Raw genomic sequence first — 56,222 nt, forward strand, 5'->3', positions numbered from 1 at the left:
CCGGAGGCGATGTGCAGCAGCACGTCCCGTTGCCGCGGGGTCAGTTGGGCCGGGGCGCCGGTGACCGCGGGCGGCGGTGGAGCGCCCCCGGCGAAGGTGTCGATGAGGCGACGGGTGACAGCCGGGGCGAGGATGCCGTCGCCCGCCGCGACCCACCGGACGGCCGCCAGCAGGTCCTCCGGCTGGGCGTCCTTGAGCAGGAAGCCGGACGAGCCGGCGCGCAGCGCCTCGTACACGTATGAGTCGAGGTCCAAGGTGGTCAGTACCAGGACCTTCGGCGGGTTCTCCCGTGCGGTAATGAACCGGGTCGCGGTCAGTCCGTCCATGCCGGGCACACGTTTGCAGCGCCAGGAGCCCGAAGCCGCCCCTGGCGCGGACCGCTCGGGCCCCGTCTCCGACCGACGCCCCGGGCCCGTCAGTTGACCAACGCCTTTTCCAGAGTGGAGTAGCAGCCAATGACCTGGTCGATACTCACGATGGTCAGCACCCGCGCAACGGCCGGCTGCGGAGCGGCCAGCCGCAGCCAGCCGTGGGCCTCCTCGACCGCCCTCTGCGTTTCGATGACGATGTTGACGCCGGCGGAGTCCAGGAAGGGCACCTCGCTCAGATCGACCACGATGCGCGGCGCCGCAGCGTTCTCGCATACCTCCAGGGCTTCGCGAAGAGATGCGCCGTTGGCGAAGTCGATGTCACCTTTCACGCGCACCACGGTGACGCCGTTGCCCGTGGTGGACCTGGTGATCGACAGCGCTTGGGTCACCGCCCCTCCTTCATCGTGATCGCTCACATCCCAGGACAAGGAGCCGCTCTCCTTCATGCTGTCGAGGACGGTGGAGCAGGCGTGGTGGACTGCCCCCTACAGGTCTTACCGGTGCTGCGGCCCATACGGATGCACCGTGTGCGTACTCGCGGAGGCGATCGCTGCCGCATGTACGGCCGCCCGCGCACCGACGCGCCGAGTGCGAGCCCCGACCCGGCCACGGCTGGGCCCGGCATCGACTGCGCGGACCCAAGGGGACACGGTCAGACGGACGCGTCGGTTGCCTCTCGCGTCACCGGCGTCACCGGCGTCACCGGCGTCACCGCGGCGGACTCCGCCGCATCGACACGGCCGGGCTCGGCGATGACGGAAGCGAGCGCCGCCAGAAAGTGGTCGAAAGCCTGATCGGCCCGTGACACATCGCCTGTGGCCTCGATGTCCATGATCAGACCGCGGACGACCGCGAGTACGAGGGTGCCGAGTTCGGGACGGCCGACGCTGCGCATACCGTCCTCGAGGGGTTGCAGCCAGTCCGTGGTGGCCTCGCGCCGGAAGTCCGGCCACAGCTGTTGCTCGTCCTTCTCGCGGAGCCTGCCGAACATGCTGAGGTAAGGGCGGCCGGCGGGCCCGGTCATGACCTGCCAGGCCTGTCGCAGCGTACGCGGATAGGGCTCGTCCGAACGGGGGGACACCAGTTCGCCGAAGAAGTCGCGTTGACGCCGCCGGGCTCGTCCCAGTGTTTCCCGGAGCAGCGCGTCCCGGGTGCCGAAGTGGTAGATCAGCATCCGGGTGGAGGTGCCTGACGCCGACGCGAGCGGCTCGAGGCGGTCGGGCAGGCCGTGCGCGAGCGCGTGATCCACGCAGGCGTCGAGAATCCGGTCCCGGATCTCGGGCTGTCTGTGCCGTCCCATCGCCGTACTTTTTCACGTAACCAGCGGTACGTCTACCGTTGATCCAAGTGGTCGGGGCGGCGAACCAAGGAGGAAGAGATGCGTGTCGTCTTTGTGCACGGGGCGTGCGTTCGCGACGGATCGTGGTGGTGGCACCGGGCCGCCGCGGCCCTGCGGGAGCACGGCATCAGCAGCGTCGCCCCCGCGCTGCCGAGCTGCGGTGAGGGCGACCGGCCGGCCGGACCACGGGGCCCCGGGCTGCCCGACGACGTCGACGCGGTGCGCGCTGTCCTGACCGAGCGGGACGAGCCGACCGTGGTCGTCGCGCACAGCTACGGCGGCGTGGTCGCCGCCGAGGCGGTGGTCGGCGTCGGGACGGTGCGGCACGTGGTGCTGGTGTCCAGCTACCTGCCCGAGCCCGGCGAATCGCTGTCGACGTTCGGCGCCGACGCGCCGCCTCCCTTCCTCGACTTCGACCCCGACGGGGGCACGTTCGGCGCCCGGCCCGAACTGTTCGCCGAGACCTTCGCCCAGGACTGCCCGCCGGACATCGTCCGCGACGCGGCGGCCCGTCTGGTCCGGCAGACACTGGCCGTGACCTGGCAGCCCGTGCGGGCGGCGGCGTGGCACGACCTGCCCACGACGTATGTGGTGTGCGCCGAGGACCGGGGCACCCCGGCGGCGGCGCAACGGGAATTCGCCCGCCGCGCGGACAAGGTCGTCGAGGTGGGAGCGGGCCACCACCCGTTCCTGTCGCAGCCCCGGACCGTCGCCGACATCATCGCGAACCTGCGGTGACCCGGGCGGCTCGACGCTTCCGCAACGGCTGGGGCGTGGGCGGTGAGAGCGCGATCAGCGTTCGTCCTCGGTGCTCTCCTGACCGCCTGCGGGAGCGTCGGCGGTGCGGCGTCGGCGAAGGTGCCATACGACGGCCACGGTCACGGCGGCGAGCGCCAGCACCACGGCGATGCCCCGGCCGGCCAAGCCCTCGACGCGCGTGTAGGCGGTCCCCGCGAAGTAGCCGAGCAGAGTGAAACCGACGCCCCAGGCCAGGCCGCCGAGGGCGTTGTAGAAGAGGAAACGGCGGTAGGGCATCCGGGAGACGCCGGCCAGGGCGGGCATCATCGCGCGGAAGAACGCGATGAAGCGGCCGAAGAAGACCGCCACGGGACCACGGCGGCGGATCATCTCCCGCGCCTTCGCGACACGGTCGGCATGGCGGCTCAGGGCACGGGTGCCGAGGATGCGCGGGCCCAGCCGGCGGCCGACCTCGTAGCCGACGCTGTCGCCGGCGATCGCGGCGAGGACGACGACGAGGGCGAGCCACCACACCGACACCTTGCCCTGACTGGCCAGGACGCCGCCCAGGACCACGGCCGTCTCGCCGGGCAGCACGAAGCCGAAGAACAGGGCGTCCTCAGCGAAGACCAGAGCGGCCACGACGGCGTAGACCACCGGTCCGGACAGCCCGCTGAGCCAGTCGGTGATGGCATGCATGCACCCATCCTCCTCTCACGCCGGCCGGCCCCGGTGCGGCAGGCGCCGAACGGATGACGGCGACTGAACGACACCGGGGAGGGTGTGCGGGCCCGAGGTAGCTGCGGTCGCCGAGGTCGGGGCAGACGATCCGGCCCCGGATGATCACGGCCCGCCCCGCAGACTCCTGGCCGGCTGTCCATCACCGTCGGCCACTTCCGCGATGCCGACGCCCATACGGAGTGGCGGTGCTTCTGCGCCGAGCACCGCGCGGCGCAGAAGCGGGGGCGAGCCGAGTGGTACCGGAACTACACGCTGAACGTGGCGAAAGTGGAGCGCAGCCACGGGTTCACGCGAGCGCAGGGCCGCGGAGCGCGGGCAGCCAGACGGCGGGAAAGGTCGCGGGCTTCACCTTCCCGCGTTCGGGCGCGGCGGACTGTCGCGCAATGCGCGGCACCTCACGCGACCGGTGGCTGGGAAAGGCAGAGGTGAGAGATCACCCGATGCGGGTACTCGCGTTTCGCACGACGCACACAAGCTCTCAGGAGGTACCCATGGGCAAGCTGGGCGACATGGCGAACAAGGCCAAGGAGATGGCGAAGGGCCACCCGGACCAGGCCGACAAGGGCGTCGAGGGCGCTGAGCGCATGGTCGACGAGCGTACGGGCGACAAGTACGACGCTCAGACCGACAAGGCTGCCGACGCGGCGCGCCGCACCTACCAGGGCGGCGAGACGACGCAGCGGTAGCCTCCGGCCCGCAGTTCGACCCGGCCCCCGGCGCCACGCGTCGGGGGCCGGGGTGTGCCGGCCGGCAGATACCCTGGTGTCACCCGATCTGGCTGCGAGCCGGGATCTGGATGCCCGCCACTTCACGTCCGTTCATGGTGGTCACAGCGATATGCCGTGTCTCGACGTCCGCGAAGCCTGCCAGCAGGGACAGGAGCCGGTCGACGAAGTGGTGGCGGCGGACAGCGCCGCCGTCGGTCTCGAACACCCCGTACGTGTCGTGGTGTGAGTGGCCGTGACCTGCGGTGGGCTGGTGGTGCTGAGCTCAGGCCCGCCACCCCGCCGCGCCGAGGCCGCCGCTCAACGTTGCAGCGACTTGCCGCGAGGCTGATCGTGCGCGCTTATTCGGGGTACGCGCGTCCCATGGCACGGGAAACTGATCACATCGAGTCCGTACGGGCACTGCGGCAACTGCGCCGGATCCGCACCTTCTACGCGGGCGGCGCCGTCCTGTGGGCGGCATCTGCCGCGTTGACGGGATGGGACAACCCGGGAAGCCGGCCCATGTGGGTGTCGGCGATCCTCCTGACCGTCTTCATCAGTCTTCTGACCGTGACATCAGTGTGGTTGTGGCGCCGGCAGGCTGCCCGTACGGGCGCGCCCGTGCACCACGCCGCTCCGCGGAGGATGGGCTGGCGCGGTCACGCCAACGCCTGAGAGCCGGTCGCCGCTCCCGGTCCGCCCCGGGCGGCCCTCCCGGGCGCAGCCGGCCCAACCCGCCTGACCCGCCCGGCCGTTCCACTCCGGCCGGGCGGGGCGGGGAGGGGTCGAGGGGCGTGTCACCGCAGCGGGAGCGCCCGCGTGTGCTCGATGCGTACGGCGTCCCGGCCCCAGGGTCCGGACCGAGCAGGCGCAGAATCGCGGGGCGATCCGCGGGGGCCGCACCGTCCCGCCGACGCGGACACCGTGCGAGGGACCTGCTCAGGAAACGGATGAGTGCACGCAAAGACGCCGGCGCCCGCCCGCATGCCTCAGGCCGACCTGTGGCCTCATCCGTGCCGTCTCACGGCTTCGCCGACCATGCGGCGTCAGGCTCATCGACTGGGCGCCAGGGGCTGGTGGCGGTCCGGCCCGCCGATCAAGGAAACTTCACGGTGTCCCGAGAAGCGTCTGCCTCAGCTGCCGATTCGCAGCCCGTTGCACTCGACGTCTCGGTGAAGACTGACCGTCCATCCTTGCGAAGGGAACCGCCGCCATGGACTACCGCCTCGAACTGATCCCGCTCCCGGTCGCCGACGTCGACCGTGCCAAGGATTTCTACGCCGACCGCCTCGGCTTCAACGTCGACCTCGACTTCAGTCCGAACGAATCCTTCCGCGTCGTGCAACTGACGCCGCCGGGGTCGTCCTGCTCGGTCGCCATCGGCGTCGGCATCGTCGGCACGCCTCCCGGCTCGGTCCAGGGCCTGCACCTCGTCGTCGACGACATCCGCGCCGCACGGGCCGAGTTGGTCGGGCGCGGAGTCGAGGTCGCCGAGGTGGTGGACATGAGCGCGCCGGGCAAACCGACTGTCTCCTACGCGGCCTTCACCGACCCGGACGGCAACGGCTGGACCTTGCAGCAGCTCCCCGGCTGAGCGCCGTCCGGGAAGGACCTGGTCCTCGGTCAGGCAGGCGGAGCCGGAGGATTGATCCGATGTATCTACGCCGAGAGTGTTGACCCTGCGCGCGCTTACCCCTACTTTCCCTGCATGTTTCCAACACGTCAGAGGAAGTGGCTATGAGAGGCGCCGCATCGATGCGATTAGTCATCGGACCTTGGCGGGTGATCGCGGCGCTCGTCTGCGTGCTCCTGCCTGCCTGGGGACTGACCGGACAGGCGCACGCGGCCACCGCCGTCACCTACTTCGTCTCGCCCACCGGCAGCGACAGCAACGCGGGCACCAGCGCCGCCGAGCCGTTCCGGACGCTCACCAAGGCGCAGACCGCGGTCCGGGCCATCGACAAGTCGACCTCAGGCCCGGTCACCGTGACCCTGGCGGGTGGTGTCTACCGGCTCACCAAGACCCTGACCTTCACCGCCGCGGACTCCGGCGGCGGATCCGCGGGAACCGTCTGGTGGAAGGCGGCGTCAGGACAGTCTCCGGTGGTCAGCGGCGGGGTCCGGGTCAGCGGATGGACCAAGGGCAGCGGCGGGATCTGGTCCGCCGCTGCCCCGACCGGCCTGGACACCCGGCAGTTGTACGTCAACGGCAAGCGGGCCCAGCGCGCGACCGGCGCGCTCCCGGTGTCCGTCACCCAGACGGCGACGGGCTACACGACCGCGCCCGGTGACCCCATGGCCGGGTGGCGCAACCCGTCCGCGATCGAGTTCGTCTACCGGGGCGGCCTCGGGGCGTGGACCGAGCCGCGCTGCCCGGTCGCCTCCGTCACCGGCACCGCCATCACCATGGCCCAGCCCTGCTGGAACAACTCCACCCAGCGCGTCATGCGCACCGACGACTCCGGCCGCACCGTGAACCTGGTCGGCCGCAAGTCAATCACCGAGGCCCCGACAGCGGTGGAGAACGCCTACGAACTGCTCGACAAAACGGGCGAGTTCTACCTGGACAAGAGTCAGCACCGGTTCTACTACATGCCGCGCTCCGGAGAGGACCTGACCACCGCGGACGTCGAGGCGCCGTCCCTGGGCACCCTGGTGGCCAGTTCCGGCAAGGCGTCCGACGAACCGACCCACATCGGCTTCCAGGGCATCCAGTTCAGTTACGCCGCCTACACGACGTCCAACACCGGCACGGGCTTCTCCGAGATCCAGGCCACCTACCAGATCACCGGCACCAGCGGTTACGCCACCCAGGGACTGTGCGACTTCGTGTCGGGAGGCACGTGCCCGTACGGCAACTGGACGAAGATGCCCGCCGCGGTCCGCTTCACGTACGACAAGAACATCCACTTCGACCACGACTACTTCGTCCACCTCGGGGCGGCCGGGCTCGACCTGGGCGACGGTTCGCAGGGCGGCACGGTCACCGCGTGCGTGTTCACCGATGTCTCCGGCAACGGTCTCGACCTCGGCGGTGTCGACCTCCCGCAGCCCAGCAGTTCGGCGCAGCACACCAGCGGCATTATCGTGAAGGACAGCCACTTCTACGACATCGCCGCCGAATACCACGGCGGGGTCGCGATCGACGCCGGGTACATCGAGACGTCGACCATCACCCACAACCAGATCGACCACGTGCCGTACACGGCGATCTCCATCGGCTGGGGCGGCTGGCCCGACAAGGTGAAGCTCCCCGCGCAGCCGAACTACTCCAACCACAACACCATCTCGTACAACCTGATCTACGACCACATGTCGCTGCTCGGTGACGGCGGCGCCGTCTACACCAACGGAATCACCGGCACGTCCATGGCGACCGGTGAACACGTCACCGGAAACGTGGTCCACGACCAGCTCAACACCTCCGGCGGCCACGTCCTGTACACCGACAACGGCGCCACCTACGTGTCCATCCTCGGCAACGCGGTGTGGAACATCAACGTCTCGCCGTGGGGCAGCAAGCACACGAACTACACGCTGAACGACGGGACCTACGACCCGACGGACATCGAGGGCGACTACTGGCCCGCCGGTCCGTCCGACTACGACCAGAAGGGAGTCGTGATCCGGAACAACCACGACATCACGGACCCGGACCAGATCCCGTCGACCGTCATCGCAGCGGGCGGCATCGAGTCGGCGTACACGTCGATCCTCGGCTGGCAGCCGGCCTGATCCCGGATCGCGTCACGGAACGGACGCCGCCCGGCGGACGGGCGGCGTCCGCTGTGTCACGGCCTGCGGAGGGGCGGCCCGACCCAGCGGTGATAGGTGTCCACGTCCACGTTGCTGGGGATCGGTGGAGGATCCGACGCGCTCCGGCCCTGAGGGAGCCGGACGGCTCAACGCGGCGGACGGCCATCCCGTTGGCCCACGATACGTACGGGTTCCCATCCCCCTGCCCGGTCCGTCGGGACACGCGGTCGCGCGCCGTTGTGGGCCCCGTCCGGCGAATGCGACGATGCGGGTCGGCGAGCGAAGGGATACCGACGTGAGGCACGATGACCAACGGCCACCCGCTGCCGTGCTGTTCGACGTGCTGGGCCCCGACTACGAGAAGGCGTTCGCAGGTGCGCCGGCACACCTGTCCGCGCTGGAGTGGCTGATCGAGCGGCTGCCGCCCGCGGCGCGGACGCTTGACGTGGGCAGCGGCACCGGGCGGCCCACCGCGGCCGCACTCGTCGCGGCAGGGCACTCGGTGCTGGGCGTCGACGTCTCTCCGGTCATGGTCGAACTCGCCACCCGCCAGGTCCCCGAGGCCGAGTTCCGTTGCGGAGACATCCGGGAACTTCCCCTCGAAGCGGAGTCGTTCGACGGTGTGTGCGTGTTCTTCTCGTTGCTGCAGATGACCCGCTCGGAACAGTCGGCTCTGACGCGGCGACTGGCCCTGGCCCTGCGGCCGGGCGGCCATCTGGTGCTGGCCACGGTGCCGGCCGACGTGGAGGACATCGAATTCGTCTTCATGGGCCAACCGGTCCGCGCGACGAGCTTCGCAGAGGAGGACGTCGTCGCCATGGTGCAGGCGGCGGGGCTGACCCTGACGGCGCGGCACAGTACCGTCTTCAGCCCGGACCACCCCGGCGCCGACCCCGAACCTCACCTTTTCCTGTACTGCCGCCGCGACGAGGCCGCGCGCTGACGTTGAGGCGAGGGACCCACGTCACGGACGGCGGGCCGCCGGCCCGGATCGCTCCTCGCGATGCGGTCCGGCGGCCCGTGCCGTCCCCGGGTGTCGTCAGACCGTGGGGACCCCGCCGCCGTTTCGAACCTCGGACAGGGCCTTCTTGATGGTGACCTTCCCGAAGTAGCCGGCACCGAAGAAGATGCACAGGACGACGTACCAGAACTTCTCAGCTCCGGTCATCTCGACCAGCCCGTACTCGCTCAGGGCCTTCTTCACCGGCACCTTCTGGAGGTAGGCGGCACCGAAGTAGATGCAACCCAGGATGTACCAGAACTTCTCCCAGGACGTGGTGTTGCCCTGACCGAGGTACTGCCGTTCCGACATGACGTTCTGCCTTCCGATGGCTCAAGGATCCGGGGAAACGCGCCGATCCGGACCCTTTCGGGCAGCCTCGGGCGGCAGGCGCGTGCAGGCGTGAACGCCTGACGGCATGCTGAAGCACGAGTGGAGATGGCGTGGGTGATGCGCACGTGTCACGGTGCTGGTCGATATTCGGCCAGCCGCCCCCCGGGAGGTGCAAGCCGCAGCTTAGAGCAACGGACCGTGATCGTCACCTCGGGGCGAGGCGAGGTCGCTGACGAAACGCGCAGTTGGACCGGTATGCGGTCGAGACCCCTTCAACCAGGTTGCAGCCGCTTGGAGATGCCGGTGGCGGTCGGGACACCCTGAAGGAGGGGTCGCGCTTCGCGCTGTTACGGGAACGTAGCGACTTGGCAGCCCTGTGTGAACTCCCGCTTCACGCGGCTATGTTGAGTGTGTGAAGAATTGACGGAAGCTGTGAAGAGCGGCCAGAATTCGCCCTGCTTCGCTTTATCCAGAGTGAGCGAAGTGACGCGAGTGGTGCCGTGGGTGGTATGCGGCTCTTCTGGTCGTTTTGGATACCCCCGCCGCTCGTCAACACCACCTCCCACACTTCGATTCATCAGAGGTTCACTTTGTCGCGTATGCGCCAATCAAGAATCGCTGCGGTATTCACCGCATCGGCTTTCGCCGCCGCCGTGCCCGTGCTCACCGCGGGCGCCGCTCACGCCACCGAGGGCGGGGGATGCGAATCAGCGACGGTCCAGTACCGCATCGTCGACGCCGACGGCAAGACCGTGGGCGCCGACTGGACCTCGCAGGGCGGATTCCACAGCTGGGACACCATGCCCGGAACCGTCGAGGTACGGCTGGCCCCCGGGCAGAGCGTCGGCGACAGCTGCAAGTACCCCGTCTCGCTGGCCGAATACACCACCGAGGGTCCCAACTGGTACACCTCGGGCCACCAGACCCTGACCGACAAGACCACCGTGTACCTCACCGCCGCCGACGTCGCCGGTGCGGGCGACGAGAAGCGCACCTGGCAGAAGCTGGCGGTCAAGACACCTGACTGCTACGGCCAGATCGACCTGTACGGCGAGGACGTCACCTACGACGGCGGGACGGGCGAGGGCCACGGTCCCGCTCCCTATCAGCCGGGCAACATCGTCACGCCGTTCCACCTCATAGCGGCGTGGAACGGTGGGGAGAAGGCCTGCACTCCTGCTCAGCCGAGCACGCCCGGAACGACTCCCTCGGAGTCGACCCCCGCCACCCCCTCGACGCCGACGGCTCCCGCGAGCAGCGAACCGCCCGCCGAGCAGTCGACCCCTCCCACGAGCCCCAGCACATCCACCACCCCGCCCACGGACTCGGACGTGCCGCCCAAGGAGTCCACCCCGCCCACGACTCCGGCGCCCTCGCCCAGTGAGAGCAAGCCGCCGCTCGCGGAGACGGGTTCGAGCGCGCCGGTCGGGTTGATCGCCGGTGCGGCCGCCGTGGTCGTCGCCATCGGAGCCGCAACGATGTACACGGCCGGCCGCCGCCGCCGCTCCTGACAGCGGGGAGGGCCCGGAACTCCGACCGCTCCCCACCCGGCCGTAAGGCCCGCCCGACGGCTCCGCCACGGACACCGGTACACCGGTGCCCCACCCGGCGGAGCCGTCGGACGTTCGCTGCCCGGAATCGTCGGTCGGGGAGCGCCTGCGCTCAGGGCAACCTGTTCCACAGCGTGCAGTGGTGGGCCGTGGTGATGTCCGTGGGGCCGGTGTCGTCGGGAGCGAGGCGTTGGGCGGAGACGGTGGGCCACTGGGGTGTGTCCGGGGTGTTCGGGTTGCCTGTGCGGGCGAAACCGCTCCAGTAGGCGATCATGGTGTCGGCGAGGCGGTGTTGGGCGGGGGTCATCGTGCGGGGGCGGCCACCGAGGTCGAAGAGGTAGGTCAACTCGCTCGCATGCGGGGCGCCCAGTGGGAACGGCGTCGGGGCGGGGGAGAGCGGCGGGGCGTGTTCGTCGGCGAACTCGTAGCGCCACACCGGGGCGTGGGCCGCCAGGAGCGTGCCGGCTTGCACGGTGGGGCAGGTGTAGTTGGAGTCTCCGATGACCGCGCCGAGGACCGGTCCGCCGTCGGTTTCCGTGACCGGGTAGGTGCGGGCGACGGCGGGAGCCGTCGCCGGGTCGGGGATGAAGTCGGCGACGGTCTCGACCCAGTTGGCGGGCGTGACACGAACCCCGGCCTGAATGATGGCGGCAGCCCAGCCGTTGCCCTCGTCGTGGTTGGAGCCGATGAGGACAGGCACGTGGTGGAAGGCTCCCCGGGCCAGTGCGGTCCGCGGGTCGCGGGGCAGGAGTCCGGTGCCGTACGCCGGCTGCTGGGAGGCGTCCTGGACGGCCAGCAGCCGGGAGGTGCTCACGCGTCGCATGCAGGCCATGACGTGCCGACCTGTGCCGCAGCCCGTCGCCTTGACCAGCGTCTGCCCGGCGACGTCCGCCTGCTTGAGGGAGACGGCGGACGGGGCGAAGGGGCGGTCCTCGCGGCCGGTGCAGGGTCCGCTCTCGATGATGGCGCGGTCGAAGAGGCCGGTGGCGCCGGGGGACGCGAGTTGGGCGCAGACGCTGAAGCCGCCGGCGGACTCGCCGGCCAGGGTGACGTTGTGCCGGTCGCCGCCGAACGCGCCGATGTTCGCCCGCACCCAGCGCAACGCCGCCTGCTGGTCGGCGAGTCCGAAGGTGCCCGAGCCCGGCAGACCGCTGTGAGCGAGGAAACCGAGGGCGCCGAGACGGTAGTTGAGGGTGACCACGACGACATCGCCGCGGGTGGCGAGGCGGTGGGCGTCGTAGGAGCTGCCGGTGCCGGAGGTGAAGCCGCCGCCGTGCACCCACACGACCACGGGTTCGGGGTGGTGGGGACGGGTCGTGTCGGGTGCGGTCACGTTCAGGTAGAGGCAGTCCTCGGTGGTGCTGCCACCGGGCACCTCGCCGGCCGGCTGCGGGCAGGGACTCGCGGGCCGGGTGGCGTCACGTACGCCCCTCCATGGCGGGACGGGGTGCGGGGGCGTCCAGCGCAGCGAGCCGACCGGGGGTGCGGCATACGGGATGCCGTCGAAGGTGCGATAGCCCGCTCCGGCGGTGCCGCGCACGGCGCCGGCCCGGGTGTGTACGAGGGGCGTGGCGGCCAGCCCGACATCCCGTGTGGCCGCCTGGGAGGGTACCGCCGCGACGGCCAGTAAGGCGCACACGAGTGCCGCCGTCCGTCGCCCTGCTCGACCTGATTTCATCGGCGTACGCCTTCCTGCTCGGGGCGGGTGTTCGCGCGGGGCGGTCAGCTGCCGCCCATACCGCCTCTCGCGGCGATCATGGTGGTGTTCAGGCCGCGCACCGTCGTCTCCAGACCCGGCGCGAGTTCACCGAGCCGGCCGGTCAGGGCGTCGACGCGCGCACGGTAGCGGCGCCGGTCCTGTCCGGACATCACCGAGTCGATCCGGCCGGCCGCGGCCAGCGCCACCAGGGCGGCGTCTTCCGCGGCGACCTCATGGGCCGAAGCGGAGGCGCGCACGAGCGCGTTCACGTGCGTCTGCAGCTCCCGTACGGCGCCCGGGACCAGCACGGTCGTACGCCGTCCGGAGACGACCGGGATCCGGCCCGTTCCGACGGTCAGTTGTCCGCGTGCCACGAGCCCGCCCTCCACGGTTCGCAGCGTTTCGGTCCTGTGCCGCCGCGCCAGCCGCTTCCAGGTGTGCGCGGACGCCGCGACCTCGTCCAGCACCTCGTCCAGGACCGGATCACCCGCCGGGCCGGGTTCGAGCACCCGCACCGCCTCCTGGCGCTCGGTCAGGTGGCCGCGCAGGGTGAGGTCGACGAGCGCGGCGACGCGGACGAGGAAGCCGGTCCGGGAACGGTCGTACAGGCGGCGCGCCGCCTCGTCGTAGGCCAGCAGATACATGCGGTAAGGCAGGGGATCCGTCACGCTTGCGACGCTACGGCGTCGCCGGCCGCCCGTGATCGACCTGGAGGCGCACTTCGGAATGGGCCGCGAGGATCACCCGCGCGCCGCCTCCTTCTCAGGAAGGAGGGTCAGGCGCCGCGGGGCCGGACGAGACCGTGATCGTAGGCGGCGACCACCGCCTGGACACGGTCCCGCAGCCCCAGCTTGCGCAGCACCGCGGCCACGTGCCGCTTGACCGTGGCCTCCGCCAGGGACAGCCGGCGAGCGATCTCCGCGTTCGACAGCGCCTGCCCCATCAGGGTCAGCACCTCGGTCTCGCGTGCGGACAGGCCGGTCAGCGCGGGCGCCGTCGGGCGCCCGTCCGGCGCGGTGCGCAGATACCGCTCCAGCAGGCGCCGGGTCAGACTCGGGGCCAACAGGGTGTCCCCGCGCACCACGGCACGGATCGCCTTCACGAGGTCGGCGGACTCCATCTCCTTGAGCAGGAAACCGCCGGCGCCCGCCCGCAGCGCCGCCAGCACGTGCTCCTCTTCGTCGAACGTGGTCAGCATCAGCACCCGGGCCGCGCTCCCTGAGGCCACGATCTGCCGGGTGGCCTCGATGCCGTCCATGCCGGGCATCCGGACGTCCATCAGCACCACGTCCGGCCGGGTGCGGCCGACCAGGTGCACCGCCTGCCGTCCGTCGCCCGCCTCACCCACCACAGCCAGGTCGTCCCACGACTCGATCAGCAGACGGAAACCCGTGCGCAGCAGTTCTTCGTCGTCGGCCACCACGACCCGGATCTTCACGGACGGCAATCCCCTCGGGAGCGCTCGCAGGAACAGCCGGTAGCCCTGCTCGGTCCATCATGACGGGCGACGCATCGGGCCGAACGGCCCCTTCGCCGAGCCCGGCGTGTCCGCGGCGGGCCGCGCCGTGTCCGCTGCCGCCGCGGACCGGCCGGGCCGACGACGCGTGTCGAGCCGCGCTGCTCGTCCGGCGGCGTCGCCCCTTCCCGGACCACGCGTGCGGCGGTCCGGGAGGTGAACCGGGTTCGGGTGACGGTGCCGCGTACGTCCCGCATGCCCTGTCGGGCTCGCCCGTCGGACGTGGCGGCGGTGGGTGGCTCACCAGGTGTGGGCCACGTCCACGACGAGGTGGCCGTCCCGCTGCAGTACCCGGAAGGGCAGCCTGGCGCGCAGTCCGAGGCCGAACTGCGACTGGCCCTCGAAGCTGCCGCCGTACTTGGCGTCGCGGAAGGTGCGGTAGCCGGTGAGGTCCACGCCCGGCAGACGCTTGCCCACGCGCCCGGGGTAGGTGGGGGTGCCGGAGTCGAGGTCGTAGGCGGGCGCGTTCACGATCACTTCCAGGATGGCGCCGCCGGTGACCGGGATGGGGTGGCCGCTCGGGTCCTGGATGAACTGGCGGACGTAGCGCACGCTGTATCCGAGCCGGCCGGCGGACGCGGCCGGGACGTCGACGACGAACCGGTCGTAGCAGTTGTGGCGGCCGGTCCTGGCGTTCGTGACGTGTTTGCCGGTGCTCGCTCCGTTTGTCTTGCTGCCGCTGCCCCAGCCGGTGGGGCAGGCGGTCGCTGCCTGTGTCGCGGGGGCTGCGGCGGCCATGCTCGGCACCGCGGCCGCTCCCAGCGTGGTGGCCATGAGGGCCGCAGTCACCCAGACTGTCCTGCTTCTTGTCATTTTGTTCCCCCAAGCGTGTGAATGTCCGGCATAAGGAGAGACAGTCGGATTGGCCGGAAGGTTGCACTCTTTTGGCAGGGAGTATGGAGAACCCGTTGCCGTGCGTCCCGAACCCGACCGCGGGCTGACCCGTGCGCGGATCCACAGCATGGGGCATCCGGGCAGCGGACGACAGAGGGTGCGCGGCCGCGGGTTCGTCGACCGTCGGCCCGTCGAGCCGCATGCGGACGGCCCAGCTCCACCGGCAGTCCGCTTCCCGGAGCGGTCAGCTCGCGGCGGCAGCCGTCGCCGGCGACCGAGAGCGGATCCGGCGCCCCGCCGGCCGGGTCAGTCCCGCCGGCCGGGTCAGTCCCGCTCCGGGGGAACCGGGCTGGTGCGCCCGGCCGGTGTCACCAGTCCCGAGTCGTAGGCCAGGATCACCGCCTGGACGCGGTCGCGGAGACGGAACTTGCCCAGGATGTGGGCGACGTGCGACTTGACCGTCGTCTCGCCGATGCCGAGGTCGAGGCTGATCTCCGCGTTCGACAGCCCCCGGGCCAGCGCTCTGAGCACATCCACTTCGCGGGACGTCAGTCTGTCGAGGCGCGGTGGCACCGTCGGCGCGGTGTCCGACGGCATGCCGGCGAACCGGTCCAGGAGCCGGCGGGTGACCCGGGGAGCGAGGACGGCGTCGCCCGCCGCCACCGTGCGGATGGCCTCGATGAGGGAGTCGGCGGGTCCGTCCTTGACCAGGAAGCTGCTGGCCCCGGCCCTCAGCGCGTCGACGACGTGGGCGTCGAGATCGAACGTGGTGAGGATGATGACCCGGCTGGGCGATCCCTCCTCACCGATGAGCCGGGTCGCCTCGACCCCGTCCATCCTCGGCATGCGGATGTCCATGAGGACGATGTCCGGTGACAGCCGCCGGGTCTCCTCGAGTGCCTCCTGGCCGTCGGCCGCCTCGCCCACGACCACGATGTCCGGCTCTGCCTCGAGGATGAACCGGAAACCCGTCCGGATCATGGGCTGGTCGTCAGCCAGCAGAACACTGATGGGCCGCATGCTGTGGAGTTCCTCCGTGCTGTGGGGTGCTGTCGGACGGGGGCAGACGCAGTACGGCGTGGACGCAGTAACCGCCGCCGGGCCGTGGGCCGGTGTGCAGGGTGCCGCCCGTCGCGCCGATGCGCTCGCGCATGCCCAGCAGACCATGACCGCTGCCGTCGGCGGTAGCGGCGGTCGGGAGCGTGTGGGCGTCGGCCGGGCCGTCGTCACAGACCCGGACGTGCAGGCGTCCCGGGCTGTCCTCCCAGACCAGACGCACCCGGGTACGGGTGGCTCCCGCGTGTTTCACCGTGTTGGTCAGCGCCTCCTGGACCACGCGGTACACGGTCAGGTGACAGCCGGCCGGCACGGAGACCGGCGTGCCCGTCACCTGGAGGTCGGTGTCCAGGCCGGTGGCGCGTACGGCGTCGACCAGGGCGGGCAGCGCTTCGATGGTCGGCTGCGGGGGCTCCTTGGACGGCCCGCCCTCCGCCTCCTCGTCGGTGCGCAGCACGTCCAGCAGTCCTCGCAACTCGGTGACCGTGTCGCGGCCCGTCTGCTCGACAGCGGCGTGCAGTTCGTGGGCCTTCTCGGGGGAGCGGTCCTGTATCCGGTCCGCCGCGATGGTCTGCACGACCATGAGGCTCACGTTGTGGGCGACGATGTCGTGCAGTTCACGGGCGATCCGAGCGCGCTCCTGCATCACCGCCGCCCGCGCGTTGGCGGCCTGTTCACGCTCCAGGGCCGCGGCGCGTTGCATGGCCTCGTCCCGGACGGCGGCCCGGGCCCGGCTCAGGCGGCCCATGGACCAGGCTGCCAGCAGGAGCACGGCATCCGTGACCAGGGCGGCCGTCCGGTGCCCCGCGGGCGCGAGGAGCGCCTCCGTCAGCGCGCTCAGCGGAATGAAAACGGCGCCGACGAAGGTCGTGACCCGGGGACCGCGGCGCACCGCCGTGAGGAACACGGCTGCCGCCACCGCCAGGTAGGTCGGGCCGATCGACGTGCCCTCCGGACCCGCCAGCCGGGGGACGTAGGACAGTCCCTGCAGCATTCCGGCCGCGGTCGCCATCACCAGCAGACTCACCAGCGGCGTCTTGCGATGCACGGCGAGCGGCAGCGTGGCCAGCAGGACCAGGGCGAGCCACCACTGGTCGGGCGGTCGCAGTTCGATGGCGCCGCTGGGCGGAACGGCTCCGGGCAGCGCCAGGCACCCGGCCGCCGCCAGGACCGCCAGGGCGGCGTCCGTCACCGCGGCCGGCACCTGGCGGCCGGCGAAGGAGCCCATCGATCTCATGCGTCCACGGTAGACGGACCGCTGCCGCGCCCTGACCTCCGCGCGGTCGACCTGCGCGGCCGGCGGTCCTCCCCGGGTCCCCCTCCTTGAGGAGGAGATGGCGTCGCCGGGAATGCCGCTCAGTGCGCTGCCCGCTCGTCCGGTCGGCGGAAGCGGCGGCGTTCCTCGTCCGCCGGACGGAGCGCGCAGTTCGACGCGACGACGGAGCCGCGGGAGACCGGACGCGGGTGGACTGGAGGTACCACTTGTCACCGACGCGAGGTTCACCATGTTCACAGCGCGCAGCCGCAAGGCGCCCTCCGACGTCCCCATCGGAATCGACTCGGCACGCGATGCCGTACGACTGACGCAGGTGACCAAGAGTTACGGCCGGGGGGCCTCCGCGGTCGTCGCGCTGGACCAGGTCGGCATCGGCATCGCCGCCGGCGGCTTCACCGCTGTCATGGGCCCGTCCGGTTCGGGCAAGAGCACGTTTCTGCACTGCGCCGCCGGGCTGGACCGGCCGACGTCGGGCAGCGTGCGGCTCGGCGCACAGGATCTCGGTGAACTCGGCGAGAGGCAGCTCACGGAGTTCCGTCGGACCCGAGTGGGGTTCGTCTTCCAGGCGTTCAACCTGCTGCCGTCCCTCACGGTGGAGCAGAACATCACCCTGCCCCTGCGACTGGCCGCGAAGAGCGCGGACCACGACTCGGTGCGCGGTGTCACGAGCGCCGTGGGTCTCACCGGGCTGCTCGGGCGCCGGCCCACCGAACTCTCCGGCGGTCAGCAGCAGCGGGTCGCCATCGCCCGGGCACTCGTCACCCGTCCCGAAGTGATCTTCGCGGACGAGCCGACCGGCGCTCTCGACCCGGACACCGCCGAGGACATCCTCGCGCTGCTCCGCCACGCCGTGGACGACCTGCATCAGACGGTCGTCATGGTCACCCACGATCCCGCCGCCGCCCAGCACACCGACCGGGTGCTGTTCCTCGCCGGCGGGCGCGTGACGCACCGGATGGACGCGCCGACCGCCGACCGCGTCAAGAGCGTCATGACCGAACTGCGGGGAACACGCTGATGCTGCGCATCGCCCTCGCCACCCTGAGGACCCGCGCCGGGGCCTTCGCCGCCACGTTCGCCGGCCTGCTGCTGGCAGCGGCCGTGATCAGCGCCTGCGGGGTACTGCTCGAATCCGGGCTGCGCTCGTCCCTGCCGCCCGAGCGGTACGAGAAGGCGCCCGTGATCGTGGCGGGCCGCCAGGCGGTGGACCTCGACGTGAAGTCCGCCGACGGCTCCACCGAGCGCAGCTCCCAGCCACTGCCCGAACGGCCCCGGCTCGACATCTCCCTGGCGCGGGACATCGCCGCCGTCGAGGGCGTGGCCTCCGCGGTATCCGACCGCGGCGTGACGGTGCGTCTGCCGGTCGCCGACCGCACGGTGACCGGCCGCAACGGCGCGCAGCCCCAGGCGCACACCTGGGCCGGCCGTGTCCTGGGCGGCTTCCACCTCACCGAGGGACACGCCCCGCAGGGCGGCCGTCAGGTCGTGGTGGACACCGATCTCGCGCACCGGGCGGGGCTGCGGACCGGCGACAGCGTGCGGCTCATGGCCGACTCGACCCCCCTCACCTTCGAGGTGGCCGGGCTGGTCGCCCTCGACGGGGGACGCACGCCCCGGCAGTCCGTGCTGTTCGCCTCCGGACAGGCCCTCGACAGGCTGTCCCCCGGGTCCGGTACGGCGGTTGACGCCTTCGGCGTGTTCACCGCGCCCGGTGTGTCGTCCGGGCGAGTGGAATCCGCGCTCAAGCACGTGCTGGACGGACACGACGCGGACGTGTACACGGGCGACGCCCGGGGCGAGGCCGAGTTCACCGACATCGCGGTGGGAGCGGCCACCGTGGTGGAACTCGCCACCGCCATCGGCGGCAACGTCCTGCTCGTGGCCGTGTTCGTGCTGTGCGCCACCACGTCCCTGGCCATCCGTCACCGTCGCGGTGAGATGGCTCTGCTGCGGGCGGTCGGTGCCACCCCCGGCCAGCTGCATCGCATGATCGCGGCCGAGTCGGTGGTGACCGGCTTGGTCGCCGGCGTGCTGGGCTGTCCGCTCGGTGTCGGTGTCGTCCACTGGCTGAGCAGCCAGTTCGCCGGGCGTGGCATCGTCCCGCCGGACTTCCGTCCGGTCATCGGGCCGCTTCCCTTCCTCACCGCTGTGGGCGCCACCGTGCTGACGGCGGTGACGGCGGCCTACGTCGCGGCCCGGGGCGCGGCACGCGTACGCCCGACCGAGGCGCTGCGCGAGGCCTCGGCCGAACCCGCCCGCCTCGGGCGCGGGAGGCTGGTGACCGGCGGTGTCCTGCTCGCGCTGGCGGTCTGCGTGCTCGGCCTGGGCATCGGTTACCGCACGGACTTCCTCACCCTCGTCGGACTGGCCAACTCGCTCGTCCTGGTGCTCGTGATCGCCGCCGCCGTTCTGGGGCCGCTGCTGACCCGGGTCGGTACGGCGCTTCTCGCCCCGCTGTCGGCCCGAACCGGTGTCGCCGGCTGGATGGCCGCGGTGAACTCCCGGGCGCGGACCGCCCGGACGGCGGCCGCCGTGACGCCGTTGATCCTGGCGGTGTCCTTCGCGGCGACCGTCGTCTTCACCCAGACAACCCAACTGCGCGAGTCCGCCGACGAGATCCGCTCCGGCACGCTGGCCGACCGGGTGCTCACCGCCCCGGCCGGAGTGTCCCCGAACCTGGCGCGACGGGCCGCCGAGGTGCCCGGTGTCGCCGCCGCGACCGGCCTGGTGCGCTCCAAGGCGGTCGGCGTGGGTTCGCTGCTCGGCACGCAGGAGACCGTGTCGCTGTCGGCCCAGGGAATCGAGCCCGAGGCGCTGAAGTCGACCGTCGACCTCGGCCTCCGCGAGGGTGTCCTGCGCGAATTGGCGCCGGACACCGTCGCGTTGAGCACGACGGCGGCGTCATGGCTGGGCCTCGACGTCGGCGACCGTGCGCATCTGTATCTCGGCGACGGCACCGCGTTCTCCGGCCAGGTCGTCGCGATCTACGGCCGCGGACTGGGTTTCGCCGACCTCACCTTCGACCACGACCTGCTCCTGTCCCACACCACGGCAGGGGTCGACCAGTCGGTCCTGGTCCGCTCGGTGTCCGGGAGCGCCGCGACGACACGGGCACTGTCCGCGCTGGCCCGGGAGTATCCGGGCACCACGCTGAGCCGGAAGCCCGCCGCCGAGGACCAGGTGGCCGAACAGCGGGCGACGGCCTGGGTGAACTACGTGGTCGTCGGCCTGATCATCGCCTACAGCGGCCTCACCGTCGTCAACACGCAGACGATGAACACCGCGGCGCGGCGACGGGAGTTCGCCCTGCTGCGCCTGACCGGGACCAGCCGTTCGCAGCTGATGGGGATGATGCGGCGCGAGGGCCTCATCGTGGTGGGCATCGGCGTGGTCCTGGGGACCCTGCTGTCGGTGCCACCACTGGCTCTGGTCGCGTTGGCCCTGACCGGCGGTCCGTGGCCGGCCGTGCCGGTCCTGGGCTGGCTGGCGATCGTCGGCTCGACGGCCCTCCTGGCGCTGGGGGGAACGATGCTGCCCACCCGCCTGATGCTGCGAGTGGCTCCGGCCGACGCGATCGGGACGAAGGAGTGAGGGCGGGGTGGGGGAGTAGGACCCACCCGGGACGGCTCGTGGTGTCGGCGGTCGGAAGGGCCTCATCGCCACCATCTTCGACTGGACGACTACGTGTACCGGGCCCTGCGGTGCGGTGCCTGCGGCTTCCTCCTCAAGGACGGCTCCCCCGCGCCGCTCGTCGAGGCCGTGCGCGCCGAGGCAGCCGACACCGCGCTCACCTCCCCGGCGGGGCCGTCCGGCCGTCGTAGCGCGTCCGTTCCACGGTCACCGGGCGGATCGACCGCAGCTCTGGCGGTCCGCGGTCGACGGCTGCCGCAGGCCGATACGTCAGGGTCGTCCGGGCCACGATCAGCTCTCCGCGGTCGACCCCTGGAGGGGGCTGGAGCCCAGGGCTCTGGTGGTGAAGTTCGCCAGTTGCGCCCGCATGGTGTCGCGTGGCACACCTTCTCGTCCGGCCAGGTGCTCGACGAGGTCGGCTCTGGTGGCGGCGAGCAGGACGTGGGCAGTGAAGTCGCTGTCGGTGAGACCGGGGATCTGCTCCAGTACGGTTCGGAGCAGCCCGTGCCAGCGCTCGTAGTGCTCCGCCTGGTACGGGCTGCCGCTGCCGCTGTCCTCCAGGGCCAGCGCGAGGCGGCGGTTGTCGAGCTTGAAGCACAGGACGGCGTCGAGCAGGGCGAGTACGCGCTGCTGCGGCGGGGTGGAGGGACCCAGAGGCGGTGGGCCGGATTCGACGGCCTCCCTGACCGGTTCGAGCCGCGTCTCGTACAGCGCGCGGAGCAGTCCGGGGCGGTCGCCGAAGGCTCGGAAGAGCGTGCCCTTGCCGACGCCGGCCGCTGCCGCGATGTCAGCCATGGTGACGTCGTCGGTCCCCTCGCTCCGGGCGAAGAGGGCGTCGGCGGCCGAGAGGACGGCTTCTCGGTTCCGGGCGGCGTCCTTGCGCGGTTTGCGCTCGACCATGCTCCTCCTTCGTTTGCGAAACGGACCCCGGGTCCGTATCGTCTAAGCGGACCGAGGGTCCGGATTGCATAGATGGAGGATACCCATGTCCACACCCACGTCTCCAGCAGATCTCTACCGCCACAGCCTGCGGTTGCTGCTGGACAAGGACATCTCCGGCTGGGTCGGCCTGTGGGCCGAGGACGGCGTCATGGAGTTCCCGTTCGCTCCCGAAGGCTGGCCCGCGCGTCTGGACGGCAGGGAGGCCATCGCCGCCTACATGCGCCACTACCCGGACCACATCGACCTGCACGACTTCCCCGCCCTGCGGATCCACCGGACCACCGATCCGCAGATCATCGTGGTCGAGATGCGTGGCGTCGGCCGCCTGGTGGAGAGCGGCAGCGCCTTCGACATGACGTACATCGCCGTCGTCACCGTTCAGGACGGGCACATCACCTCCTACCGGGACTACTGGAACCCGCTGGCCGTCCTCGAACCCGGCACCGCCTTCACGGGGAGCAGCCGATGAACACCACCGGTACCACTCTGGTCATCGGCGCAACCGGCACCACCGGCGGCCGCACCGCCGCCCGGCTGACGGCCGCCGGCCACCGCGTCAAAGCAGCCAGTCGTCAGGCCACTCCTGTCCCAGGCGCTGAGCCGGTCCTCTTCGACTGGTACGCCCCGGCCACCCACGCCGCGGCCCTCGACGGAGTCGACCGCGTCTACCTCATACCGCCCCTGGGGGACGCCGACCCCGCGGCCGTGATGCTGCCGTTTCTTCGGCAGGCCCGAACCGCCGGGATCCACCGCGCGGTACTCCTCAGTTCCTCGGCCATCCCCGAAGGCGGGCCGGCGGTGGGCGCGGTGCACCGGGCGCTGCCCGATCTGTTCGGACAGTGGGCTGTGCTGCGGCCTTCGTGGTTCATGCAGAACTTCACCGGCACGCACGTGCACGCCGTCAGCATCCGGGAAGAGGGCGTCATCAGGACGGCGACCGGCAGCGGCCGGGTCGGTTTCGTCGACGCCGAGGACATCGCGGCTGCCGCCGTCCACGCCCTGACCGAGGAACACGCCCCCAACACCGATCTCGTCCTCACCGGACCGGAGACGCTCAGCCACGACGACATCGCCACGATCACCACCGAGGTCACCGGCCGGCCCGTGGTGCACCACCGCCTGTCCTACGAGCAGATGCGCGATCACCTCGCCGCGCGGATACCGGCGGAGTTCGCCGCGCTACTGGCCGGCATGGACCGTGCCATCGCCGAGGGCTCCGAGAACCGCGTCACCGACACCGTCCGACGCCTCACCGGAAGGCCCGCGCGGAGCTTCCGCGCCCATCTCGAACGGGAGACGCGAAACGGCGACTGAGGTCACCTGTACCGCCCAGCGGGCGAGGTGGTCCGAGGCAGCCCGTGAGGGAGCCGGCGCCGGTCATGACGGCGCCCCGGCGGGCAGTTCACCGCTGTGGAGGTAGACCACCAGCGTCTGCTCCGGCTGTTCGGCCAGGTGGAGAGCGGTGTACGCGTGATCGATCGCACCCCGCCGGGGAAGGGCGTCCTGCACGGAATCGGCGGCGCGCTGCCTGTCTTCCGAGCATCGCGATCGAACAGCCTGCCGCGGTGGACGTCGACGAGATCGTCGTACGACCCACCGCCCAGAGCTGGTCCCTGTTGCCGCGCGGGGATGCCGCCGCCGACGGAACTGCGCCCGGTCGTGGCGCGCGGTCGTCACCCGCTACCCGAACGGGTGCCTACGGCACGGCAGTTACGCGCTGGCATCCTTCCGCTCCATCGGTGATCGTCGGGCTTCCTCCTTCCGCCGTTGACAAGCGGAACGTCGTTCCGAATAATAAACGGAGCGACGTTCCGCTTCGGGTTCGACGGAAGCCGGACGTCACTGACCACGCCTGCCGCCGCCGCCTCCGTCGGGGCCGGCCGCAGCGCAGCTTCAGGAAGGAACCTCACCATGACTGCAACCACCGACACCACCACCGATACCGGCACCGCCTTCGGCTCGCCCGCTCCCGTTCTGTCGTACAGCCCGGTGGTCCTGTCCGTGCCCGGACGGCCCGTGGACCTCCAGGTCCGCGTCTCCGCCCCCGCGACCGGGACCGGTCTGCCCGTCATCCTGCTGTCCCACGGCCACGGCGGCTCCAACAACCTGTCCTCGCTGAACGGGTACGCGCCCATCGCCAACCTGTGGGCGGCAGCCGGCTTCGTCGTCATGCAGCCCACCCACCTCAGCTCCAGCACGCTGAGCCGCGAGCTGACCGGCGCCCCGGGAGGTCCCTTCTTCTGGCGCTCACGGGCCGAGGACATGAGCCACATCCTCGACCGGCTCGACGAGATCGAGAAGACCGTGCCGCAGCTCGCCGGGCGGATCGACCACGACAAGATCGCGGTCGCCGGGCACTCCCTCGGCGGCCACACCGCCGGTCTCCTGCTGGGCGCCCGCAGTGCCGACCCCGACACGGGGGAGGAAGTGAACCTGACCGAGCCGAGGATCAGGGCGGGAGTGCTGCTTGCCGCACCCGGCAGGGGCGGCGACGTACTGAACGGATCGATGGCCGACAAGGTGCCGTTCTTCAAGACCACCGACTTCTCCACGATGACCACACCCACCCTGGTCGTCGCCGGCGACAAGGACGACTCCACACACTTCACCGACATCGGCCCCGCGTGGCACACCGACCCCTACCGCCTCGCCCCCGCGCCCAAGACCTTGCTCACGCTCTTCGGCGCGGAGCACCTGCTCGGCGGCATCTCCGGATACGACGCCGACGAGACCACCGACGAAAGCCCTGAGCGGGTCGCCGCCCTCGCCCGCCTCACCGCGGCCTACCTCCGCACCCAGTTCCTGCCTGACGACCACTCCTGGCAGACGGCGTGCGAGGCGCTGACGACCGGGGCCGACCCGGCCGGTCGCGTCGAATTCAAGTAGACGCCCGCGACGAAGCCCCGTACGTGGCCGGGGCTGGTCGCCGGTCTCGCGAACCGAACTGCCCTCGGGCACTGGTGGCATGGAGTACGTCGGGCGGGTGCCTGCCCCGCCGCTCGACCGGTTCATCGACGACATCTACTGCCTGACCGGTGTGCCGCGCCACCCTCGGATGAACATCCCGCCGATGCCGTCGGCCCACCTGTTCATCAACCTGGGTGGGCCGGTCCGCCTGCTCGACTCCGACCCGTCGCAGCCGCCGGCACTGTTCACCGACGGATGGTTCATGGGCGTGTGGACGAGACGTTTCCTCGTCGAGTACTCCTCGCGGGTCCGGCTCGTCGGTGTGCGCTTCAAGCCGTGGGGGATGTCGCCGTTCGTGGACATGCCGGCGAGCGAGCTGCGGGACCGGTGGGCGCCGGTCGACGCGGTCTGGCAACGTTCCGTGGACCGGATCCGCGACCAGGTCGGCAGCACGACATCCGCCGCCGGGGCACTGCCGGTGTTGGAGGAGGAGCTGCGAGCGCGGTTCGCCGGAGCACCGTCGCGCAGTCTCGGCCTGGTCCGGCAGACGGCCCGACGTCTGGAGACGTCCCACGGCGCGGTCCCGGTCGGTGCGCTGGCCGGCGCCGCCCTACGGAGCTCATTTGTACGTCTGTTCTTAAGGATGTACGTTTGTACGCATGATGCCGATCGACCCGCCGCCGACGGCGCCTCCCGTACGTGGTGCGGCCAGGGAGGCGGCTGACGGTGAGGGCGGGACCTCCACCGGATCGGCCGGAGGACGGCGGACCCGGCGCAACGACCCCGACCGCAAGACGCACATCCTGGACGCCACCCTCGACGTCATCGCGGAGCGTGGGGTGGCCGGAACGACACACCGGCACATCGCCGCCCGAGCGGCTGTCCCGCTCGGGTCGGTCACCTATCACTTCGCCACCTTGACCGAACTTCTGGCGCAGGCGTTCGCCCGTCATGTCGCCTTCCAGTCGGCGGCGTTCGGGAAGTTGTTCGCCGCTGTCGAGACGCACGAGCAGTTCGTCGAGGTCCTCGTCGATCTCGTCCACGGAGGTCCCGCCAGGCACCGCAGCGCGGTTCTCGGCTTCGAACTGCACCTGGCGGCACTGCGCGACCCGGATCTGCGAGCCCTGACGCAGACATGGACACAGGACAGCCGCACCGTCCTGGCCCGCTTCGTCGGCGCGGACAGCGCCGCCCGGCTGGACGCCCTGCTGGAGGGCATGATCATGCACGCTCTGCTCACGACCTCGCCGGAGTCGCGCGAGAGGACACGGGACGCGATCATCCAGACGCTCGGTCCAGCCGGCCGGCCCGAATGTGTGACCGGCCCGAATCGTGACCGGCCCGGATCGTGACCCGAGAGTCGGACGCCGTCAGCGCGTCACCTCGATCGGGTGTCGAGGCCCCGGCGGTCTCCCGCACCACGTCAGCGGAAGTGCCGCCACACTCGGGCCCGCGCGGTGACCTGAGAACGAGACTCTGGAGACTCCTGTGATCCGCCATACACCGATGATCGCCGTCAGCGAGGCCGAGCTGAACGAGCTGCGCTCCCGACTGCTCCGGACACGCTGGCCCGCCCGGTGGCCCGCTGACGGATGGGCGGCCGGGACCGAGCCGGGCGAGCTGCGACGACTCGTCACCCACTGGGCCTCCGACTACGACTGGCGCGCCCACGAAACCGCCATCAACGCGCTGCCGTCCCACCTGGCGGACATCGACGGCACCCCCGTGCACTACCTCCGCTTCGACGGCGAACACCCCGGCGCCCTGCCGATCGTCCTCACCAACGGATGGCCCAGCTCCTTCCTCGAACTGGTCGGCCTGGCCCGCAGGCTGGCGGCGCCGTCGCGGTACGGGGGCGACTCCGCCGACGCGTTCACCGTCATCGTCCCCACGCTGCCCGGATTCTCCTTCTCGCCTCAGAGGCCCTCGCTCTCCGAGCCGCCGCAGACACACGAGATCTGGCACCGTCTCATGCACGACGAACTCGGCTTCGAGCGATACGCCGCGCACGGGAGCGATCTGGGTGCCGGCATCACCTCCCGGCTCGGCGAGGCCCACCCCGAGGCCCTGGTGGGCATCCACCTGACGGCGATCGCAAGCCCTGTCGCCTACGACGCGGCCGATGTCACCCCCCAGGAGCAGGAGTACCTCGATTCCGTCGCCGTGTGGTCCGCGGAGGAAGGCGGTTACCTGCACCAGCAGAGCACCCGTCCTCTCACGCTCAGCTACGGCCTGGCCGACTCGCCGACCGGGCTGCTCGCCTGGATCGTCGAGAAGTACCGCGCGTGGAGCGACTGCGGGGGTGACCTGTCCTCCCGGTTCAGCGACGACTTCCTCCTCACCCAGGCATCGCTCTACTGGTTCACCGGCACCATCTCGACCTCCTTCCGGCCCTACTACGAATACGCCCGAGGACTGACGAGGAGGGTGGAGCGCGTTCATGTGCCCACGGCCGTCGCCCTGTTCCCGGCCGACCTCACCCAGCCGCCCCGCAGCTGGGCCGAGCGCACGTACGACATCACGCGGTACACCCGCATGGCCCGAGGCGGGCACTTCGCCGCCCACGAGGAACCCGAACTCCTCGCACAGGACCTCACTGAGTTCTTCCGCGCACACCGGTAAAAACCACGCCGGAAGCGTCGGCCATACTTCAGCTGTGGATCTTCTCCCCGGCAGCGGCAGCGGCAGCGGCACTGCACGGCACCGCCCGGTCTCGCGCCGCGCCGGTACGCGAACCGCCTTCACGAGCGCTGTCGCTGTCGCCGTCCTCGCACTGTTTGCCGCAGGCTGCGTGACCGGCCCCGCGCACCGGGTCTCCGGCGCCGGGGACAGCCGTACGGCGTCCGGAACGGCAACTGTCTCGGCCCGGCTGAAAGGTGCCTACGCCTTCCTGGACGAGATGGTGGACGCCACAGCACAAGGAGAGGTGCCGCGCCTGCCCAGGAGCTTCAAGGGAGGCTATCTGCAGGCCCATGGCTACACCGACTCGGTCACCTACGACGACGCGCTGATCATCGAGGCCCTGCTGAGCCGGGGCCGCGCGGGCGACGTGGAGCGGGCCCGCGCTCTCGGTGACGCCCTGCTGTACGTGCAGAGCCACGACCCACGGCACGACGGGCGGATTCGGGCCGCCTACGCCGCCGCCGCACTCACCTCACCGGACACGGTCGACGCGTCCGACGCCACCAGCGACATCGGCAACATGGCGTGGGCCGGCCAGGCACTGCTCCAGCTCTACAAGGCCACCGAGGAACGGCGTTACCTGTCCGGAGCAGCCGCTGTGGCGCACTGGGCCGTGGCCGAGACCCGCGACAACCGGGGCGCGGGCGGCTTCACGGGTGGCATGGATGACGGCGGTCGACGGATCCGGTGGAAGTCGACAGAACACAATCTCGACCTGGTGGTGCTTTTCCGGATGCTGGCCCAGCTCACCGGCGACGCCGCCTGGAGCGAACAGGCATGGCACGCACGGTCGTTCGTCACCGCGATGTACGACCCGGCCAAGCACGTCTTCTGGACAGGCACCGGCGACGACGGTGTCGCACCGAGCAAGGACCTGCTCGCCGAAGACGCACAGAGCTGGTCCTGCCTCGTGCTTCGCGAGCGCGCCTACGCGGGTGTGCTGGACACCGAGGCGACCGGGCTGGCTGCCTCCGACGGCCACTTCCACGGCGTCGCCTTCAGCGACGCCGATCGCAGCGGCGTCTGGTTCGAGGGAAGTGCCCATCTCGCGCTGGCGTTCGCAAAACGGCACCGCCCCGGCGACGCGGCGCGCTCGGACCGACTGCTGCACACCCTCGAACTGGCCCAGACGACCGCCCCGCATCACGACGGACACGGTCTGGTGGCCGCCTCGCACGACGGCCTGAACACCGGCGACGGCGGCGACTCCTACTACGCCAGCCTGCACACCGGCGCGACGGCCTGGTACATCCTCGCGTCGCAGGCACGCGATCCCTTCACGCTTTTCTCCGGCGCCCCGCCGCGCTCCTGACGACGTCGGCAACGCTGAGCCGTGCGGGCCCTGGAGCCCAGGTGCTGGTAGACGGTGGCCGCAAACGGTCAATGAACTGGCGGACGGATACCGGAACTCCCGGAACGGCCACTCGATCGTGGGGTGGGGCAGGATTGTCACGAGGGGCGAGGGGAAGCGCGCCGTCGTACGCCGTTGCCGCAGTGCAACCGGCGGCAACGGCTCCAGCAGCGTGGCCTGTTCGTCGCAGACCCCCGCGTCTCACATCGAAGGCACCTCAGAGACCGCCGGTGTTGAGCAGTCGGTTGGGGGTGTCGGAGCGGACGCCGTGCAGGACACCGCGGGTTGCGGTGTGGTCGAGCCAGACGTGGACCTGGTTGGCCGTGGCGTGGGGATGTGCCGACAGGTACAGGGCGATCACGCCGGTCGCGTGCGGTGCGGCCCAGGACGTCGCGCCGTCGTTCTGGGTGAACGTACCGCCGCCGGCGAGAGCAGAGGTCACCTTCTGGCCGGGCGCGTACAGGTCCACGCATCGTCCGTAACCGGATCCGTAGGAGCCGCCGTCGCTCCACGGGCGGTCGTTCGTGGTGGAGGCCGCCACGACGATCGTGCCGGGGACGCCGGCCGGGGAGTGTTTGCAGGCGTCGTCATGGAAGTTGCCGGCCGCCACCACCGTCGGGATCCCCGCGTCGACCATCTTCTTCACGGCTGACTCCAGCGCCGACGACCGGTGGTCGAGGTTGAGCGACATGTTCACCACCGCGGGCTTCTTCGCGTGCGCGGTGACCCACTTCACCGACTTCACCACGGCCGCCTCTGCCGCCGCCGGGGAGCCGCCCCCGTCGCTCTCGCACAGGATGCCCTGGACCCGTACGAGATCCGCCTTCGGCGCCACCCCGTACTTCGCCCCGCCGATGACGCCCGCCACGAACGTGCCGTGACCGGTGCCCTCCTCGCTGAAGCAGTCACCGGAGTCCTTCGGCCCCACGAAGTCGGCGCCGAGATGGGCGCGTCCGCCGAACTCCTTGTGGGCGATGTCCATCCCCGTGTCGATCACGTAGACGTGAACGCCCTTGCCCGTGGCGGTGGTCGTGAGCTTTCCGTTCAGGGGCCGCGACCGCTGGTCCAGGATGTCCAGGTTCCACGGCACGTGCCGCGTGAGGGGCGCCGCCGCAGCCTGCGCGACGGCAGACAAGTTCTCCACGGCTCCGGTGGACGCCGACGCCGAGTCGGACGACATCCCCTGTCCCGAGGACGCCACGGACTTCTCGCTCCCGGACTTCTCGCTCCCGTGCGCGGGCCGCGTCCCGCCGTTCCGCGCTGCCGCGGTGCCGGCCGCGCCGCCGCAGGCCGAGGCCCCGAGCACTGTCGCCATGGCCACCATCATGAGACCGGCCTTCGTCACGTTCCGTGTCACAACGTCCCCCGCCATCCTGTTTCGCACACAGTCAGCGCACAAGACGACCACAGGGGGCGCGCGGTTCCGGCGGGCTGTGCGGGGGATCGGCGGCCTGTGCGGGACGGTCCTGCGGCGGGTTGCGCGAGACCACGTGCGGGCAGGCCGTTCCGGGCGTTCGGCGGGGCCGGCCGAGGCTTCGCGTCCTGGCGCTTCGTCAGGTACGGAGCGGATATCGCGCCTGCGGGTGACCACACCGCCGTAGACGACGACTTCGGCGAGCGGAGAGGTGCCGGCCCGCCGCCGATGGGTGCGGGCCTCACGAGCAACCAGGCTGATACCGGGTCAGGTAGGACCTGTGGTTCGGGTGGGGCGTCCCATTCCAGCCGGTGTGTGCCGGATCACGCCACCGAAAGGGCGCTCAAGTTGTGTGGGTCACAGCGGAAATGTCCCTTTGGCGTCCATGCTCGACGGAGACAGCGCCTCCCGTGACGGAGCCCGTCGGCACAGGCCCGACGTTCCGAAGTGGCCCACGGCGCAGCCCTCCTGACGATCCTCCTTGTTCCCCTGGAAAGGTGCCCATCATGGCCGCATACCTCTGTCCTCCTGCCGTCATACACGGTGAGCACGCCGTGGAGACCAGCCAGATCGTGGCGGAGGTGCGTGACCGGCATCCGCATGCGGCGTGGGAGCCGCGGATGGACGGCATCGCGGCCAGCACGGGCATAGAGACCCGCGGCTGGATGCTGCCGCTGGAGACCGCCGTCGCCCCCGGCAGCGGCGGCGGGCTACGGGCCGTCGGCACCGGAGCCGCCCAAAGCGCGCTGGCACGCGAGGGGTTCGCCCAGCAGGACGTGGACCGCGTGATCGCCGCTCTGGAGGCGATACCCGCGCCGCAGACCGTCCAGGAGCGTACCGCTCCGGCCTGGGAGGCGGTGCAGGCCTACGGGGAGCGTGCGGCGCGCGGAGCCCTGCAGATCGCCGGCCTGGACGCTTCGGACGTCGACTGTCTGATCACCAGTCACTCCACCACCCCGGCGCTGCCGGGTCTGGACGTGTCCCTGGCCAACAAGCTCTCGCTCCGCAACGACGTGATGCTGCTCCCGGCGACGCAGTGGGCCTGTGTCGCGGGCACCCGCTCCCTGGCCCTGGCGGCGGATCTCGTGGCCGCGGACCCCGATCGGGTGGTGCTGGTGGTGATCTCGGAGGCCCTGAGCACGACCTATCAGCCCGCCGACGACACCCTGGAGTCCCTGATCGTCCGGTTGCTCTTCGCCGACACCGCGGTCGCCGCGGTGGTCACCGGCCGTCCGAGGCCCGAGTCGGTGCTGCGACTGGACGCCGCCTGGCATCACACCCTGCCCGGCACCCGGGACCTGCACCGCCTGGACACGCGGGAGGACGGCGCCCACTTCGTGATGGACCGGCGAGGGCCGCGCGCCGTACAGGAGACGGTCAACGCGATGTGGGAGTGGCTGCGCGTCCGCTACGAGGACGACCCGGAGTCCTGGCACCCCGACGTACTGCTCGCGCACCCCGGCGGGACCCGGGTGCTGGAGTACATGGAGCAGACCATGCCCGACGCGTGGCCGTCGGGGCTGCTGGACCACAGCCGGGACAGCTACACCAGCGGCAACCGCGGAGGCGCCGCCGTGTTCGACATCCTGAGGCGGGCGCACGACGCCGGGCAGAAGCCGGGCAGTCGTGCCGTCCTGTACGCCGCGGCACCCGGCCTCACCGCCACCGCCCTTGAGGGGGAGTGGCTGTAGTGCGTGCCGGACCCACCCGCGCCGGTGAACGCGTCGCCCGCGTCACCGCTCACGCCACCGGTGTCCCTGAGGGCACCGTCGGCTGACGCGGCCCCCCGTTCGCGCTGCGTGCGCCGACCGTGCCGCCGCTCGGCACGCCGACCGCGTCACCTCGCGACCTCCGCCCAGACCACCTTGCCGGTGTCCGTCCACCGCACCCCCCACCGGGTGGTGAGCCTGTGCACGATCTGCAGTCCACGCCCCCCGTCGTCGAGCAGGTCGCCCCTGCTCAGACGCGGCCTGCCGTTGCCGGTGTCGCCGACCTCGCACAGCAGGCCGTGGCCGGCCCTGATCAGTCGTACCGTGACGGGACCTGAGGCGAAGCGCACCGCGTTCGTGACCAGCTCGCTGACCAGCAGAGGCACATCGTCCCGGACGTCGTTCCGGGCGTGCCATTGCCGCAGCAGCGCGGAGACGTGCGCACGGGCTCGGGCGGGGGCGTCGGCGCGCGCGGGCAGTCGCCAGGTCGCCGTGTCCTCCTTGCGGTAGCCGATCATCCGCACGAGCAGCAGGGTGACGTCGTCGCGCTGACGCACGGGCGCCAGCGTGGACACGACGTGCCGTGCGGCCTGCTGCAAGGTGTCCCAGGGATGCACCGTGGACAGGACCTCCGCCAGTCTGCTGATCCCTTCGTCGATCGAGAGGGCGGGATCCTCCACCAGGCCGTCGGTGTAGAGGGCGAGCAGGGAGCCCGGAGGTGCGCTGAACGTGTACACGTCGAACGGTTCCCGCAGAGCGAACTCGGCGCCGAGACCGGGGTGAGGGCTCACCGCGAGCGGCCCCGCGCGGCCGGTCGGAAGCACCAGGACCGGGGGCAGGTGACCCGCGCTGGAGAGCGCCACCTGGTGGCTGACCGGGTCGTAGAGCGCTATGCAGCAGGTGGAGCCGAGGGCGCTGTAGCCGGCCGCCAGCCCGGACTCCGCGTCGTCCAGCAGGGTGACCGTCTCGTCCAGGTGCTCCAGCACCTCGTCCGGTGCCAGCCCCGCCGACAGCAGCGCGCGGGCCTCCATGCTCAGCTGGCCCATGGTCGCCGCGGCTCCCAGCCCGTGCCCTACGACGTCACCGACCACCAGTGCGGTACGGCCGTCCGGCAGCGGAAAGCTGTTCACCCAGTCCCCGCCGACGCCCGCGCTGTCGGGGGTGGCGGGCTGATAGACGCTGGCGATCTCCATGGTGTTGCCGCCCACCCGGGGCAGCAGCCGGCGCTGCAACGCCAGCACCTGGGTGTGCTCGCGCTGGTGCTGACGGGCCAGATCGACGTGATGGGCGGTCCTGGCCACCAGTTCCTGCAGGTCGAACAGCTCGCTGTCCTGGAAGGGGCTGTCCGCCCGCCGCCAGACCTCCGCCACGCCCAGCACGACGGGCGGCATGCCGTCCAGGACCAGCGGTATGCACGCCACACTCGCCGACCGGTCGCCGGGCACCAGGGCGCGGATCACCCGCGGACTGCCGAGCAGCCGCTCGATGGCCTCCCGCTGGGGTATGACGATGGCCTGCGGAGAATCGTTTCGCCGTACCGCCTGTGCCAGCAGGCGACTCGCGTCGCTCGGAAGATCGTGGCCCGGAGTCACGTACCCCTCGGGCCACACCCGGTCGGGCACCAGGGCCGCCCGCCGTAGCCTGATGCGTCCCTGGGCCTGGTCGGTGAATCCCTCACCCGTCCACACGGCGAAGTCGAGGTCGACGGCGGCCACGTCCCCCCAGGCCAGCAGGGACTCGGCCAGCGACTGGGCGGTCTCGCCGATGTCCAGCGAGGTGCCGATCGCGGTCTCGGCGGCGTAGAGGTGCAGCCGCTTGGCCATGGCGATCAGGGAGACCGTCAAGCCCTCCTGGGGCGCGGCCGCGGGCAGGATGCTCATCGAGACGACCAGCTCCGACCCGTCGCCGCGTCGCAGGCGCTGGATGCGGGCGACGTGGGCCTCACCGATCTCCAGGACCTGCCGCAACCGCCGGGTGACCGTCGGTACGTCCCCCGGGGGCAGAAGGTCGGCGAAAGAACTCCCGACCGTGACGTCCAGACCCGCGAACACGACGGCGTCCAGATTGCAGCGGGTGATCTTCAGGTCCCTGTCCAGGTTGACGACGCCGAGAATCTGCTCCTGACGGTCGGCTGCCGGATCGCCGGGTACGCGCGGGCGGGCGGCGCGGTCACCCTGCGCGCTGCCAGGACCGCCGGCCGCCGCCGCTCCACCGCGCGGAATGTAGCGCCCCAGGGCACTGCTGACCAGGTCGAACGGCGATGATGGCGAGGGGGAGGGTGTGGAGTCCATGCGGCTCTCTCACAATCCCCGGGGCAGCGCCGGGGTGATTACTCGGACCGGTGCGACGGAGCCCCGAGATCCCCGACGCACACCTCATTGAATAACACGAGGGGTCGCTTCGCCCACACCAGTCGATCGTTGCCTGACCACTTCCGCACCGGGGGGTGACCCGCTAGGTCGCGGTGGCCTCGGGCGCCTGGACGAACTCCCGGATCACCTGGGCGAGCCGCGCCGGCTGGTCAAGGGGGATGAGCGTGTAGCTGTCTTCCACCTCGACCAGGCGACCGTGGGGGAGGAGTGCTGCGAGGCGGCGGCCGTGTTCGGGTGGCATGACCCGGTCGTCGCCGGCCCAGACGACGAGGGTAGGGCGTGTGAAGGCCGGCAGGCGCTCGGCCGCGGTGAGCAGGAGGTCGGTGTCCGCCGTTGCCGCACGCAGGATGCGTACGGTGTCGCGGCGGACGGCGGGCTGTTTCAGAACCGGCTGCATCCACCGCGCGGTCATGCCGTCCCCTCGTTTGGTCAGCCATCCGAAGGCGAGCGGAAGGCGACGGATCGGCCGGAGCCGCATCTGCTGCATGAAGAGTCCGAACAGCCGGGGCGAGAGCTTGCCGGTGAGGGCGAGTGTGCGGCCCGTCAGCCCCGGTGGGAAGTTGTCGAAGGCGTCGCACGAGGCGAGCACGACCCGTGCCACGCGTGCCGTGCTGTCGCGCATGAGCAACTGGACGAGCGCTCCGCCCGTGTCGTTGCCGACGAGGGTGACCTCGCGGAGATCGAGACGTTCGAGGAACTCCGTGACCAGGCGGGCTGTCCCGGGCAGTGACAGGTCGGCGCCGGCAGGCACGGGATGACGATGTGCGCCGAGCGGAAGTGTCGGCGCCACGCAGCGGTGGTCGGCGGCCAGCTCGGCGATCGTTTGGTCCCACAGTGAGGCGTCCATCATGAAGCCGTGCAGCAGCACGAGGGTGGGGCCGTCGCCGCCTGTGTCCTGGTAGTCGATCGTCCCGGCGGACAGCTCGATCTGCTTCATGTCGTCGCCTCCGCACGATCGGATTCCATCGCCTCTCGGGCCGGGGCCGGGGCCCGGGCAGGCCGGCGGGTGTGAGCGGGGCTCATGGCCGCCGCGCTCAGGAACGCGAAGGCGAGGACGGCTGCGACCGTACGGACTGCGTGGGCGGTCTGCCAGCGGTCGCGCACGCTCGCCCAGTCCGCGGGCGGAGTCTGCACGTTCCATGCGGACTGATCGGCATTGATGGGGAGGTTGAAGACGAGCGTCGTGACCAGAACGCTCAACAGCAGGACGAGCGCTGCCGCCGTCAGCCAGAACGCCGAACCTCGCGCCTTCACGTCGGTGGCGGTCTGGATCGCCGTGGCCGGCACCGCCGGCAGGAGAAGCGCGGTGGCGAGAACGTCCAGTCGGTCCAGCTCGACCTGGCGCACCTGGGTGTAGACAGAGCCGTCGAAGCTCCGCAGCGAGAGCTCGAAGACGAGGACCGTGACCAGGAAACCGGCGAACAGACCGGTGAGGACCAGGCCCCCGAAGCGCAGGGCGGTGACAGTCCGTTCGTACCTCATGACGGGCTCAACTCCCGGAAGACGTCTGCGTGTTCGGCGGCCCAGTCGGCGAAGGTGAGGGCGGGGCGGCCCAGCAGCCGTGCGACCGAGTCCGTCGTCGGGCCCGGCTGCTCCAGGCACGCGGCCGCGTAGCCGATCAGCCGGTCGGGGACGTCCTCGGGCAGGCCCTGCGCCAGCATCAGTTGGCGCAGCCGCTCAGGCGGGATCTCCTCGAACCGCAGCTCCCTGCCGACGGCCTCACCGATGAGTCTGGCCTTGTCGTGCTGGGTGAGCGACTGCGGGCCGGTGATCGCGTACGCGCGGCCGTCGTGGGCGGGGTCCAGCAGCGCCCGTACGGCGACCGCGGCGACGTCCCGCTCGTGGATGGGCGAGGTGGCCGCATCGCCGTACGCGCCTGATGCGACGCCCGTACGACGGATCTGCGGAGCCCAGGCGAGAGCGTTCGCGGTGAAGTCGGCGCACCTCAGGAACGTCCAGCGCAGCCCGGAGGCCCTGGTCGCCGCTTCGACCAGCTCGAACTCGCGGGCGAAGCGCCGGTACCCACCGCCGTACTCGACGGTGACCGCGGACAGCACCACCACACGCCGTACTCCGTGTTCGGCCGCGAGCCGCAGCAGTTCGGAGGTCGCGCCCCCGACGGCGCGCGGGCTCAGCAGGAGGGCTTCCACACCGTCCAAGGCCGGCGTCAGCGACTGCGGCCGGGACGGATCACCTGCCACCGCTCGCGCACCGTCGGGGAACGCGGTGGCGGCCGGATCCCGCGTGACCGCGGCGACCTTGGCACCCCCCGCCACCAGCAGATTCACCACCTCGCGGCCCACGGTTCCAGTCGCGCCAGTAACCATGATCATGGTGCACACTCCCGTCCGGGATACCTTGTCCTCAAGAGACCAGATATTATGGGGAGCGTAACATATGAGTTCCGTACGACCTGAGGGGGCCCGCGAACGGAGGCGACTGGGCTCGGAGATCCGGGAGTCGCTCCGAGCGCTGGGAATCCAGCTGTCCCTGCTCAATCAGCAGGTGGGCGCGCGACTGGAGCTCAAGAGCATCGACGTCGAATGCCTCGACCTGATCAACCGGCACGGCCCGATCGGCGCCAGTGCGCTCGCCCGTCTCGCCGGGCTCCATCCAGCGACCCTGACGGGAATCCTCGACCGTCTCGAACGCGGAGGGTGGATCGCCCGCGAACGCGATCCGAACGACCGGCGCGCGACCCTCCTACGACCGTTGCGCGACCGGAACGCGGAGATCATCGGGCTCTATTCAGGCATGTCCTCAGCGGTCGAGGAGATCTGCGCCGACTACGACGAGAACGAGCTCGCCCTCCTGGCCGACTTCCTGCGCCGCACCTCGACGGCCGGACGCACCGCTACCGACGAACTGTCCGGCCGCTGACACCCACCCGCGTGCCAGAGCCCGAGCCGCGGTACCGCGCCCGGATGGTCGTGGGTCTCGCCAGACGTCGTACCCGGCTTGCTGCGACGAGCCATTCCCAATCCGGACGGCAACGGGGGGCGGGGCCGGTCATCGGGTCGCGGCGGGCGGCGGACGTCGTGGCACGAGCCACCACCCGCTCGTGCGCCCGTTGTTCGTGTAGACCTCGCCGGCCGTGTAGCACGAGAAGTAGCCCGTACCCCGGTACAACGTGCCCGCGTGGGACGAGGTCTTCGAGTCGGGGGTGTAGTGCGTCCACTGGTCGATGACCGTGGTCAGGGACACCCTGTCCAGCGCGCCGGCCAGGGTGTCCCCGTGGGCCGAGACGGTCTTCGCCTGGGACAGCGGCTGCGCCGCCACCGCCTGGGAGCCGCCGGCGAGGACCGCTGTTGCCGCCACGAGGGCGAAAGGCCGCTTCGCAAGGAAGGAGTTGAGTACCAGGGGCTCCGGTCTGCCGTCACCCACAACTTGGCGCAGGCTACGGCCCCTTGACACGCAGCAGCAGTGATACCGCCGTCATTCGGATGCGGGTCCCGGACGCCCCGCAGGGCTAGGCAGTTGAACAGGGCAGTGTTCCGAGTCTGCGCTATTGGGGGACGGTGACCAGGATGCGGCCGTGGCCACCGCCAGCGTCGACGTGGTCGTGGGCCTTGGTGATGTCGTCCAGCGGGTGACGGTCGCCGACGGCGACGCTGAGGGCACCGACGGCGGCTGCGGAGGTGAGGTCGCGGGCGGCCTGGCGCTTGGCCTCGGCGGGGAAGTCGTCGCTGCCGAGCAGCCGCAGGGTGACGTTGTTGAACAGCAGCGGCCAGAAGGGGATCTCAGTGCGGTCCGCGCGGGTGGCGTAGGCGGCGATGACGGCCCCCTGGGCGGCGACGGCGTTGTCGAGACCGACGTTGTCGGACAGCGCGACCTCGATGATCCGGTCGACGCCCCGCGGCGCGTACGAGCGGATGGCCGCGGCGGGGTCGCCGGTATCCAGGGCGACGGCGTGGGAGACGACGGCCGCGTCGACGCGGCTGAGGTCCGCGGTTCGGCGGACGGTCGCGATCACAGTCGCGCCGGCCCAGTGGGCGAGCTGCGCGGCCAGGGAGCCGACGCCGCCGAGAACTCCGTGGACCAGGACCAGTTGGCCGTCGACCGGGCCGTCGGCGAAGACGGTGCGGTGGGCGGTGATGCCGGGGATGCCAAGGCTCGCCCCCAGCTCATCACTCAGATGATCTGGCAGAGGTACGGCTTGGTGGTCAGGTACGACTGTGTACTGGGCGGCTGTGCCGAAGGGGCGGTAGGACTGGGCGCCGTATACCCAGACCCGTTGTCCGACGCGGCGGACGTCGACTTGGGCGCCCACGGCGTCGATGACTCCGGCGCCGTCGCTGTGCGGGATCACCCGCGGGAAGGGCATGGACGAACCGAGCCAGCCGCGCCGTTTCTTGGTGTCGCCGGGGTTGACGCCCGAGACGGTGACGCGGACGCGGACCTCGCCGGGGCCGGGGACGGGATCAGGGAGTTCACCGACGTGCAGGACATCGGCGGCCGGGCCCTGGTCGTCGTACCAGGAAGCAAGCATGGAGGTACCTCCGTGGACAGTCAGCTCGCGGGAGCAGCGGGCGGATGCGGATCGCTGTCGGTGCATCCGGTGTCGAATTCGGGCGCCTTCTCCCCGAGGGCCTCGCGCAGCCAGGTCCGTTCGGCGCGACTGGTGGCGCGGGCGGTGAGCAGCATGCCCCGCCGGTAGGGGTCGGCGACCTCCTCGGCACGCAGGGGCCGCTCGTTGTTGTAGAAGAAGCTCGCCGGTTCTTCCAGGAACTCCAGCCGTCTGCGCAGCACCGCGTGCTGTTCGGCCACGTCGGGCAGGTGGGAGAGGAAGGCCAGGACGACGTAGAACCGGGTGAAGTCGGTGATCTCGTGGTCGGCGGGCTTGCGCAGGCGCTGAAGCATTTCGGCCCGCCCGGCCGCGGTCAGGCTGAGCACGTACCGGGCCGCCCCCGCGGCCGGGTCGGCGCGCCGCTCGATCAAGCCCGCCCTGGTCAGGCGATTGATCGCCGGATACAGGCTGCCGTCACTGACCGGCCGCGTGTAACCGGTCAGCTGTGAGATGCGGCGGCGCAGCTCGTGTCCAGGCAGGGGTCCCTCGGCGAGGAAGCCGAGTATCGCGAGTTCCAGCATGAGTCCATCTTCGCACGTGGGCATCGAATCGATGTGAACATCGATTCGATGTTACGCTCGCAGGTACCCGCCCCAACGTCTCTGGAGAGGCACAGCACGATGCCATCGCAGTCCACCGAGTCAGTGATGAACCGTTTCGTCGAGTTCATCAACACGGGCAACGAGGATCTCGCCCGCGAGGTCATTTCTCCGGACGCGGTGTTCCACGCGCCAAGCCACCCGGAACCACTGCGGGGGCCCGATGGGTACTTGGAAGTCATCGGGGTGATGCGCAGCGCCTTCCCCGACGTCCAGTGGACGCTGGAGGAGACGGTCACCGAAGGCGACACCGTGGCCGCGCGGTTCACCATGCGGGGCACCCACGACGGTGAATTCTTCGGGATCCCGGCGAGCGGCAACAAGATCTCGGTGCAGGCCATGAACTTCTACTACCTGGCCGACGGCCGGATCGTCGGCGAACGGGGCCAGCCCGATCTCCTCGGGGTGATGCAGCAGATCAGTGCCGTACCGGCGCCATAAACCTCGTAGCGCCGGGTGAGCCTTCTGCCGCGCGGGATTGCCGCTGCCGGGAGGGGGCCGTACGGCGCGGTGGCAGGGCGAAGGTCCGCACCGGAGCGCGGGCGGCCGGGGCGGGTTCACCGCAAGAGGCCCGTCTTCTTCTCGCTCCGGCGTCTTCGCGCAGGCAGCGCCCGTTCGGCGAGGGCTTTACACCTTGTCACCGCTGACGTGACCGAGCCGGGTACGGAACTGCTCGCTCTACGGCGAACACTGCAACCCTCGACGCTTGCCGTACGCACCGCCATTGCTGCGGCACCACGGATGCTGATCGGCGTCGGAGAACCGCAGCGCGTCGAAGCACCGCGGCGACTGCCGCTTCCGCGGCCTCACTGGCACTGTTCTTTGCCTTGTACAAAGATGACCGCGTGGTGGCGCCCGGCGCTCTGCCTGGTGTGCCGGGAAGTCTGGTCGGCGTCTGCAGGCCGCCCTGTCCCGGAGATGATCGATGCCAGCACCCCAGTCCTTCCCTCGGGACGAGACGGCCGCCGACGGCCCGGCCGGGGACCGCGATCTGTTCCCCCGGAGGAATACGCGGAAGGTAGCGGGCAACTCACGGCTGTCCGTCCAGCCCGACGTCGATGGCCCCTTGCCGTCCGTCGTCGAGTTGCGCCTCGCTGGGGAGCTGGACGGCGACACCTCCGCCGAACTGCGGGAAAAACTTTCCGTGTTCGCCGCTCGCTCGTCCGGCGGTCTGCTGGTACTGAACCTGTCCGGCATCACCTTCTGCGATTCCGTGAGTCTGTACACGCTGCTGGCCATCCGGCAGGCTCTCCCTCTGGCCGGCATCGAGGTACGGCTTGCCGAGCCCAGTGCGGTCACTCGGGCTGCCGCGAAGAGAGTGGGTCTGACCGCCGACCTCGCCCTTCCGGATGACCCGGAGCAGGTGCCGCCGCATCGCTCGCCTCGCCTCTGAGCTCCCGTAGATCACGTCGGCGTGGCGATCAGCCCGAACGGGGACGGCGACCCACCTGTACATCTGAACGGTCGTTGACACGCCTGTCGGCGGCGACGGAAGGAAACAGGGACGAGTTGCGGTCGGCCGTGCAACCTGTCGGTGGGGTCGGGCGTGACACGTCATGGAGGGCATGGGGCCCCTCGAACGGGTGGTGGGAAGGGGGCGTATGCGCGACCCGAGTGATTTCGATGCTTTCTACGCCGGCAGTGTCCGCCGGCTGATCAGCCAGATGTACGCGATAACGGGAGATCGCGCCGAGGCGGAGGATTTGGTGCAGGAGGCCTTCGCCCGAGCGTGGCAGAGCTGGGAGAAGGTGTCCGGTTACAACGACCCGGAGGCCTGGGTACGCACTGTGGCCTGCCGGGTCCGGGTGAGCGTCTGGCGCAAGACGGTCAACCGGCTGGCGGCCCACCGCCGCCACGGCATTGCCGACGACGTTGCCGGCGTCGGCGCGGACTACGTGGCGATCGTCGTCGCACTGCGCCGTATCCCCGCCGAGCAGCGGCGGGCGATCGTCCTGCATCACTACGGGATGCCCGCTCTCGCGGACGGCGAAGGAGGTCTGGTGTGCACGGCCGCGCTCTGCCTGTACCTGCTGGTGCTGCGGGCCGGTCGGGCGCTCGTCGGCGTCGTGGCCGTGCTCGGCGTGTGCCTGGTGCTCCAGATCCCCCAGGCTGCCGCGGGGGCGGTGCTTGCGAAGCGCGGCCGGGTGGCGGCCGTGGTCGTGACCTCGGTGGAGGAGAGGACGGCCGTCTCCGGCAGGGGGCGCTATCTCTGCTCGGTGGCCGACCGGGAGGGCGGGTCGCTTCGGGTCCGCATCTGGCGCGGATGCGGGCAGGCCACCCGGCCGGGCGACGATCTCGCGGTGGCGTACGACCCCGAAGGGCGGGTCTCGCCTCGCGGTGTTGAGGCCGGGACGTCCTCGTGGGGACGGCTGGGCACCTTGAGCGGGTGGGCTCTCGCCTTCGCCGGCTCGAGTGTCGCCGCGGTGGTGGGCTCGTATCGGCTGCCGTCTTCGGATGGCTCTACGGCGGGGTCGGACGGCCTCACCGGTCCGGCTGCCAAGGGCGTGCGAAAGCGCTGGGGGAGACCCTGTTGATGTCGCTCGGCAGCGGAGCCCGCATCAGGACCGTCGGGGCAAGCTGGTTCTGACGAGGCTGCGGTCCGAGCCTTATATTGGCCAACGACTCGATTACTCAGGGGGATTGAGCGCTCGTGCGATCAGGTAGGGCGACGCACCGTACGGCCGTGGCCGTTTTGATCAGCACCCTCGCCGCGTTGTGGCTCGGCGCCTGCGGGACACAGGTAGCCGGAGAGGGAGGCGACGGGTCATCGTCGTCGGCGCCGACCGAGCCGATCCCGTGGACCACGATGGAGCCCTCCGCGGTCACCGGGGTCCGTGTCGGTGGCGACGGCCGCACGCTGCTCCTCGACGCACAGGTACCCAGCGGCCCCAACCCGTGCGTGCGCAAGCTGAAGGCGGTGCTCACCGATCCCATGGCGGAACTCGTCCGGGTGCAGGTCACCTACACCTCGCCGTCCGGTGACCGGGCTTCCGGGTGCACCAAGGAGGCCATGGCCACAGCTCGCGTCCGACTCCCCAAGCCCCTGGGCGACCGGGACGTGATCGTCGACAACTACACGCGTTTCACCGCCGACAAAGCCGAACCGCCCGCACTGCGACTCTGCGGGAAGCTGGGCTGCACGCCGGCGCCCACCGGCTGCACCGCCGCCTCCTACGACCAGGCGTTGATGGCGGTCGACGCGCCGAACCATACGTACCGGGACTCGGAGAAGTGCGACGGGAGGTGGCTGGTGATGGACTTCTCCTGGCGCACCGGACCGGCTTGTGGAGACTCGACGAACCCGGCCTGCTCGTCCCGGCTCGGCGACCGCTGGTTCTTCCGGGCCGAGAAGTCGGGCTGGCGGCCGATCGTCGCAGGCGCGGCCGGAGGCTGCCGGGACGTACAGCGCAAGGAGCCCGCCTTTCCCACCTCGCTGTGCGAGTCGCTGGCCCCGCTGTCCTCCGAGCTGCATCCGAGTTACGCCCCGCCGTCCGCATCGGCGACCACACGCTGACCCTGTGCCAAGGGGGTCCCGGAGGCGCTGCGGCTTCGGTGGGGGCGCTCCCTGGGGCGCCATGGCGTACCCGACCTGCCGATGCCCTGCCAGGCGGCTCCCGCCGTGCGGATTGCGGAGAATGCGGGGGGCCGACCGAAGAGCCTGCGCGGCTGAAGTCGAAGCGGTGTTCCATTTGCGTCGGATGGCGGGTTAAGGTCGCGTTCCGCAAGGATCTTGTATGGAGGTGCCCGGTATGGAGAACAGCGCGCCCGCACGCCGGGGTCGTCCCCCGGGCCCACGTACCGCTGAGGGACAGCTGACGAGCCGGCAGCAGGCCATCGTCCGCTGCATCACCGAGGCGGTGGAGCGGCAGGGCTACCCGCCGTCGATGCGGGAGATCGGCCAGGCCGTCCAGCTGGCCAGCACGTCATCGGTCGCCCACCAGCTGATGGCCCTGGAGAGCAAAGGCGTTCTGTACCGGGACCCGCACCGTCCCCGCGCCTACCAGGTTCGCCCCTCATGGACGCCCGACCTGAAGCACAGGAGCGCGACACCGGTCGACGTGCCGCTCGTCGGACGCATCGCCGCCGGCGCGCCCCTGCTCGCCGAGGAGATGGTCGAAGACGTCTACTCCCTGCCCCGCCAGGTCGTGGGCGAAGGCGACCTGTTCGCCCTCACGGTCTCCGGCGACAGCATGATCGACGCCGCGATCTGTGACGGCGACATCGTGACCGTACGGCGCCAGGACAGCGCCGACCACGGCGACATCGTCGCGGCGCTGCTGGAGGACGAAGCCACCGTGAAGGTGCTGAGCCGCCAGGACGGCCAGGTGTGGCTGATGCCGCGCAACTCCGCCTACACGCCGATCCCCGGCGACCATGCGCAGATCCTCGGCAAGGTCGTCGGCGTCCTGCGCCTGCTCTAGAGAGGCCGGCTCCAGAGACGAACGGAACGGACGACGGCGCACCGAGATGACCCGTGCGCCGCTCCGTCGGACGAACGGCGATGCCGGCCCCCTCCTTTCGTAGGTGAACGCTGTCGCAGAACGACGGATCCGGTGCCTGGCGCGGCTTTCTAGCGTCAGTTCAATGAACCACTGGACCACCTCCCACGACCGCGACTCCGCGCAGCGCAAAGCCGAACGCTGGATGTTCCTGATAGAGGCAGCCCGTGATCTGCGCACGACGGGTGCCATAGCCCCCAGCGGCCAAGCTCTGGCCCGCGTGCTCACCGAACCCGTACGGGCTCACGGTTCCCGCCCGCTGGCGGTCCTGGAAGCCGGAGCGGGCACCGGCCCGGTCACCCGGGCCCTGATCCCGCGGCTGTCCGAGGGCAGCTGCCTGGACATCGTCGAGCCCAACCCGCGTTTCGCCGCGCGACTGCGCCGTCTGGTCACCACGCACCCGCCCCTGGCTGCCAGGCCCGCGCAGGTGAACGTGCATCAGACCCACGTCGAGCAGCTCGACACCGATCAGCGCTACGACGTGATCGTCTCGGGGCTGCCGCTGACCAACTTCACGCCCGTACAGGTCGAGCGCATCATGTCCCGCTACATGGAACTGCTCCACCCCGGCGGCACCCTGACCTACTTCGCCTACCTCGGCACCCGCAGGGCCCGCGCGCTGACGGCGTCGCGGACGGAAGCCCGTCGCCACGCCGCCGTGGACGAGATCATGGCCACCTACCAGCGCACCTACGCCACCGGCCGCCGGACGGTCTGGGCCAACATTCCCCCTGCCTACGTCTGGCGTCTTCAACGCCCGCTCGTCTCCGCGGACCGGCCCACGCCTCGGTTCGAGGGGACGAGGCGGTGAACGCGCTGTCCGACCTCCTCGGTCACCTCCCGCCGGCCGCGGCGTACGCGGTGGTGGCCGGCGCCGTCCTGGCCGAGTCGGTCCTTCTCGTCGGCGCGTTCGTCCCGACGCTGACCCTGCTCCTGACCGCGGGCGCGCTGGCCCGGTCCGGCCACATCAGCCTTCCCCTCGTCATCGCAGCCGCGGCAGGCGCCGTGGTCACGGGCGACTTCCTCGCCCACCGCACCGGCAGGTTCCTCGGTGAGCGACTGCGCGGAGGCCGGACGGGCCGCCGGATACCGGATGTCGCCTGGCAGCGGGCCGAGACGCTGATGACACGCCATGGCGGCCGGGCGGTCCTCCTGGCCCGCTTCCTCCCGGTCGTGCGGATCCTCGCTCCGCACTCCGCGGGGGTCACCCGCCTGCCCTACCGGCGCATCGCCCCGTACAGCGTCGTCGGCGCCTGTGTGTGGGCCGCGGCGGAAGCCGGTGTGGGATACGCGGCCGCGACCTCTCTCCAGCATGTCCTCACGCTGGGCGGCCCCGCCTTCGCCCTGGTCGCTCTCCTGGCGGTCGGGATCGCGCTACTGCGGCGAAGAAGGCGCCGTCCGCTTTCTGGAGCGCGGGGACCGGAGGCCCGGACTGCTCCGGAGTCCTCCGGTCACGCCCGGGCCGAGCCCGTCGTGTCGGCCTCTTGACGGTGACGCCGGTCAACTCGCCGCCGCCGGCCGGTGACCGCCGTAGGGCAAGCCGCGGTCGACGGCCAACGGTCGGCGGCGTCGGTTCGATCGCTCGGTGACACCGATCGTGTACCGCGCGACGATGCACGCGGAGCACGAGGACGCACGCGGAGCACGAGGACCTGAGGACGGCGCTATCCGAGGGTCCATTGCTGGTTGGTCTGGCCGTTGCAGGTCCACAGTTCGGCCAGGGTTCCGTTCGCGGTGGCGGCGCCCGTCACGTCCAGGCACAGGCCCGACTGGGAGCCGGTGATGGTGCCGTTGGAGTTGAACAGCCACTGCTGGTTCGTCTGGCCGTTGCACGACCAGATCTCCACCTTGGTGCCTGCGGAGGTCTGGTTGTCGTAGGCGTCCAGGCACATCTGCGAGCCGCCGGGGGAGACGGTGAGCTGGTTGGACGAGGTACGGGTCCAGGTCTGGGTGGCGCCACCGGCGCAGTCCTGGATCCGCGCCGTTGTCCCGGCGGTGGCGTTCGGGACGTCGAGGCATTTGCCGGCGCCCACGGCGTGGAGCTCGCCCGTGGTGCTGCCGCCGCTGGTGCCACCCGCGACGCGGTACATGACGGTGCCGTGTGCCGGTACGGAAGCGCTGATGGTGCCGGTGCTGGTGGAGGTCGCCCCGGACCACAGGTCGGTCAACGAGTAGCTCGAGGCACCGGTCTTGCCGATCGCGGAGGCGGTGGTGGTGATGGTCGCGGTCGATCCGGTCTCGTTGAACAGCGCCACGGACACGTCGCCCCCGGCGAGGGGCTTGGCCAGAACGTCCAGGCCGCCGGAGGAGGAGACCATGGTGCCCTGCTTGCCCAGGGAGTCCTGGTCGACGGCGATCACACGGGCGTTGGTGTAGGTGGACAAGGTGGCTGAACTGGCGGAGGCCAGATTCGTACCCGCGATGAGGGGTGCGGCCATCTCCGACCAGAGGCTGAACTCGGTCCGGGCCTCGGTGGCGGACAGTCCGCTGTTGCCGACCTCCAGCATGTCGGGGTCGTTCCAGTGGCCGGGGCCGGCGTAGGAGGCGAGTCCGGCGTTGCTGTGGAAGATGGACAGCATGCTGGAGTAACTCGCACTGATGTCACCGGTGGTACGCCAGCTGTTGCCCACGTCGGCGCCCCAGGTCCACACGTTCTCCTGGCCCCAGTTGCAGAGGCTGAACAGGATCGGGCGGCCGGTCGCCGTCAGAGCGTCGCGCATGGCGGTGTAGCGGGTCCGTGCGGACACACCGGTGTTGTTGCAGTTGTCGTACTTCAGGTAGTCCACGCCCCAGGACGCGAAGGTCTGCGCGTCGGTGGTCTCGTGGCCGAGGCTGCCAGGGTAGCCGGCGCAGGTGGCGGTACCGGCGTCCTCGTAGATGCCCAGCTTCAGGCCGAGGGAGTGCACATAGTCGGCGGTGCCCTTGACGCCGGTGGGGAACTTCGCCGGATCCGGCACGAGGCGGCCCTGCGCGTCGCGGGAGTGGGTCATCCAGCAGTCGTCGATGTTGACGTACGTGTACCCGGCGGCCTGCATGCCGTTGGTGTGCATGGCCTGCGCGGTGGACCTGATCAGCGAGTCGGACACGTTGCAGCCGTAGGCGTTCCAGTCGTTGAAGCCCATCGGCGGAGTCAGCGCGAGACCGTTGCCCAACGCGGCGGCCGGCGGGGCCGCGGTGAGAGCGATCAACGGGGTGAAGAGGAACAGGAGAAGGCCTGTGACAGCGACCGCCAACCATCTGGACGGGACTGACACGCCGTCATACAGTCGCGCGGCTCTTCGACTGCTGCTCATGGTTCATCGACCTCCTGGGACCACGGGTGGGGGGTGCCCGGCGCGGCAGGACGCAGCAGCGCCGACAGGGTGACCGCACGGAAGCGACCACAAGCCAACAAATTTGCCCACCCCAAAGTGGTCGCCTCCAACGTGCCCGTCAAGCCCTCTGCGCTGTCCGTCTGAACCTGATCTCCGCGCGACCCGTCGAATTCACGACAACCGGTCCGGATACCGTCGCTCCGCTACGGACTGGTCCCAGCTAAACGGCTGCCGTATTGACTGTTCATCGATATCGGGAGGGTGATCTGCGTTGAAGTCCTTGAAGTCCCGCATGATGGCTGGGCGTTGAAAGGGGAGTATGAAAGGCCGGAGGCGGCTCCGTGGGAGGGCTGGAAAGGTTCGCGGGTTGCTTTGCCGTGTGACGGTTTTAAGAGGGCCCCGCGTGGCGGGGTTGACCTCAAGTCCGGTTGGGTTTCTAGGGTCAGGCATGTCGGTGTCGATGTACGGAAGGGAACGGTCATGAGGACGTTGGTGTTGGGACGGACGCCCGCGAGGGTGTCGGCGGTGCTGGCCACGCTGCGCATGGACGGCTTCGACGCGGAGGGAGTGAGCACCGACGAGGAGGCCCGGAATCTGTTGGAGTCCGGGGAGTTCGGAGTGTTGATCGTAGGCGGGGGTGTGGGGCCGGTCTCCCGCGCGGCGATCAAGGAGTTCGCGGGAAAGCATCGGGTACGGCGGGTGATCGACGGTGCGCTGGCGGAGCCGTTCGACGCTTATGTTCGGCGGGAGTTCGAGCCGTTGATCCGGGAGGCGGCGTCCGCGGAGTGACGGCCGTCGATCGGCCCTCCCTTCGCATCGACGGCGGAGACGCGGCCGGGCACCGCGGAGACGCGGCGGGGCACCTCTGAGACGCGGCGGGGCACCGCCCAGACGCGGCCGGGCACCGCGCAGAAGTGGCGGGGCTGCCCTTCGTGCGCTCCTCACGCTCGCACAACGCGCAGCTGTCTCCCGCCTGATCGAGACCGCAGCGAATACGTGGTTTCACGGATGGCTCACGGCCGTGCGACTGGCACGCTGACGTCACGGGCTTGTCGGAAGGCGCAAGCGATCGGAGGGACTTGTGCCGGGGAACGCCGGCAGATGGACTGCCGCCCCCGGAGCGGATCGCGCCCCGTGCGCAGGGGCAGGAGCCCCGTGCGGAGGGCAGGGCTTCCCGACGTACGTGCCGGTCCCGTGGTCGGGAGCAGAGGGCTGCCGGACGTCACGCCCTCCGGTTGTCACCCCTGATTGCGAGACTCACCCCATGATTCCGAAGCTGCCCCTGAACAGTCCTCGTTGGCAGGACCTTGACGGCGTGACCGTCGAAGACGTCAACGTACTTCTGGAACAGGTGGCCTCCCTCGCTGCCACCGAGACCAGCGACGCCTCGCGGCAGACTTGCACCTACCTGACCGACGGCCTGATGAACGACGGAACGCTGTACGACGGGGCCTACGCGGCCCTGCCGTATCTCGTCGAGGCGGCAGCGGCCCTGCCCCCTGGACAGACCTCGGGATTCTGGGTGGACCTGGGATTCATCGTGACCGCGGAGGACAGGCCCCCCATCCCGGCCGATCTCGAGGCGGGCTTCAACGCCGCGCTGCGGCTGGCCGAGTGGGCGGCCGTCAAAAGCCTTCTCGCCTCCGGCCATCCCGCGGAGCTCTGCGCCCACCTCGCGCTGTGCTGTGTTGCCTTTGCCCGTCACCACACCGCCACCGCGCTGTGGCGCTTCCTCGAGCCCCAGCAGAAGGAGCTCGTGCTGCTGTGTCCCGGGTGCGGAAGCGATACCGAGATCACCGATTTCTTCGTGGACCCGGTGCGGCCGTCCTCCGAGGCTCCAGGGCCGCCCGATCCCGCTTGCGTCCGCGAGGGAGACCATCCCTGGCGTGCGATGGCCGCAGCGCTGCAGGAGGAGGCCCTGGGGGAGGGGTGGGAGCCCTTCCTGCGGGCGGCACGCGCAGTTGCGGCGGCAGGCGTACGCCCCGAAACGCCAGGGCAGGCCGTCCTGTGCCTGGTCGCCGCCCTGGTCGCCGTCAAGGGCGTCCCACAGTCGGCCGGGAGGGAATGGGCGCGCAAACTGATGCTGCTCACCGGACACTTCCGGTGCTGGGACTGCGAGCAGACCTGGACGATCGCCGACGGCCTGACGGAGAACCCGGACGGTGCGCGCCCCCACACCGATGTCGGGGGGGAGTGGACGGCCTCCGACGGGGCGGCCGGCACGATGGAGTCAACGGCGGCAGGGCGCACCGGAGAAGCCGCGACCCGGTTCCGGCAGGACGGGAACACTCTGCGCACGGCCGACGGCACGCCCTGGGGCCGTATCGCAGTGTTCGCCGACGCGCCCAGTTCGTTCGGAGGAGTCAACTCGCTGACGGTGGTGTCCGGCCCCGGTCAGCCAGCACTCGTGGCAGGCGCTGGGGACGGGGGCGTGGTGTGGCTGTGGGAAGTGGCCAACGGCACGCTGGTTCAGGGGCCGTTGGCAGGACATCCCGACCGTATCTGCTCGCTGACGGCTGTGCCGCTGCCGGACGGCCGCGTCCTGGTGGCGAGCGGAGGCGACACCGGGACGATCGCCGTGTGGAACCCTGCCACCGGGCGGCCGGTTCGCGAACCGGCCGGCAACTGGCCCGGCGGGGTGACCGGAATGTGTACGGCGAGCACCACCGACGGCCGGACCCTGCTCGTCACCGCCACCCCGCGAGGGTCGGTGCGCACGTGGGACCCGGTCACCGGTGAGCCTGTCGGGCGGCTCAACCCCTACGGCAGCCAGATCCAGTCGATCGCCGCCATCCCGATCTCCGCCGGCCACACGTTGATCGCGGCCTCGGACACCGCCGGCCGCCTCCACGTGTGGGATCCAGCCGTCGACGACCCCTGGGACCCAGGCGCGGCCGTACAGCTGAGTGCACGTGCGCTCCACGACGCCGACCACCGTGTGGCAGCCGTCGCGGCCGTGCCCACACGCGACCGAACCGTGCTGGCCACCGGGGACAACGCCGGCGTGATCATGCTGTGGGATCCCGCCACCGGCGCCCCGATCGGCGACTCCCTCCCCAGCTCGACGGGAACCGCGGGGCTGCCGCTCATCGCCGCCGCCACCCCGCACGACGGCCGCACTGTCCTGGTCACCGGCAGCAAACACGGTCACAGACTGCGGATATGGGAGCCGGAGACCGGCACGGTGCAGCACCTTGCCCTCGACGTGACGCTCACCTGTCTGGCCGCTGCGGGCGAGGACCTGGTCGTCGGACACGACCGCGGAGTCCTCAGACTCCCGCTCACGCGACAGTGAACCCTTCGAAGCCATCCCTCAGCCACCATCGCCTGTCACGTGAACGTCAGCAGCACAACGACTGCAAGGGGTCCGGCCGCCGACTGGCCGCGTGGGCCGCAACGAGGAGCGCTTACCGGTGACAACTGGCAGCGGCCGGTGGCTGAATGCCTCTCAAGGTCGTGAGCGAACACTCCACCGCAGGCCGATCACGGCCGCACGGCTCGGTGGCCCGCCACTTCCGCGCAGTTGGTGGCGACCGTGTCGGCGAAGGTGCGGGCGAGTGGTGTCAGGGCGTCCCAGCGGCGGACCGCCCAGCCGACCGTGAGCGGAGGCAGGTCGGGTAGGGGGATGAGACGGAGGGGGCCGTCGCCGGATATCCGCCGGCCGGGCAGGGCGGGTACGACGGCGTGTCCGAGCCCGAGTTCGGCCAGCAGGAGGGCGGTGTCCCAGTCGGCCACGCTGGTGTCTGAGCTGTTCGGGATGCCCTGCTCAGCGAAGGCAGCGTCGAGGCGGGCGCCTGAGGTGGAGTTCTGGGGGAGTCGGATGATGCGGATGTCGGTGAGGTCCGTCGCCCGGAGACGGGTTCGTGCCGCGAGCGGATCGTCGGGGCGTACGGCAAGCACCCAGGGCAGGTCGACGACCGGGCGTTGCTCGATGCCGCGCACGGCGCCGGCGATGGTGACCCAGGCGAGGTCGAGGTCGCCCGCGGTGAGGGCGTCGAAGCAGCCGCGGCTGGAGGTTTCCGTCCGGAACTCCAAACTCGTCTTCGGATATCGCTGCCGGAAGGCGACGATGGCTTCGGACATGAAGTGCCGCACGGTCGTTCCGCCGGTGGTGACGCGCACCGAGCCGCTGTCGCCGTTGGCGAGGTCGCCGAGCCGGCGCAGGGCGAGTTCCAGTCCGGCGATGCTGCCGGCGGCGGCGTCGCAGAGGACTTGCCCCGCGTGGGTGGGCACGACGCCGCGAGGCCGGCGCTCGAGCAGGCTCAGGCCGGTCTCCTTCTCCAGTCGCTTCACGTGCTGGCTCACGGCGGACTGCGTGCAAGCAAGCTCCCGGGCAACGGCGCTGAGGCTTCCGGCCCGGCACACGGCAACGAAGACTCGGAGATCATCGAGGGTCATAAGCCCCAAGCTTTACCTTGGCTATCGGCAGAAATCCATAGGATTGACTGGGGTCCGGGCATGTCAGATGATCGGTACAGGGCCCAGGCGGCAACCCGTCCGGCGCTTTCGCGGGCTCCGGACCACATGCGAACGCGCGGACGGGTGCCGACCGACACGATCTCTGCCGGGTGGTCGCCCTGTGCTTCTCGGCGCCGGTCACGATGATTTGGTGTATCGGTGGGATGCCCTGAGCGGCGAGCTGCTCGGGTCGTCGCCGGAGGGGGACCGCACCGGCCGGACCGTTCTGGCTGTCGGATTCGTGCCGTCCCGGACGGCACAGGAGTGATCGTTTCGGGCGACGAGAACGGCCTGATCCGGCGCTGGGACGTCGTGAGCGGAAAACAAGTCGGAGAGCCGTCCGTAGGACACGAGTCCAGGATCCGCTCTGTTACGGCGTTGCCAGCAGCTGGAAGCCCCTGTTCGTCTCCAGCGACAACGAGGGCGTCCTCAGAAGGTGGGACGCTGCGACCGGAGCGCCGGTCGGCCTACCGATCGGAACCGGCACCCACCTCTATACGCTCGCCAGAGCCCATGTGGGCGGAACGGGAGTGTTGTTCGCGGCCGGCGCTGGCGGGTACGTCCGCGCGTGGCTCGCAGAGGCGAGTGAGCCCATCGAGCTCTCCAACCGCTGCCGAAGTATGGCCGTGACGACCCTGACTCAACCGGACAGGACAGCCCTCATGGCGATGAGCACAGCGCCAGGCGACAGTCTCTGGCGTCCGGCTGACGGCGGATTCGCTGGGACAGGGGGCGTTGGACGCCGGTGGCGTGGTCGGCCATCTTCGCGGCGCGGCGCGGCGCGCAGGCCGGGCGGCAGATCCCAAGGGCCCCAAATGCCAGCGTTTCCATAGCTGTTAGCCTGCGGGCATGTCAGACCTGGGATCCGTCGCCTGGCCGCCTGAACCGATCAGAACCGAGAGGCTCGTGCTCCGTGAGTCCGAGGCCCGGGACCGTACGGCGTTCATCGAGCTGCTGGCGTCGCCGGAGGTGCACACCTACCTCGGCGGCCCCCAGCCGCACGATGAGCTGGAGCGCGAGATGCCCGAGGTGCCCGAGCAGTGGCCCGGGAGTTTCGTCGTTGATCTCGACGGCGCGATGATCGGCCAGGTCCTGCTGAGGAGAGCAACGGAGCACCGACGCCCGGCTGCTGCGGGGAAGGCCGATCTCGGCTACCTGTTCCTGCCGCGGTCATGGGGATTCGGGTACGCCGCCGAGGCCTGTGCGGCGGCGCTCGACTGGTTCGACGGCGTCCTTCCCGGCGAGCCGGTGGTGCTCACCACCCAGACCGCCAACGTCGGCTCGATGCGCCTCGCGGCAAAGCTGGGCTTCACCGAGGTGGAACGGTTCGAGGCATGGGACGCCGAGCAATGGCTCGGATTGCGGGCTCCGGTCACGCCGTCCGCTTGAGCCCGAGTGTGAACCGGGCGCGAGAATCGGCCGGTTGTCAGTGACCCTTCGCCATGGAGGTCGGTCACCAAGCGGACACTCGCGGACGCCTGGCAGCGGACGGCCGCCGGACACGCCCTGCTCCACGGGGTCGGGCTGCCGCCCGTCGCCCTCTCGGACGACGAGCTGGAGGGGTGCGTCGAGCGCACTGAGGAGGGCGGCCTGTGTCTGCTGCTGGACGAGGACGGCACGGTGCGCGGCCTGGACCGCGGCGGCGGCAAGGAACGGTGACGGCTGGGAGCGGTGTGCGCCAGGTGATGTCGAGTGTCCGGGGGCGCTGGGCGTCTGGCGTTCCGGTGGCGAGTGGGTGGCATTCAACCGGCGTACACGCAGTTTCAAGATCGTGTCGCCAGACTTCCGCCTCGTGTCTACCTCACTCTCGCGTGCCGGCGTCGCCTCTGTGTGCGCCGCGGCTTTGACGCTTTCAGGACTGCTCGTGACAGGGACGGTCGCCGCACAGCCCGCGGCTGCCGCGGACCAGGCCGGCTACCAGAACGTTCGGATCAACGAGGTGACCTCATCGAACAGCGACACGGTGGAGCTGTACAACGCCGGCTCGATCGCGGTGAGTATCAGCGGCTGGAAGATGTCCGACGACAGCTTCTCACCGCAGACGTTCAGCCCGTCCTCCAGCACCATCCAGGCAGGCGGTTTCGTCACCTTCAACTCGCCCAAGGGGCTCGGTGATGCGGACAAGCTGGTGATCTACACGGGCAGCGGCACGGTCGTGGACCGCGTGGAGTGGGCCACCAACGGGGCGAAGCCGGCGATGGCGCGTTGCGGCGGCGACGGCACCGGGGGATGGGTGACCACGACCTCGGCGTCCACCTTCGGCGCGTCGAACGCCTCGGGCTGCCCGTCGTCGACACCGGCGGCGAGCCGGGTGCGGATCAACGAGGTCACCTCGAACAACGCGGACACCGTGGAGCTGTACAACAGCGGAACGAGCGCGGTCAGCATCGGGTCGTGGAAGTACGTCGACAATGACACCACCCACTCCCCGGTCTCGATCTCGTCCTCCTCACCGAGCGCGACCAGCGTCCCCGCCGGAGGGTACGCGACGTTCAACTCCACCCTCGGTTCGGGCGACAACGACTCGGTCTTCCTCCTCGACAGCAACGGCGACACCGTCGACTCGGTGACCTGGGCGACCGATGGCGCCAAGCCCTCGGACGAGCGCTGCGCCAACGGCACCGGCTGGTTCCAGACCGCCTCGACCGCGACGCTCGGCAGTGCCAACTCCTGCTCGGGCAGCGGTGGCGGTGGTACCGGCGGTGGTGGTGGTCAACTGCTGGGCGGTGGCGGCTCACTCACCAGCGGCTGCACCCCCGAGGCGCCCTCCGGTACGGGCTCCACCCCGGCGGGCACCCTGGCATGGCCGGGCGGGTCGGATGTCACGATCGCCGACAACGTCTGCGCGTTCACCACGGCCACCGGTCCCGAAGGCCGGGACATGAGCGGCCTTGCGTTCGACCCGGCGAACCCGTCGGTGCTGTGGGCCGCCAAGAACAAGAACTGGCTGTACAAGCTCGTCAAGAGCAACGGCAGGTGGATCCCGGACGCGTCGTGGAGCGCGGCCGGCAAGCAGATCCGGTTCGCCGGCGGCGGCGGCCAGCCGGACAGCGAGGGCCTGACGGTGGGCGCCAACGGCCACCTCTACGTGACCTCCGAGCGTGACAACGCCAACAACACGGTCCCCAAGGACACGATCATGGAGTTCGACCCGGCCGCGACCGGATCGACGCTGACGCCCATCCACCAATGGGACATGACCTCGCAGTTCCCGCAGCTCAACACCGGCAGCAAGGACGACGCCAACCTGGGCTTCGAAGGCGTCGGATACGTCCCGGACAGCTGGCTGACCACGAACGGCTGGACCGACCCGCTCACCGGCGCCGCCTACAACCCCGCAAACTATCCGCTGCACGGGTCGGGCCTGTTCTTCGCGGGCCTGGAGTGGGACGGCACGCTGCACGTCTACGGCCTCAACTCCGACGGCACCTTCACCACGTTCGGTACGATCGCGACCGGCAAGGCCTCCGTGATGGACGTGACGTTCGACGCCGGAACCCAGCGCGCCATCGCGACCTGCGACAACACCTGCGGCGAGACACACACCTTCCTGAAGGTCAACGCCGCCGGCGCGATCGTTCCGGACACCACCTACACGAATCCGGCCGTCATGCCGACCGACAACCTGGAGGGATTCGCGATCGCGCCGACGTCGACCTGCGCCAACGGCTTCCGCGAGGCGGTCTGGAGTGACGACGGCATCTACGGCTTCGGCTCCGGAACCTCCTCCTACGGACACGCCCTCTACAGCGGCACCTTCCCCTGCTGATCCCGCAGACCGTAGGAGACGGCGCGCGCACGGGGCCACCTTCGATGTGAGGGGCGCAAGCGGCGCGCAGCGATGAGGCTCCTGGCAGACGGGGTGGCGATCAACACCACTCGCCGACTGCCAGGAGCTTCCCGCGCTGATCCAGCCCTGACGTTCAGTGGGGGAAGCGACGTGGCGGGCGAGTGACTGTCGTTTCGCGGAACTCGGCGATCCGCGCGTGGACTTGGCGCATGAGGTGGGTGTCCTCGATCCGGTCGAGGTAGAGGCAACGGGCTGCGAGGCCCGGCAGGTCGAAGGCGAAGTACAGGGACATCAGCGGATTCACGAACAACTCGCTGCCCTTTGTGCGATCGGTGAAGCGGACATCGCCGAACGAGCCCTGCACGGCTGCCGCGATGGAACCGTTCACGATGCTGGGGTGGTCCGGCGTGTGGTCCTGAGCGTGCGTCACCGCGTCGAGGTAGAGGGCGCCTTCACGGGTGGCGCGCGGTATCGAGAACGCGCCGAGGTACGCGCCGTCGCGCTCCAGCGCGGCGATGTTCTCCAGCACCTGCACGTGGTTCACGCCGTGGTACGCGTCTATGCCGAAGCCGACCGACACGACGAGCCGGGTCGGAACGCCGTCGAGTGCGGCCAGCGCCGCCACGCTCGTCAGGTCCTCCTCCGGAGTGCCGAGGCCGTCCTCGTCGCCGCGCATCAGGATGTCCGTACCGCCGTCGACCAGCACCACGGCGTCGACGGCGTGCAGGTCGATCAGTGCCTGATAGGCGGCGCGCAGCGGGCGCACCCCGGTCTGCGGGAAGGCGTACACGGTGGACTGGTATCCGTGCTGGTGCAGCCATTGCGCGAGGGTTCGCTCCGGGAAGTAGCTCTGGTGCAAGCCCGATTGGGGGGTGATGGCGGCCAGGTCCGGGGCGACCCAGTCATCGATCGGGAGACCGTCGAGTGCGCTGAAGGAGAGGTTCGCAAGGTGTACCTGCGGTGGCGTCCTCGGAGCGGTGTAAAAGGCTCGACGAGGGAGGTTCCGGTCTGTGATGTTACGCGGCCTCGGGGAGGGGCGGGATGTCGGGTGCGGGCGTGGGGAGTTGGGTGA

General features: G+C 70.5%; 53 protein-coding genes and 3 pseudogenes (1 of these 56 only partly in view). 31 read left to right on the forward strand and 25 right to left on the reverse strand.

Translation table 11 applies throughout. From position 1 onward, the window contains the following. From ABZT03_RS07005 to ABZT03_RS07015, 3 genes are all read right to left on the reverse strand, one after another. A protein-coding gene (locus ABZT03_RS07005; protein ID WP_356034577.1) for a response regulator transcription factor crosses the window boundary here: on the reverse strand, positions 1-326 show its 5' portion. 166 nt of this gene lie to the left of the window's left edge; only the first 326 of its 492 coding nucleotides appear in the window; the start codon lies at positions 324-326; its stop codon lies off the left edge, out of view. An 89-nt stretch (positions 327-415) separates the two neighbouring features. Then, complete coding sequence (locus tag ABZT03_RS07010; protein ID WP_356034580.1) at positions 416-760, reverse strand: STAS domain-containing protein; 345 nt, start codon at positions 758-760, stop codon at positions 416-418. Positions 761-1,023: 263 nt separating this feature from the next. Further along, positions 1,024-1,671 (reverse strand): TetR/AcrR family transcriptional regulator, encoded by a 648-nt coding sequence (locus ABZT03_RS07015; protein WP_356034583.1) that lies wholly within the window; start codon positions 1,669-1,671, stop codon positions 1,024-1,026. 78 nt (positions 1,672-1,749) lie between these two features. On the opposite strand from ABZT03_RS07015, the gene ABZT03_RS07020 reads away from it, so the two are divergent. Continuing rightward, positions 1,750-2,448 (forward strand): alpha/beta hydrolase, encoded by a 699-nt coding sequence (locus ABZT03_RS07020; protein ID WP_356034585.1) that lies wholly within the window; start codon positions 1,750-1,752, stop codon positions 2,446-2,448. Positions 2,449-2,502: 54 nt separating this feature from the next. On the opposite strand, the gene ABZT03_RS07025 is transcribed toward ABZT03_RS07020, so the two are convergent. Then, the gene (locus ABZT03_RS07025) at positions 2,503-3,147 is read right to left on the reverse strand and encodes a DedA family protein (protein WP_356034588.1); all 645 of its coding nucleotides are present in this window, start codon (positions 3,145-3,147) and stop codon (positions 2,503-2,505) included. Between the two features lie 159 nt (positions 3,148-3,306). Here ABZT03_RS07025 and ABZT03_RS07030 point away from each other — a divergent pair. Further along, a pseudogene (locus tag ABZT03_RS07030) lies at positions 3,307-3,489 on the forward strand (antibiotic biosynthesis monooxygenase); the annotation flags it as partial. A 191-nt stretch (positions 3,490-3,680) separates the two neighbouring features. After that, complete coding sequence (locus tag ABZT03_RS07035) at positions 3,681-3,875, forward strand: antitoxin (protein ID WP_356034590.1); 195 nt, start codon at positions 3,681-3,683, stop codon at positions 3,873-3,875. 79 nt (positions 3,876-3,954) lie between these two features. Here the strand turns inward: ABZT03_RS07035 and ABZT03_RS07040 are convergent, their stop codons facing one another. Next, on the reverse strand, positions 3,955-4,122 hold the full coding sequence (locus ABZT03_RS07040; RefSeq protein WP_356034593.1) for a hypothetical protein: 168 nt from the start codon (positions 4,120-4,122) through the stop codon (positions 3,955-3,957). A 155-nt stretch (positions 4,123-4,277) separates the two neighbouring features. Here ABZT03_RS07040 and ABZT03_RS07045 point away from each other — a divergent pair, with 155 nt between their 5' ends. The 4 genes from ABZT03_RS07045 (at position 4,278) to ABZT03_RS07060 (ending at position 8,595) form a co-directional block, all read left to right on the forward strand. After that, positions 4,278-4,571 (forward strand): hypothetical protein, encoded by a 294-nt coding sequence (locus ABZT03_RS07045; protein WP_356034595.1) that lies wholly within the window; start codon positions 4,278-4,280, stop codon positions 4,569-4,571. Positions 4,572-5,109: 538 nt separating this feature from the next. Continuing rightward, positions 5,110-5,490 carry a VOC family protein gene (locus ABZT03_RS07050; RefSeq protein ID WP_356034597.1) on the forward strand — a complete coding sequence of 127 codons (381 nt, stop codon included), beginning with the start codon at positions 5,110-5,112 and terminating at the stop codon, positions 5,488-5,490. Between the two features lie 143 nt (positions 5,491-5,633). Continuing rightward, positions 5,634-7,631 carry a right-handed parallel beta-helix repeat-containing protein gene (locus ABZT03_RS07055; RefSeq protein WP_356034599.1) on the forward strand — a complete coding sequence of 666 codons (1,998 nt, stop codon included), beginning with the start codon at positions 5,634-5,636 and terminating at the stop codon, positions 7,629-7,631. A 316-nt stretch (positions 7,632-7,947) separates the two neighbouring features. Then, the gene (locus ABZT03_RS07060) at positions 7,948-8,595 is read left to right on the forward strand and encodes a class I SAM-dependent methyltransferase (RefSeq protein ID WP_356034601.1); all 648 of its coding nucleotides are present in this window, start codon (positions 7,948-7,950) and stop codon (positions 8,593-8,595) included. A gap of 96 nt (positions 8,596-8,691) precedes the next feature. On the opposite strand, the gene ABZT03_RS07065 is transcribed toward ABZT03_RS07060, so the two are convergent. Further along, positions 8,692-8,964 carry a hypothetical protein gene (locus tag ABZT03_RS07065; RefSeq protein WP_356034603.1) on the reverse strand — a complete coding sequence of 91 codons (273 nt, stop codon included), beginning with the start codon at positions 8,962-8,964 and terminating at the stop codon, positions 8,692-8,694. 620 nt (positions 8,965-9,584) lie between these two features. Here ABZT03_RS07065 and ABZT03_RS07070 point away from each other — a divergent pair. Next, positions 9,585-10,496 carry a hypothetical protein gene (locus ABZT03_RS07070; protein WP_356034605.1) on the forward strand — a complete coding sequence of 304 codons (912 nt, stop codon included), beginning with the start codon at positions 9,585-9,587 and terminating at the stop codon, positions 10,494-10,496. Positions 10,497-10,647: 151 nt separating this feature from the next. Here the strand turns inward: ABZT03_RS07070 and ABZT03_RS07075 are convergent, their stop codons facing one another. From ABZT03_RS07075 to ABZT03_RS07100, 6 genes are all read right to left on the reverse strand, one after another. After that, positions 10,648-12,174, reverse strand: a complete 1,527-nt coding sequence (locus tag ABZT03_RS07075) for a carboxylesterase family protein (protein WP_356034607.1) — start codon at positions 12,172-12,174, stop codon at positions 10,648-10,650. A gap of 83 nt (positions 12,175-12,257) precedes the next feature. Beyond that, on the reverse strand, positions 12,258-12,902 hold the full coding sequence (locus ABZT03_RS07080) for a GPP34 family phosphoprotein (protein WP_356034609.1): 645 nt from the start codon (positions 12,900-12,902) through the stop codon (positions 12,258-12,260). 107 nt (positions 12,903-13,009) lie between these two features. Beyond that, entirely contained in the window at positions 13,010-13,672 is a 663-nt protein-coding gene (locus ABZT03_RS07085) for a response regulator transcription factor (RefSeq protein ID WP_356034611.1), read from the reverse strand. Between the two features lie 318 nt (positions 13,673-13,990). Beyond that, on the reverse strand, positions 13,991-14,563 hold the full coding sequence (locus ABZT03_RS07090) for a hypothetical protein (protein WP_356034613.1): 573 nt from the start codon (positions 14,561-14,563) through the stop codon (positions 13,991-13,993). A gap of 345 nt (positions 14,564-14,908) precedes the next feature. Further along, a complete protein-coding gene (locus tag ABZT03_RS07095; protein WP_356034615.1) occupies positions 14,909-15,604 on the reverse strand; it encodes a response regulator transcription factor in 696 nt (231 codons plus the stop codon). After that, the gene (locus tag ABZT03_RS07100) at positions 15,576-16,877 is read right to left on the reverse strand and encodes a sensor histidine kinase (RefSeq protein ID WP_356034617.1); all 1,302 of its coding nucleotides are present in this window, start codon (positions 16,875-16,877) and stop codon (positions 15,576-15,578) included. The genes ABZT03_RS07095 and ABZT03_RS07100 overlap by 29 nt, the downstream gene beginning before the upstream one ends. A gap of 268 nt (positions 16,878-17,145) precedes the next feature. On the opposite strand from ABZT03_RS07100, the gene ABZT03_RS07105 reads away from it, so the two are divergent. The 3 genes and pseudogenes from ABZT03_RS07105 to ABZT03_RS07115 all read left to right on the forward strand — a co-directional run. Next, the gene (locus tag ABZT03_RS07105) at positions 17,146-17,934 is read left to right on the forward strand and encodes an ABC transporter ATP-binding protein (protein WP_356034619.1); all 789 of its coding nucleotides are present in this window, start codon (positions 17,146-17,148) and stop codon (positions 17,932-17,934) included. Next, positions 17,934-20,507, forward strand: a complete 2,574-nt coding sequence (locus ABZT03_RS07110; protein ID WP_356034621.1) for an FtsX-like permease family protein — start codon at positions 17,934-17,936, stop codon at positions 20,505-20,507. Before ABZT03_RS07105 ends, ABZT03_RS07110 begins: the two co-directional genes overlap by 1 nt. 55 nt (positions 20,508-20,562) lie before the next feature. Next, positions 20,563-20,714: pseudogene (locus ABZT03_RS07115) on the forward strand (DNA-binding response regulator); the annotation flags it as partial. Between the two features lie 123 nt (positions 20,715-20,837). On the opposite strand, the gene ABZT03_RS07120 reads toward ABZT03_RS07115, so the two are convergent. Then, a complete protein-coding gene (locus tag ABZT03_RS07120) occupies positions 20,838-21,446 on the reverse strand; it encodes a TetR/AcrR family transcriptional regulator (protein ID WP_356034623.1) in 609 nt (202 codons plus the stop codon). An 85-nt stretch (positions 21,447-21,531) separates the two neighbouring features. Here ABZT03_RS07120 and ABZT03_RS07125 point away from each other — a divergent pair, with 85 nt between their 5' ends. Further along, on the forward strand, positions 21,532-21,957 hold the full coding sequence (locus tag ABZT03_RS07125) for a nuclear transport factor 2 family protein (protein ID WP_356034625.1): 426 nt from the start codon (positions 21,532-21,534) through the stop codon (positions 21,955-21,957). Next, the gene (locus ABZT03_RS07130) at positions 21,954-22,802 is read left to right on the forward strand and encodes an NAD(P)H-binding protein (protein WP_356034627.1); all 849 of its coding nucleotides are present in this window, start codon (positions 21,954-21,956) and stop codon (positions 22,800-22,802) included. Before ABZT03_RS07125 ends, ABZT03_RS07130 begins: the two co-directional genes overlap by 4 nt. 63 nt (positions 22,803-22,865) lie before the next feature. Here ABZT03_RS07130 and ABZT03_RS07135 read toward each other — a convergent pair whose 3' ends face one another. Then, positions 22,866-22,997, reverse strand: coding sequence for a hypothetical protein (locus ABZT03_RS07135; protein WP_356034629.1), 132 nt, complete (start codon positions 22,995-22,997; stop codon positions 22,866-22,868). 402 nt (positions 22,998-23,399) lie between these two features. On the opposite strand from ABZT03_RS07135, the gene ABZT03_RS07140 reads away from it, so the two are divergent. From ABZT03_RS07140 to ABZT03_RS07160, 5 genes are all read left to right on the forward strand, one after another. Further along, a complete protein-coding gene (locus ABZT03_RS07140) occupies positions 23,400-24,374 on the forward strand; it encodes a chlorophyllase (protein ID WP_356034631.1) in 975 nt (324 codons plus the stop codon). Between the two features lie 79 nt (positions 24,375-24,453). Then, positions 24,454-25,119 (forward strand): DUF6597 domain-containing transcriptional factor, encoded by a 666-nt coding sequence (locus tag ABZT03_RS07145; protein WP_356034633.1) that lies wholly within the window; start codon positions 24,454-24,456, stop codon positions 25,117-25,119. After that, positions 25,055-25,747 carry a TetR family transcriptional regulator gene (locus ABZT03_RS07150; protein ID WP_356034635.1) on the forward strand — a complete coding sequence of 231 codons (693 nt, stop codon included), beginning with the start codon at positions 25,055-25,057 and terminating at the stop codon, positions 25,745-25,747. Before ABZT03_RS07145 ends, ABZT03_RS07150 begins: the two co-directional genes overlap by 65 nt. 154 nt (positions 25,748-25,901) lie before the next feature. Beyond that, positions 25,902-27,017: an epoxide hydrolase family protein gene (locus tag ABZT03_RS07155; protein WP_356034637.1), complete on the forward strand. Its 1,116-nt coding sequence runs from the start codon at positions 25,902-25,904 to the stop codon at positions 27,015-27,017. A gap of 34 nt (positions 27,018-27,051) precedes the next feature. Then, the gene (locus ABZT03_RS07160) at positions 27,052-28,389 is read left to right on the forward strand and encodes a hypothetical protein (protein WP_356034639.1); all 1,338 of its coding nucleotides are present in this window, start codon (positions 27,052-27,054) and stop codon (positions 28,387-28,389) included. Positions 28,390-28,645: 256 nt separating this feature from the next. Here the strand turns inward: ABZT03_RS07160 and ABZT03_RS07165 are convergent, their stop codons facing one another. Next, complete coding sequence (locus tag ABZT03_RS07165; RefSeq protein WP_356034641.1) at positions 28,646-29,743, reverse strand: S8 family peptidase; 1,098 nt, start codon at positions 29,741-29,743, stop codon at positions 28,646-28,648. 605 nt (positions 29,744-30,348) lie between these two features. On the opposite strand from ABZT03_RS07165, the gene ABZT03_RS07170 reads away from it, so the two are divergent. Beyond that, positions 30,349-31,533 carry a type III polyketide synthase gene (locus ABZT03_RS07170; RefSeq protein WP_356034643.1) on the forward strand — a complete coding sequence of 395 codons (1,185 nt, stop codon included), beginning with the start codon at positions 30,349-30,351 and terminating at the stop codon, positions 31,531-31,533. A 146-nt stretch (positions 31,534-31,679) separates the two neighbouring features. Here the strand turns inward: ABZT03_RS07170 and ABZT03_RS07175 are convergent, their stop codons facing one another. The 4 genes from ABZT03_RS07175 to ABZT03_RS07190 all read right to left on the reverse strand — a co-directional run bounded on the left by ABZT03_RS07175 (position 31,680) and on the right by ABZT03_RS07190 (position 36,256). Then, positions 31,680-33,842, reverse strand: coding sequence for a SpoIIE family protein phosphatase (locus ABZT03_RS07175; RefSeq protein WP_356034645.1), 2,163 nt, complete (start codon positions 33,840-33,842; stop codon positions 31,680-31,682). Between the two features lie 163 nt (positions 33,843-34,005). Beyond that, positions 34,006-34,860 (reverse strand): alpha/beta hydrolase, encoded by an 855-nt coding sequence (locus tag ABZT03_RS07180; RefSeq protein WP_356034647.1) that lies wholly within the window; start codon positions 34,858-34,860, stop codon positions 34,006-34,008. Further along, positions 34,857-35,405: an anthrone oxygenase family protein gene (locus ABZT03_RS07185; protein ID WP_356034649.1), complete on the reverse strand. Its 549-nt coding sequence runs from the start codon at positions 35,403-35,405 to the stop codon at positions 34,857-34,859. Before ABZT03_RS07185 ends, ABZT03_RS07180 begins: the two co-directional genes overlap by 4 nt. Next, positions 35,402-36,256 (reverse strand): NAD(P)H-binding protein, encoded by an 855-nt coding sequence (locus tag ABZT03_RS07190; RefSeq protein ID WP_356034652.1) that lies wholly within the window; start codon positions 36,254-36,256, stop codon positions 35,402-35,404. The genes ABZT03_RS07185 and ABZT03_RS07190 overlap by 4 nt, the downstream gene beginning before the upstream one ends. Before the next feature lie 64 nt (positions 36,257-36,320). Here ABZT03_RS07190 and ABZT03_RS07195 point away from each other — a divergent pair, with 64 nt between their 5' ends. Further along, complete coding sequence (locus tag ABZT03_RS07195) at positions 36,321-36,803, forward strand: MarR family transcriptional regulator (protein ID WP_356034654.1); 483 nt, start codon at positions 36,321-36,323, stop codon at positions 36,801-36,803. A 129-nt stretch (positions 36,804-36,932) separates the two neighbouring features. Here the strand turns inward: ABZT03_RS07195 and ABZT03_RS07200 are convergent, their stop codons facing one another. From ABZT03_RS07200 to ABZT03_RS07210, 3 genes are all read right to left on the reverse strand, one after another. Next, positions 36,933-37,307: a hypothetical protein gene (locus ABZT03_RS07200; protein WP_356034657.1), complete on the reverse strand. Its 375-nt coding sequence runs from the start codon at positions 37,305-37,307 to the stop codon at positions 36,933-36,935. A gap of 121 nt (positions 37,308-37,428) precedes the next feature. After that, positions 37,429-38,412, reverse strand: a complete 984-nt coding sequence (locus ABZT03_RS07205) for an NADPH:quinone reductase (RefSeq protein ID WP_356034659.1) — start codon at positions 38,410-38,412, stop codon at positions 37,429-37,431. A 20-nt stretch (positions 38,413-38,432) separates the two neighbouring features. Next, positions 38,433-39,011, reverse strand: a complete 579-nt coding sequence (locus ABZT03_RS07210; RefSeq protein ID WP_356034661.1) for a PadR family transcriptional regulator — start codon at positions 39,009-39,011, stop codon at positions 38,433-38,435. A 126-nt stretch (positions 39,012-39,137) separates the two neighbouring features. On the opposite strand from ABZT03_RS07210, the gene ABZT03_RS07215 reads away from it, so the two are divergent. The 7 genes from ABZT03_RS07215 to ABZT03_RS07245 all read left to right on the forward strand — a co-directional run bounded on the left by ABZT03_RS07215 (position 39,138) and on the right by ABZT03_RS07245 (position 45,076). Then, on the forward strand, positions 39,138-39,530 hold the full coding sequence (locus ABZT03_RS07215; RefSeq protein WP_356034664.1) for an ester cyclase: 393 nt from the start codon (positions 39,138-39,140) through the stop codon (positions 39,528-39,530). Positions 39,531-40,155: 625 nt separating this feature from the next. Beyond that, a complete protein-coding gene (locus ABZT03_RS07220) occupies positions 40,156-40,482 on the forward strand; it encodes an STAS domain-containing protein (RefSeq protein ID WP_356034666.1) in 327 nt (108 codons plus the stop codon). A gap of 208 nt (positions 40,483-40,690) precedes the next feature. Further along, positions 40,691-41,623 (forward strand): sigma factor, encoded by a 933-nt coding sequence (locus ABZT03_RS07225; RefSeq protein ID WP_356034668.1) that lies wholly within the window; start codon positions 40,691-40,693, stop codon positions 41,621-41,623. Between the two features lie 149 nt (positions 41,624-41,772). Beyond that, entirely contained in the window at positions 41,773-42,603 is an 831-nt protein-coding gene (locus ABZT03_RS07230; RefSeq protein WP_356034670.1) for a hypothetical protein, read from the forward strand. Between the two features lie 220 nt (positions 42,604-42,823). Next, positions 42,824-43,510, forward strand: coding sequence for a transcriptional repressor LexA (gene lexA / locus ABZT03_RS07235; protein ID WP_356034672.1), 687 nt, complete (start codon positions 42,824-42,826; stop codon positions 43,508-43,510). Between the two features lie 163 nt (positions 43,511-43,673). Continuing rightward, positions 43,674-44,399 carry a methyltransferase domain-containing protein gene (locus ABZT03_RS07240; protein ID WP_356034675.1) on the forward strand — a complete coding sequence of 242 codons (726 nt, stop codon included), beginning with the start codon at positions 43,674-43,676 and terminating at the stop codon, positions 44,397-44,399. Next, positions 44,396-45,076 carry a VTT domain-containing protein gene (locus ABZT03_RS07245; RefSeq protein ID WP_356034678.1) on the forward strand — a complete coding sequence of 227 codons (681 nt, stop codon included), beginning with the start codon at positions 44,396-44,398 and terminating at the stop codon, positions 45,074-45,076. Before ABZT03_RS07240 ends, ABZT03_RS07245 begins: the two co-directional genes overlap by 4 nt. Before the next feature lie 176 nt (positions 45,077-45,252). On the opposite strand, the gene ABZT03_RS07250 is transcribed toward ABZT03_RS07245, so the two are convergent. Further along, on the reverse strand, positions 45,253-46,842 hold the full coding sequence (locus ABZT03_RS07250; RefSeq protein ID WP_356034682.1) for an RICIN domain-containing protein: 1,590 nt from the start codon (positions 46,840-46,842) through the stop codon (positions 45,253-45,255). A 540-nt stretch (positions 46,843-47,382) separates the two neighbouring features. Here ABZT03_RS07250 and ABZT03_RS07255 point away from each other — a divergent pair. Together ABZT03_RS07255 and ABZT03_RS07260 are read left to right on the forward strand one after the other, a co-directional pair. Next, entirely contained in the window at positions 47,383-47,691 is a 309-nt protein-coding gene (locus ABZT03_RS07255) for a hypothetical protein (RefSeq protein WP_356034685.1), read from the forward strand. 526 nt (positions 47,692-48,217) lie between these two features. After that, the gene (locus ABZT03_RS07260) at positions 48,218-50,197 is read left to right on the forward strand and encodes a WD40 repeat domain-containing protein (protein WP_356034687.1); all 1,980 of its coding nucleotides are present in this window, start codon (positions 48,218-48,220) and stop codon (positions 50,195-50,197) included. Positions 50,198-50,385: 188 nt separating this feature from the next. On the opposite strand, the gene ABZT03_RS07265 is transcribed toward ABZT03_RS07260, so the two are convergent. Next, positions 50,386-51,300, reverse strand: a complete 915-nt coding sequence (locus ABZT03_RS07265) for a LysR family transcriptional regulator (RefSeq protein WP_356034690.1) — start codon at positions 51,298-51,300, stop codon at positions 50,386-50,388. A gap of 909 nt (positions 51,301-52,209) precedes the next feature. Between ABZT03_RS07265 and ABZT03_RS07270 the strand changes: the two genes are divergently transcribed. Next, positions 52,210-52,749 carry a GNAT family protein gene (locus ABZT03_RS07270; protein ID WP_356034693.1) on the forward strand — a complete coding sequence of 180 codons (540 nt, stop codon included), beginning with the start codon at positions 52,210-52,212 and terminating at the stop codon, positions 52,747-52,749. Between the two features lie 475 nt (positions 52,750-53,224). Further along, positions 53,225-55,129 carry a lamin tail domain-containing protein gene (locus ABZT03_RS07275; RefSeq protein WP_356034696.1) on the forward strand — a complete coding sequence of 635 codons (1,905 nt, stop codon included), beginning with the start codon at positions 53,225-53,227 and terminating at the stop codon, positions 55,127-55,129. Positions 55,130-55,283: 154 nt separating this feature from the next. On the opposite strand, the pseudogene ABZT03_RS07280 reads toward ABZT03_RS07275, so the two are convergent. Continuing rightward, positions 55,284-56,108 (reverse strand): annotated as a pseudogene (locus tag ABZT03_RS07280) (DUF1152 domain-containing protein); the annotation flags it as partial. Positions 56,109-56,222 lie beyond the last annotated feature (114 nt).

This window comes from Streptomyces sp. NPDC005574, assembly GCF_040605435.1.
Lineage (GTDB): Bacteria > Actinomycetota > Actinomycetes > Streptomycetales > Streptomycetaceae > Streptomyces.

Excerpts from the sequence above, each read along its gene's own strand:
- ABZT03_RS07015 (WP_356034583.1), bottom strand. The coding sequence starts at position 1,671 with ATGGGACGGCACAGACAGCCCGAGATCCGGGACCGGATTCTCGACGCC.
- ABZT03_RS07020 (WP_356034585.1), top strand. The coding sequence starts at position 1,750 with ATGCGTGTCGTCTTTGTGCACGGGGCGTGCGTTCGCGACGGATCGTGG.
- ABZT03_RS07025 (WP_356034588.1), bottom strand. The coding sequence starts at position 3,147 with ATGCATGCCATCACCGACTGGCTCAGCGGGCTGTCCGGACCGGTGGTC.
- ABZT03_RS07035 (WP_356034590.1), top strand. The coding sequence starts at position 3,681 with ATGGGCAAGCTGGGCGACATGGCGAACAAGGCCAAGGAGATGGCGAAG.
- ABZT03_RS07045 (WP_356034595.1), top strand. The coding sequence starts at position 4,278 with ATGGCACGGGAAACTGATCACATCGAGTCCGTACGGGCACTGCGGCAA.
- ABZT03_RS07050 (WP_356034597.1), top strand. The coding sequence starts at position 5,110 with ATGGACTACCGCCTCGAACTGATCCCGCTCCCGGTCGCCGACGTCGAC.
- ABZT03_RS07055 (WP_356034599.1), top strand. The coding sequence starts at position 5,634 with ATGAGAGGCGCCGCATCGATGCGATTAGTCATCGGACCTTGGCGGGTG.
- ABZT03_RS07065 (WP_356034603.1), bottom strand. The coding sequence starts at position 8,964 with ATGTCGGAACGGCAGTACCTCGGTCAGGGCAACACCACGTCCTGGGAG.
- ABZT03_RS07070 (WP_356034605.1), top strand. The coding sequence starts at position 9,585 with ATGCGCCAATCAAGAATCGCTGCGGTATTCACCGCATCGGCTTTCGCC.
- ABZT03_RS07090 (WP_356034613.1), bottom strand. The coding sequence starts at position 14,563 with ATGACAAGAAGCAGGACAGTCTGGGTGACTGCGGCCCTCATGGCCACC.
- ABZT03_RS07095 (WP_356034615.1), bottom strand. The coding sequence starts at position 15,604 with ATGCGGCCCATCAGTGTTCTGCTGGCTGACGACCAGCCCATGATCCGG.
- ABZT03_RS07100 (WP_356034617.1), bottom strand. The coding sequence starts at position 16,877 with ATGAGATCGATGGGCTCCTTCGCCGGCCGCCAGGTGCCGGCCGCGGTG.
- ABZT03_RS07105 (WP_356034619.1), top strand. The coding sequence starts at position 17,146 with ATGTTCACAGCGCGCAGCCGCAAGGCGCCCTCCGACGTCCCCATCGGA.
- ABZT03_RS07110 (WP_356034621.1), top strand. The coding sequence starts at position 17,934 with ATGCTGCGCATCGCCCTCGCCACCCTGAGGACCCGCGCCGGGGCCTTC.
- ABZT03_RS07120 (WP_356034623.1), bottom strand. The coding sequence starts at position 21,446 with ATGGTCGAGCGCAAACCGCGCAAGGACGCCGCCCGGAACCGAGAAGCC.
- ABZT03_RS07125 (WP_356034625.1), top strand. The coding sequence starts at position 21,532 with ATGTCCACACCCACGTCTCCAGCAGATCTCTACCGCCACAGCCTGCGG.
- ABZT03_RS07130 (WP_356034627.1), top strand. The coding sequence starts at position 21,954 with ATGAACACCACCGGTACCACTCTGGTCATCGGCGCAACCGGCACCACC.
- ABZT03_RS07140 (WP_356034631.1), top strand. The coding sequence starts at position 23,400 with ATGACTGCAACCACCGACACCACCACCGATACCGGCACCGCCTTCGGC.
- ABZT03_RS07145 (WP_356034633.1), top strand. The coding sequence starts at position 24,454 with ATGGAGTACGTCGGGCGGGTGCCTGCCCCGCCGCTCGACCGGTTCATC.
- ABZT03_RS07150 (WP_356034635.1), top strand. The coding sequence starts at position 25,055 with ATGATGCCGATCGACCCGCCGCCGACGGCGCCTCCCGTACGTGGTGCG.
- ABZT03_RS07155 (WP_356034637.1), top strand. The coding sequence starts at position 25,902 with ATGATCGCCGTCAGCGAGGCCGAGCTGAACGAGCTGCGCTCCCGACTG.
- ABZT03_RS07165 (WP_356034641.1), bottom strand. The coding sequence starts at position 29,743 with ATGGCGACAGTGCTCGGGGCCTCGGCCTGCGGCGGCGCGGCCGGCACC.
- ABZT03_RS07170 (WP_356034643.1), top strand. The coding sequence starts at position 30,349 with ATGGCCGCATACCTCTGTCCTCCTGCCGTCATACACGGTGAGCACGCC.
- ABZT03_RS07175 (WP_356034645.1), bottom strand. The coding sequence starts at position 33,842 with ATGGACTCCACACCCTCCCCCTCGCCATCATCGCCGTTCGACCTGGTC.
- ABZT03_RS07180 (WP_356034647.1), bottom strand. The coding sequence starts at position 34,860 with ATGAAGCAGATCGAGCTGTCCGCCGGGACGATCGACTACCAGGACACA.
- ABZT03_RS07185 (WP_356034649.1), bottom strand. The coding sequence starts at position 35,405 with ATGAGGTACGAACGGACTGTCACCGCCCTGCGCTTCGGGGGCCTGGTC.
- ABZT03_RS07190 (WP_356034652.1), bottom strand. The coding sequence starts at position 36,256 with ATGATCATGGTTACTGGCGCGACTGGAACCGTGGGCCGCGAGGTGGTG.
- ABZT03_RS07195 (WP_356034654.1), top strand. The coding sequence starts at position 36,321 with ATGAGTTCCGTACGACCTGAGGGGGCCCGCGAACGGAGGCGACTGGGC.
- ABZT03_RS07205 (WP_356034659.1), bottom strand. The coding sequence starts at position 38,412 with ATGCTTGCTTCCTGGTACGACGACCAGGGCCCGGCCGCCGATGTCCTG.
- ABZT03_RS07210 (WP_356034661.1), bottom strand. The coding sequence starts at position 39,011 with ATGCTGGAACTCGCGATACTCGGCTTCCTCGCCGAGGGACCCCTGCCT.
- ABZT03_RS07215 (WP_356034664.1), top strand. The coding sequence starts at position 39,138 with ATGAACCGTTTCGTCGAGTTCATCAACACGGGCAACGAGGATCTCGCC.
- ABZT03_RS07225 (WP_356034668.1), top strand. The coding sequence starts at position 40,691 with ATGCGCGACCCGAGTGATTTCGATGCTTTCTACGCCGGCAGTGTCCGC.
- lexA (WP_356034672.1), top strand. The coding sequence starts at position 42,824 with ATGGAGGTGCCCGGTATGGAGAACAGCGCGCCCGCACGCCGGGGTCGT.
- ABZT03_RS07240 (WP_356034675.1), top strand. The coding sequence starts at position 43,674 with ATGAACCACTGGACCACCTCCCACGACCGCGACTCCGCGCAGCGCAAA.
- ABZT03_RS07255 (WP_356034685.1), top strand. The coding sequence starts at position 47,383 with ATGAGGACGTTGGTGTTGGGACGGACGCCCGCGAGGGTGTCGGCGGTG.
- ABZT03_RS07265 (WP_356034690.1), bottom strand. The coding sequence starts at position 51,300 with ATGACCCTCGATGATCTCCGAGTCTTCGTTGCCGTGTGCCGGGCCGGA.
- ABZT03_RS07270 (WP_356034693.1), top strand. The coding sequence starts at position 52,210 with ATGTCAGACCTGGGATCCGTCGCCTGGCCGCCTGAACCGATCAGAACC.